This is a genomic window from Sanguibacteroides justesenii (assembly GCF_003204205.1).
GTDB classification, from domain to species: domain Bacteria; phylum Bacteroidota; class Bacteroidia; order Bacteroidales; family Marinifilaceae; genus Gabonibacter; species Gabonibacter massiliensis.
Window position 1 is genome coordinate 1 of the sequence record NZ_QJPL01000004.1, and the last position, 57671, is coordinate 57671.

Consider the following 57671-nt stretch of genomic DNA (forward strand, 5'->3'; position numbering starts at 1 on the left):
TCCGGGACGTGACGCAAGCCCGCGCAATACTCCAGGTACTCCGTCACCGTCAAATCCGGGTGCAAGGGCGGCGTCTGGGGCAAAAAGCCGATATGGCGTTTCGCCTCTACAGGGTTCTCCCGGATACTCACTCCCTTGATATAAACGTTTCCTTCCGTCGGACGCAAGACACCGCACATGATATTCATCGTGGTCGACTTGCCCGCGCCGTTGGAACCCAACAGGCCATAAATACCGTTCTTGGTGATCTCGAAATTGATATCCCGGATCGCCCACTGGATCGTGTAACGATGAGACAAATTTTCTACTTTTACAATCGATTCTTCCATACAATAGATTTACTTTAATATATAACTCACGTGTTATTCGTCTCGAGAAAAACGATAAACTTTTCACAAAAAACCAACACAAAACCAATTATTTATTATTCAACAACTTATGCATCTTATACGACATATACTCGTAAGGCGACGTGGTAGCATCGGTACTTGTTCGTCTACCGCCTTATCCTTACCATGTGCTTGATAACGCTACTCATCCATTAACCGATCTGCCGTTCTCTCCGAAGACCAGCAATAATGCTATTAACAGGAGAGAACACTTATCGATCATCCTCATAATTATTGATTTTACACAATACACACACGACGTATAAAAACGTCCCGCATTTTAAAATTTTGGATGTGGATTTTAAATCCACATCCAAAACAAATACTCATTAATACCTGTCGAATACCAAATTATAGTATCCTCCCCATTTCCAGGAGACACTCTTAATATTCCCCAATCCAGATACCTGATGTTGAATACCGACAGCCCCCGGATCCGGAGACCCCAAAATTTCGGCATCAACGGCATTGATCAAATAAAAATACCCCTTATCCGTGGCAACACCCAACAGATAGTCTCCACCGGATGACGGACTCTCCATCAAATGGGTAATATTACCGCCATCCGGAAGAGAAGCATACAATTTCACCGCTTTCGTACTCATATCGTAGAAATACAAGCGATTGCCCTCCCCGAAATAGAGGTAAGAAGCTTTACGCAATTTCCAAAATACGGTATTATCGGAAATTTTATCGCTACCGGTAAATTCTTCTTGAGAAGCGTTCGTTACACTCAGGCTATTATACCCTCCGGATAACTTATACGTTTGCATCAAATATTTACCCGTACTCTCCTGTTTCAATATATTCACATAATTCTTTCCGTCCGTAAAATCCCCGCAATAGAGTAATTTATACCCATCCAAATTCAGGATATCGACGAAAGTGGTCGGATCAACCGGATTAATAATATCTATTTTTCCTCCCAAATAAGAGTTACCGGAATTAAAACTCGTGTAACAGGCTACAAATCTCTTGTGAAGCTGGTCGTATCCTAAAATAAAATTTGCCGCGTATACATTTATATTGAAGAATTCGGATATATCTGCCCCTCCGCCGGGGAAATAAACAGCCACATTCATAAACATCTGCTCATGTTTCATTACCGTAGAATTCGTATTCTTCCTCCAGTAAAGTTTTCCGTCGGTGCCTAACACGAAATCGCAATATCCGCCCCGGATAAATTGTTTGGTCTCGAATCCGACAGGATAAACCCCTCCGGGGAATTCATCCTTAATTTCCAATACTTTCGAGAAATCCAAACCGTTCAACACGGAGGCCCTTCCGCCTTTATAGATTATAACGACTTCATCCTCTTCATTACCGACAATATAAGCATCAGATCTTACAGGAACCTCTGAAGCCAAAGGATCATTCGGATGCAATTGAGAGTAAAGATCGATAAAATCCGTCCAATAATAAATGGTTTTATTGTCGTTATCTTTTCTGGAATCGCGGCGAACAAAATTCAAATTGGTTTTACCGTTATTCTCACTTAAGATAAACCAACCTTTCAAATAGGGAGATTGTACCGTCACCGAAGTTTGATAACGGGTAATCACCCCGGTCGCTTTTTCCGTAACATACAAATAACAAGTAAAGTTACCGCACTCCTCCGGCGTATACTCCAACACCCGGGTCTTAGCTATGGTATCGCCACCCCAAGTATGAATCCAAGTATAATCAAATGCATTTTCAGTCGTATCCCTTTCCGGATATTTCCAGGTTATTTTAGGAGTTATCTTCACGGACTCGCCTAAAACAACCGTTGTTTTTGTTTCTGCAGCGACCGTGGCAATTGTAATCTTGTTGTAATCCACAAGATCATAATTTCCCTTATCTTCATAACAAGCGGCTAATAAAGACGCCCATAATGCTATAATTATTATTCTTATTTTCATAATTCAAATCTTTAAAATTATCCACCTATCAGGTTAACGGTCATTTCCGTTCCATCATCTTCCCGAACTGTACGATTATTATCCTTCTCCCTTAACAGATAGTTTTTAAATATAATCGTGTAATAACGTAATTCATCTGCATTATCCGGATTCAAATCTGCAACACCGGTCTCCTGAATAAATAAGGTGTACTTTTTATCCGAATAGTCCCCGAGATAACTATTAGTCACGGTCGAATTCCACCAATCCGGTTTGGAAACCATATTAGTGACATAAAGGATATTTCCCAAACAATCCGTTTGCCCTAACCTGAAATGAGGCGTTGCTTCCAACTTCAAAGCCAATCGCAAAGCCTTGGTTTTAAGTTCGTTTGTTTTCTTAAACGTAACCCAACAGGTATCGATCACCTTTCCGGCCTTCATTACAAAACTGGCAGGCAAATCATAATTAGCCGTCGTAGCGTTCGTGTATTCGTCGGCCACTGTAATCTTATAATTCCGATCCTGTGTGGAGGGCTTACCTATAACCTCGACAACCACGGGAAAACGCAATTGATTATCGTTCGGGTAAGCTAAAAAAGAACATGTCGAAGAATCAGTAAGGCGCTTGACAAACTGAATATAATCGCCGGAATCGTATAACATGATATCATCCCTGTTACAAGAGAGAGTCATCCCAAAACAAACGACTACAAGTAATAACGTGTATATTTTTTTCATAATTTCTGCATTAGAATTGATAATCTGTTTCACTTTGCGGTAATGGGATCGTCCATTTCTCCGAACTCATCTTTATATTCTCTTCTCCGTTGAAGATATCCCGGTTCAACCGTTTAAACATATAGAAGGTCTGCCCCATGGTCAAGGTTTCCCGGATAATATCCGTCACTAACCTCTCTTTCAGTTGGTCGGCAGCTATCGTTTCTGGAATAGTCGTTTTAGCCCCTCTTTTTTGTCTGATCGTATTCAGCAATCCGACAGCTTCGGTAATCTGATTTTTATTGATCATACACTCGATCAGGATATGATACATCTCCGGGAAACTGATAATCGGAAGATAGGGACCTTGATTCTCAGCGGTAGAAGTAGCCGTATAAGAAGTCCCGGCAGGTCTGATCCAGGTCAGATACCTTTGATAACCATACCGATTGTAATATCCGACTAACCGATAATCATCCTCATCTCCTTTGAACAATTCTGTCATATTTTTCATACGAAAAGCATAATTACTCGTTTCGATCGTACTCTCCCAATTATCATAATTATTATTGTTGGAGAAAGCCATAAAGATCTCGTCCGGTTTTTTCGGGTAAACATAATCTTTATCCGTTATCAACCCTAAATAAGAAGCGGAGGTCCATTTAAACCAGTTCCGTTGATGGAAACGATAACAAATCCACGCATTTTTATAAGCATTATCCTGGTCTCCCAGGTACAAGTACATACGTGCCAACAATGCCGTAGCTCCCCAATAATTCATCCGATGACCGCGATAGCTGAAAAAGTCGTTAGGCGGTGCACTCGACCAGGAATTGGAGTGACGTAATCGGGCGGATGTCGATTTACACCACGACACGCAAAAAACAGTATCCACCTTAGTTAAAAGGGCCTTGGCTCGTTCCATATCCTCGATGATCAAAGTCTCCACCTCTTCGGCCGTCTTGTGCACCGGTTGATGATCGGGATAAGTAGTCACGTAAGGAATCGTGGTTCCGGCATAATTCGTAACAGGTGCCGGTGCAAAAAGACGATAGATATCGAAATGCAACATGGCGCGGACACCATACATTTCTCCTAATATCATATCTTTTTCGATACTTCCCAACTCGAAGAAGGTGGTATCTTTCCCTTCCACGTGTTGAATGATGTCATTGCATGCCGCAATGGTATTATAAGCCTTACTCCAGATTTGCTCCGTTACAGTTTCTGCATTTTCCCAATCAAATTGAGCCGCATAATATAAAGAGGTCGGCAGATAAGTAGTACTACTGGTTTGATAATTGTGCCCGATAGCACTGGCAAATCCCCATGTTAAATTCTTACCGTACAAATCGGTAGAAGACAATGACTTGTAAACACCGTTTACCGCCATTCTCACTCCTGTAATATCCGAGTACAAATCCTCTTCGACAAGTTCCGTATCGGATGTTACATCCAAGAAATCATTACAGGAGCTCAACACCCCGAGTAATAGTATAAAAATCCATATTCTTTTCATAATCTCTCTTTGTTAGCATTAAAAACTGGCATTCAACGTGAAGGTAAAGGTGCGAGCAAAAGGATAGGACAATCCCATCTCCTGCTTTATCGTAGAGAACGTCTTTATATCTTTCATGTTAAATTGTAATCTTAACATACTGAAACCAATCCTGTTAATCAAAGTCGGGTTAAAGTCATAAGCTAAAGATAAAGAGTTGAAAGTCACATAATTGTTTTTTTGCACGAACCGGGAAGTGGCACGCGTCACGTAATACCGATCCTGAATAGCTTTCAACGGGGTCACGTCGCCCACCTCTTGCCATCTATCCGTCCATACGCGCCGGTCCGCATTATAATCATTCAAATTCACGTTTTCAACATTATTGACTAAGGTCTGGTTGTATTTATCTCCACCCCATTCATACAAAAATGTAGTATACAAAGTGAATCGCTGATAACGGACATTCACCCCGAATGCTCCTTGAGCAGTAGGCTCTTCGTCTCCAATGACCTGCTGTTCTTGGGGACTCCAGTCGTAAGTGATGGTACCGTCTCGCTTTTGATAAATTTCTTTACCGTTTGCCGGGTTAATACCCAAAGATTTCATTCCGTAGATAGCTGTTAAAGAGGCTCCTTCTTCATATTTCAAAAGAGGCTTGGCATACTCCTTATTGCTATTACTTAACTGCAATACCCATGAACCCGTATAGTTATCATGATTATACCCCTCGTAATAATCGTTCACCCGTTCGTTATACTGTTTCAGGTAATCTGAAATTTTGGTAATCCTATTTTCATTATGTGATAAATTTGCAAAAAGATTCACATCCAAGTTTTTCGAAGAATAAGCACGTAAATTCAATATAACATCGACTCCCTTGTTTTGAATTTCTCCCATGTTATCCATATAAGTCTTAAACCCGGAAGAAGAAGGAAGCGAAACCTCGGTAATACCGTCTTTGGTTGTTTTGTTATAATAATCGATATCGAATTGAATCCGGTCATTCCATAAGCCGATCTCTGCACCGATACTCCATGAAAGCGTTCTTTCCCATGTCAGATCTTTATTACCCATTGCCATCGGAGCCGCACCGATTCCGGTCGGATACCAGTCATCCAACATGACGTCCCAAACATTTTTCGCCATATAGGGCTGGAAATTAGCCTTACCGGTCTCTCCCACGTTTCCTTTCAATTTCAACAAGGAGACAAAGTCAAGCCGCTTCATGAAATCGTAATTGTGCATGTTTACTCCGGCTCCGGCTGACCAGAAAGGAGCCCATTTACGATCCGCCCCGAATTCGGAGGATCCGTCGAAACGATAAGATCCGTCCAAAAGGTAAATATTATCGTAACTGTAATTGAACGTGGCGAAACCACCTAACAATCGTGTCTCGTTATCCGAAAAAGACGGTTTCGTAACGATCTCATAAGCATAAGCAGGTTCGTGCCGCTCAGCATCCGGAAAACCTCTGTAATGAGATCTCGCATACTCGTCATGAGTCGTACGAAGATTGATTCCCATACTGAAATTTATATTGTGTTTTCCGAAAGATCTGTTATAGGCACCGAATAAATTCAAGTTTAACGTATTGGTATTGGTCTCCGACAGATACAAATCCCCTTTCGTGAAAAGATCTCCCCTGCTATAAGTCCCGGAAAGGGGATCCGTGAAGGAAGAGGTATTAGCTTCTTTGAGGGTAAGCGCCAACTGTCCCTTAATTAACAAATAATCATTGATATACCAGTTTAAAGAAAGATTATTGGTCCACTCTTTATAACCGTTTTTGCTAAAATTACCCAACATAGCCTCATACAAGGGATTCTTGGAACTACCGCCGTAATTTCCCCACTGAGTCGTATTCTGAAGCATCTCTCCGGTCTCTTCATCGGCCCACAAATCATAGGGTTGTTTACTGGTATAATCCCTGAAGCTACCGTAAGGAGAATCTTTTGCCTTCACCACGTCATAATTGATTTGATTCTTTATTTGCAAACCTTTGTAACGATAGTCCAACGTCAACCCGGCTCCGACACGATCCCGATAGGATTCCTTCATAACTCCGTTTTGTTTATCGTAACGCAATTCGACACCGAAACGGATACTCTCGGTACCGCCCTCTACATACACGCTGTGTTTATGATTCACCTCCGTGGTCAACGGCTGAGATAACCAATAGTTATCGATACCCCGTAAAATCCGATTTCTTTTCTCTATATAATATCCCATTAAAGAGTTCAATTCGGACTCTTCACTCACAGAACCCAAATTCTGTAACCTCGGTTGAAACAATCCGGCAGCCCACTCTGCAGCCAATTTTTCCTCCGCATTCATCAGATCGTAACTGCTCAAATCCGGAGCAGTGATATCCAAATTTCCGTTGTAAGAGATACGCAGTTCCCCGGGAGCGGGAGGAACCGTCTCGATTACAATTACTCCGTTAGCCGCACGAGAACCGTAAATTGCGGTAGCAGCTGCATCCTTCAAAATATTGATATCCTTAATCCTGTTCAAATCGAGGTCATACACTTTTTCCACGCTCACCTCAAATCCATCCAAAATAAAGATAGGCAAGTTCGGATTCGTAGACAACGCAAACTCGGAAACATCCCCGGCTTGCAATTGATCCAACTCCTTCACTTGAGAGATCCCGGAGCGCCCCCGTACGTAAAATTCCGGCAACGTGTTCGGATCGGATCCCATCTCGTTGTTTTTTACTATTCTCAGAGAAGGATCAAATACCTGAAGCAAATCCATCACGTTACTGGTTCCCACCTTCATCAGTTCCTCTCTCTTTACTTGAGTGACAGAACCGGTAAAACTGGATTTCTTCACGTTCGCGTAACCCGTTACAATAACATCCTCCAACTTCACATCCTCCTCCTTCATCACGACATTGATCGTATCTTTCCCCGCGTACTTAATCTCCTGAGTTTCCATTCCGATAAAAGAAAAAACCAATGAAAAATCCTTCATCTCAGGCAAAGTCAACACGTAATTTCCATCGGCAGTCGTGGATACTCCCAAAGTTGTCCCTTTTACCACAACCGTTACACCGGGAATAGGATTTTTCTTTTCATCCGTTACTTTTCCCCGAATTCTAATTTGCTTCTCTGCAGTCGCTTGTACACTCTCTCGAGAGACAACAACCACCTGTTCACCCGAAATTTTATAGGTATATTTCGTCCCTTCAAATACCTTATCCAATACCTTGTCTAAGGTTTCATTCGTTACCGAGACCGAAATTTTTCCTAATGCTTTTTCTTGCTCATCGTTATAAAAAAATTTGTAAGAGGTCTGTTTCTTTATTTCCTGAAACAACATGGAAAGAGAAACATCTTTCAAATTCAAGGTCACCCGCTGTGGTTCGATCGGATTACTTTTGGCCGAAAAGCACAATAAATTTGTCCATAGAAAGGTCAACAAAAATATCCAAAAGACATTTTTTACTGACGCGGACAGAGAATACCGCTTTTTTTTCATAATTTTGTAAAGTTAAGTTTATATTAAAAACACGCTTAACATTAGGAGTATCTAAAAAGTGTTGGCGCACGACGGATACTCCTTTTGTTACCTTCTCAATAAAATTCTACCTTCTTCCATAGAATAAGAAATATTTAGATTTACACAAATAGTCTCAATAGCATGTTGGACATTCTCCCGGTCAAATTCTCCGCTAAACGATTGGGTAAAAACAATTCCGGTATTATTTTGAATATCTATACCATACCAACGTTCCAATTTTCGGACAAGATTATCAAACGATTCGTTATCGATCACTAAAATACCATCCTTCCATTGTACCCTATTAGCGGCATCCACCTTCCGAATCTCGAACTTGCCACTATTCGTATGAAAAAGGAATTCCTGGTCGGGATAAATCGTTTCAATACAATTACCCGCATATACCCTCACACACCCCTCCACGAGAGTTGTACTCACCTCATCCTTATCCCCGTATGTATTGACTTCAAAAGAGGTTCCCAACACTTCGGTTTTCATCTCTTGCGCCACGACAACAAAGGGACGCATCGAATCTTTTACCACCTCAAAATAGAGATTGCCCCGAACCTCAACCTCCCGGTTCCCGTTGCTGAAACAAACCGGATAACGCAACGAGCTCTCCGAATTGAGCCACACTTTCGTCCCGTCCGACAACTGTACAAAAAAACGCTCTCCCGCACGCACGCTAATCTCATGATAGATCAATTCGGCAGAATCAGCAAATACCGAAGAGTCCTGCATCTCATACACGATTCTTCTTTGATTTATTTTATAAAGCTGGGCAGATGTCCCTACTTCTTTTACCACTAACAAAGAATCCTGGGTCATGTCGATCTCCCTCCCGTCGGATAAGGTCAGGACAACCGCTTTATCCCGTCCGACCTTCACCATCTCCTTCGGCATCGTATCTCTATGCAACCAAACAAACGCAACGATACCTATCAAGCCGATCACGATCACCGATGCCACCTGCCATAACACCCGCTTTAGCCGTCGATCACGCCGCAAAGATTTTTCCATGAAAAGACGATAATCCTCTAATCCGGTCTCTAATAATCTCCGGTCGGCATGTATCCCCGAAGTCAAATGCCATACTTTTTTAAATTTTTCGAAATATTCCCGGTTTTCACCCTCGTTTATCCATTGGAAAAAATAAATGATTTCCTCCCGATCCGCTCGATTCGATAATACACGAGCCAGCAATTGATCTATATTGAAGTTTGGGAATTCCATCTTTTTTGTCTTCATATCCCAAAGACAGTTAAAAATGATTTTACCCCCAAGGGAAAAAAGAAAAAAACAAAATCATCTGCAGGACCCCATCCAGCTCATCTCTTAACTTACTCAACGCTATAGACATATGACGTTCCACGGTTTTCTCGGAAATAGTCAACCGCTCGGCAATTTCCCTGTTCTTCAACCCTTCCACTTTACTCAATAAAAATACTTCCCGGCATCTCTCCGGTAAAGAGTCTATCGCATCCTGTAAAGCCCGGCCGATATCGGACTGCCACAATTCTATCTCAGCCTCAGGCGATTGTATAATAGTAGAAAAATAGAAATCCGACAATTGTTCTTGCTCGTACTTTCTGACATTTTTTTCGTGAGCCAACGTATTCAGGCTACCGTAATAAACCGATTTAAAAAGGTAGGCCTTAACGGAAAGAGTAATTGACAATACAGCCCGTCCTTCCCAGACCTTATAAAAGACCTGCTGAACAACATCCCGGGCCGTCTCCATATTATTTAACAAACGATCAGCATAATTTAATAACGCATCGAAATACGTGGTGTAGATATACACAAAAGCAGAAATCGTACCCCTTTTCAAAGAACGTTGCAGTTCCTTATCGTCCGAATAATTGTTAATCATCCAAATAATTATAACGTGAATTCACATTTAACACACAAATAACCTTTGAGCTGACCCTTTTGTTTTCTTTTCCAAAAAAATAATTTCGGATTGAAAATTCAAAAATAAATATATATTATAAATATTCAAAGGATGCCATATAAAAAAGTAGGGTCATGAATAACCCTACTTAGAAATAAATGAATAAGCTCAGTAAAAACAATTAGAAATTGTTAATTATTTCCAGCTTTTTCTCCATTAACTTGTATATCACCACTTACCATTTTTTAGAAAATAGTTCAAGCAACTGATTCCTTTTCACGGGTTTTGCAAGAAAGGCACTACATCCCGCTTCAATAGCACTAACACGATCGGAATCAAAAGCGTTAGCCGTAAGAGCCACAATCGGAATTTCGGTATTGAATTCGCGTATTTTGCGTGTTGCTTCCAAACCTCCCATGATCGGCATCTTTAAATCCATAAAAACAAGATCAAACTTCTCATCGATGATTTTCTTTACGGCATCTACACCATTCAACACCCGGGTAAGAGTATAATCTTTAAGGATACGTTCCACCAACAAATAGTTACCGTCATTGTCTTCAGCAACTAAGATTTTCAACTCTTTTTCATCGCCCGTATTAAGAATGGATCGTTGTCCTGTAAGCTGTCGATCTGTCCAATCGGTATTTTCCCGTATCTCGATCTCGCATGGCAACCAAGCCCAAAATGTCGATCCGACCCCATACTCGGAAGTAAATCCCACTTCTCCACCCGCAGCCTCGACAATAGCACGGGATATGGCCAATCCTAACCCCGTCCCCTGGGCAAACTCATTCAGTTTTTGAAAACGACAAAATACCCGGTCCTGCAATTCCTTTGAAATACCCGCACCCGTATCTTCAACATATATACGAACACCTCCCCTTTCGACAGAATATCCCATCTTTATGTACCCTGATCTGGTACATTTGACCGCATTGGTCAAATAATTCATCCAGACCTGTTTCAAACGGTTTCGATCTAAAAAAACCTGACATTCCGGTCCCTTATCCATCCGGAATTCGACATTCGGATTAGTAATCTTCGACTGGATCATCAGATATAATTCATTACACACCTTCGCCAAATCGAACCTCTCTCTTTTACGCTCGAGGATACCGGACTCGATTTTCGAAAGATCCAAGATATCGTTAATCAACCGCAATAACAATTCATTGTTGGAGTCGATTATACTCATATATTCCTCTTTTTCGGCTGGGTCATCACAACTCACCATCAATTCGGAAAATCCGACGATAGCATTCAAAGGTGTACGTATTTCATGACTCATATTGGCTAAAAAGGCGGATTTAAGCCGATCGGAAAGCTCTGCTTTTTCTTTCATCTCCACTAATTCCCGAGTCATTTTTTCCCATTTCGTATTATTGAAAGCAATACCGGTATAACGGGTTATACGCCCTTTTTTATTCTTTTCAACAGGGATACCGGTAATAATAAGAGTCTGCCACTCCTGATCCCATTTGGTTTTGGAACGGTATTGGAAACTGAATTCTTTATCGATTCGTTGAAGCATACTTTCAATATTCTTTTTCACACGCTCCATATCATCCGGATGGGACGCATTCACATAGTCTTCCGGCCAAATTACCTTATCCGGGTGAAAATCGTTGACCGGATCATTAAACGCACGGTATTGTTTACTCTCCACATCGAAATCCCAGTAAGACATACCCACCGTTTTAAACGTCAATTCCATTTTATAATTCCGTTCCTTCAACTCTTCGTTCAAATGGTGAAGTTTCGAAATATTTTGCCGGAATCCGGTAAACCGGATAACCTCACCACTCTCACCATACTCGAAAGGTACCCCTATAATGTTACAATACTGCCACGAATCATCATGTTTCGTTTGCATACGACATGTAAAATTGATATTGAGCTCCTTACCCAACGACATGGATTGTATGGCATCGTAGGCCAATGACTGGTCTTCGGGATGAATTACGTTCAAATACTCCGCAATCGTCAATAGCTTGTCGGAAGCATAATCGTTAACAGGATCGTTATAAGATTCGAATTTCTGAATCCGCACATCGAAATCCCAATGAACGATATTACTAACCCGCATAGCCAATTCCCGTTTTGCAATCAAGCCTTCCGTCCGTTTAGCCATTTGTATTCTTTCCGTCGCATCGAGTTGAGTACCCACGATAAGTAATTTACCCCGGAGCTCGGAGGAAAGCCGCATCCGGCTCTCGTAATGGCGATATTGCCGCTTCCGTTTATGATAGAAACGCAAAGTTATCTGTCCATATAAAATCTCCCGGTTTATCAATTGTCTGAAAAGCTGCTCCAACGGCATACGGTCTTGAGGGTGCAATATCTTTTGTAACTCTTCCAACGACATGGCATCCTCAACTATCGTATCTCCATGCAAGGGACTAAAAACTTCCCTCTGTACATCGTATACCCAAGAAGACATATGGGCGGCATCCATGGCCATCTCCAAATTCTTTTTACTCTCCTCGGTACGGAACTCAGCCTCCTTCGTTGCCGTTACATCATTGGTAAGCAACATATGCCCGAGAATAGTTCCTTTTTTATTCCGGATGGCGACCACCTTAACTTCGTAAATAATCGTATTTTTATTACGGGTCGAGAAATATTCCCTGTTCACCCGGTCGAAATCATACTCGAACTCCAGCACGATATCCTCTCCCGACCGAATCCTCATCTTAAGTTGTTCATCGACATAGGGACTGTCGAAAAGATTGACCTTGCCTATCACCGCGCGTAAGTCATCGATTCCGTACATATGTTGTGCCCGATAGTTGATACCACGCAAAACACCCTTTACATCATAAATTTCAACCCCCATCGGCAAATGGACATAAACGCTCTCCGGGAACAGGATTTGTTCCGTCAGTAATTCGGAGAACTCTATTTCTAAAGACTTTTCCTCTTTTTCGACAGGGATCATTTCGTTTTGTTTCATGTTATAATCTTTTTAACTATATCATGTCGCCTATTTCTCGTTTAGCGTATGACATGGACAGTACGTCGGTATTCCGACGGGGACATACCCGTATGCTGACGAAAAAAACGACTTAACGAAGATTGGTTGGAAAATCCGGTCTTTCCGACTACATCTTTTATTCCAAAGTTCGGATTTCTGAGTAACATCTTTATTTCAACAATCACATAATCTGCTATCACCTTATAAGGAGACTGACCGTTCATCTCCTGAACGACCTTAGTCAGGTACACAGGAGATATACACAACTTATCAGCATAAAAGGCAATCTCCCGGTGTAAACTACAATGTTCGGAAACCAACATGCCAAACTTAAAGGCAATATTCTCCTTATTGGAATTCAGAGGAGGATTCTTGCTATCGCTCGTCCTCCTTTGAAAGTATACATAAAAATCCCAATAGTAGATTCTCAGCAAATGCAAAATCGTCTCCCGGCAAAAAACAGGATCGTCATTGCGACCTCTGAAAGCAAGTACATGGCAAAAACCGAGGAATCGTTGGGTCTCCCCATCATTTAAAGCGTACACAAAATTTTTCCGCATATAAAAGAAAAAGTCAGGAGTTATTTTACCCAAACCACTCATTATATCTAAAAACATGACTTTATCGACTTTAAAAAAGGTCATGGAAAAGTCGTCGCTGACCTGGTGGATCGATGCCAATTGCAACGGTAAAATCGTCACAATATCATTTTTGGATATTTGGCGACGCACCGAAAAAACCTCTATTATCGCTGTGCCCGCAGTACAAATCCCGCCGAATCCCTCCTTCAAGTATGCTTCGTGTTCATTTACGGGAAGAAATGAAATATCGGTATATATATGAAAGATATCACTCATTCAATCTGTTATCGTCCTTTTGTAATTTAGTAAACGCCACAAATGTACAACATCCATATGTTAATTATAGGTCTTGCAATCGAGATTGAACGCGAATAATTAATTTCAGTATCAAAACCAAAGAATCGACCCAACATACCCCCTGCAATATCAAAACCTGAAAAACAATTATGAAACCAGAAGTATAAAATAGTCAACTTAGAATTGACGAAACCAATAATACATAGAAGCTATTCTCTCCACAAACTATACTGGAAAGAATAATTGCAACAAAGCTTTATAATATCGGCTTATAATCCTTACCGATTCTATAATTTATATTTGCCTTATAGGCTTGGGCAATCTGGTATCCACGTTTTATACGATAGAGTTTTCCATCTTTAAGCAATTTTGCCCCGGTTTGATGAAACCGAAAAGGCACATCTTTATTTATACATTGCTCGCGTAAATCCAATATCCAGTCATAATCGCATACACGAGCCTGAACTCCCGATTCTCCGCTAACAGAAACCTCCTCGACAGTATTATCAAGATACGACGACAGTTCTATTCGTTCCAACAAAGGCGCAACAATAATCGCCTTATGTTTTATGGAAAGAGCCTTAAATATCGGTAGACGATAATCTGCCATGGCCTGATTTTCAACGGTGCATCCCACGATCACATTGTCATATCCATCCCCCCAATCCTCAGGTATACACGCGGAAAATCGATCGATACGCTTGGTAAAGAAAAAGAAAACCAAATCGGAACGCTCCCGAATCATTGCCCATGCCTCCGCACGCCACTCGTCAGCATCTTTAAGAAAAAAATCAGAAGTAAAACAGGTAAAAACAACTGTCCCCGGAGTTATCTTATAGCTTTTATCCCGTTTACACTTTAACGGCAGATTGAAATCAGTATTTTTATGTACCTTACTACTATCTACTTCAGTCCCGTACATTTCGTCCTGGCGATAAACGTAACAATACTTACACCCGAGACTGATCTTCGTACAACCGTGCCATGGATTCCAATTCGCGTATTTTATCATTCGATAAATTAAAATTTACTGAGCCAATAGATAAATTGACTATTTTGATCTATTTCCCTGCAATCTATTTTGGAAGAAATGGTTGCCACAAAACATTCGCTAAGATTAGTGTCAAAAGCACCAGTATTTATATCGTCGTCTTTTACGAGTAAAATAGGGATTCCTTTCATAAGTCCCATTCCAATTTCTATATCATTCCAAGGAGTCGGTAACCATTTGTTTTTCCATAATTCACAATCTTTCAGACCAGGTCGATATAATGCTTCCATTACATTAATCTGTTTTAATCCGAATACAATCATTGCTGATGACTTTTGAACAGATTGACGGACTTTATTGAATTGACCGAATTTGGAATATTCTCCTTTTTCATAAGGAAAAACCTCTACCCCCTTACTCTTAAGAAGTTTCTCGTATTCTTTGATAAGTATTGCATCTTCATTGCTTAAAGAACTTGGTACACTAAAAAACACACTTTTGGAAGAGTCTGCCGCCTTCATCACGAATGGTTTCGAATCAGAATATATTCCATCAACAAGGAATTGCCTGATCTCATCAGGAATATTTACAGCCTCATTGAAATCCGCCTGATACAGAATCACATTCTTAAAAAAAGTATTCGTCAAATCCGCTCCGCGAAAATTCGCTTTTGTAAAATTCGATTCTTTTATCCGACAACCGGATAAAATAGCATTGTAAAAGACTGCTTCTTCACCATCTATATTCTCTAATAATGAAAATGATAAATCGGCTAAATACATATCGGTCCTGTTCAGAACGATCCGGAATTCCTTATTACCCAAGTATAAATCTTGCATATTCGTTTTTTGCAAATCGATTTTACTCAGATCCTTAGCGTAAGCTAAACCATCCCCTAACGTTTTCTGCAAAATACCAGATGGCAATGTCCTTAATAAAGCAGATATCACGTTGATTACTTCTTCATGGAAATAGGATGAATTTTTTGTTTTAACATTAAGAAACCGCCGTAAAAGAATAGCAGCCGATAATTGAGAAGATAAATTATTTGAAGACAATTGAGATACGGTAGCGTTAAATTCGTCTTTATATTCTTTCTCCTTCTCTCTATTATTTCGTATATCAAAAAATTTAAAAATAAACATAATGACAGCCGCCAATATGGTTGCAGCAATCACAATACCCTCCAAATGATCAATTATATCTATCATAAATTATTAAACATTATTGATACAAAGATAGAAAACAAAACGTTATAAAAAGCAAAAAGAGAGAAATAGGCCACGACTAAAACCAATTCACGCTTTACTGGCAACAAAGTAGGCTCAATGGTCTTACTGAGTACTGGAAGAATCTCTTTTTTGATTATATCCTCTTCTAACTCATTAGCCTTTTTAGCAAGGTTTTCATTTACAGGAAGTCCCTCTTTACGAAGGGCTTCCATTGCTCTATATAAATCGCTTAATCGTGACATAGTACTTATTTCTACATTTTTACAGTTAATTCGGATGATTTAAGTTGACTACATAATCATAGTCATTTGGAAAACGCCATTATTAAATCAAGTATTTCATAAAAATCTATTTCTATCTCTGATCCATTATTCTTTAGCCATTCTTTTGCATCAGCATATGATGGAACTAGAATTGCTACTATATTCCAAAATGCGGTATCAAAGAAGACAAATTGGGAAAAGCCTTGCAGGATTTGAATTTGAAGATAAGAGAACGCACCTCAAAAAAGGAGTAGGCGATGAAAAAACTGTATGTATATGCTGATTTTGACTGGTTGAAGGAGGTAGAACTCATTGGCGAGTTGGGCTAGTCAACTAATGCGTCACCGTGACATTCGGGTTAACCGTGAATTTGTGTCACAGTAGAAATATGATGGAAAAATATGGATAAAAACCGTTATCTCCAAATAGCAACTGGAAAGCGTTAAAATACAAAAATTATTGATATACATCGACTTTATTCTAAAATAGCTATGATTGGTTGCGGCTGTTTCTAAACCATCACTTACCATATAGAAAAACACTTGGCTTGAAATTTTGTATTATGCTACAAAATCATTATGTTTGCAATGCATAATTAATATTGGATATGAACTTCGTTGATAGAATAGAAGAAATAGCACGACTGAGGGACGCTCTTTCAAAAGAGAAGTCCTCGTTGGTCGTAGTGTACGGTCGCAGACGGTTGGGTAAGTCAACACTTATCAAAAGGGTGTTGTCGGACAGTGATGTATATTTCCTTGCCGACCGTTCCGAAGGGCAACATCAAAGAACTTTGCTTGCAAAGGTGGTAGCACAAATATTTCCTGATTTTGATAAGCTGACTTATCCGGATTGGGAATCTCTGTTTCGTGCGGTCAATTATCGCACAGACAAGCGTTTCACGTTATGCCTGGATGAATTTCCATATCTTGTGGAGCAATCCCTGGAACTGCCGTCAGTGTTGCAGAAACTAGTTGATGAAAAACAGTTGAAGTATAATCTTGTACTTTGTGGTTCATCGCAAAATATGATGTATGGACTGTTTCTTGATTCTACGGCACCACTCTATGGCCGTGCTGATGAGATTATGAGACTTACGCCGATACACTTGCCGTATATTCAGGAGGCTTTGAACCTTGAAGCTGTGGGTGCCGTTGAAGAGTATGCTGTATGGGGCGGTGTGCCTCGTTACTGGGAACTGCGAGAAAACAGAAACTCGCTTGATGATGCCCTGTGGCGCAATATACTTTCTGTGAATGGAACACTTTACGAAGAACCGGTAAAACTTTTTCAGGATGATGTGAAGGATATTGTCAAGACTTCTACAATCATGTCCTATATCGGTTCTGGTGCAAATCGTCTTTCTGAGATTGCTGCCAGATGTAATGAGCCTGCAACTAATCTGTCACGTCCATTGAAGAAACTTATCGATCTCGGTTTTTTGGAGAAAGATGTTCCGTTCGGAATTGACGAAAAGAATGCGAAAAAGAGCCTATATAAGATCGCAGACCCTTTTATGGCATTCTACTATCAGTTTGTCGTGCCTAACCGTTCGTTCATCGAGCTTGGCCGTCGTTTGCCATTAGAACAGGCATTGGCAGCCCATTTCTCGGAGTATGTGAGTATGCATTGGGAAAAACTATGCAGGGATGCTGTAACGGGAAATATGGTCAATGGAGTGGTTTATGGCAAGGCAAAACGCTGGTGGGGTTCTGTTCTCAATGAGGATAAGAAGCCTGAACAAGTGGAGTTTGATGTAATGGCCGAATCGCTTGATAAAAAATATTTGTTAGTTGGTGAGTGCAAATGGACAAATCAGGAGAATGGTAAACAGTTAACAACTGAACTTCTCCGCAAGGCTAATTTATTGCCGTTTGCCAAGAATTATACCATCGTTCCGATGTTGCTCCTTAAGAATGCTCCGAAAGATGATTCCGAGAATGTGATGTTGCCGGAAAATGTTGTTGAGTTGATGAATTAGAATTGATTAAATTATATAACTATGAGTGGTGGATATTTTAATCGGCATATGATTGCCTTCGGAGAGATAGCTAATTCTATTGAGCGTGACATTGCAAGAGCTTTACGACCTAAGCCTGAGAAAATTCGTGAAGTTTATTGGACTATTTACGAGAAAGATAGCCTTAGCTCATACCATAGCTATAAGGACTACATGAGTTTTGCCAGTTATGAAGATGCGGAATCTTTTCTTTTGTTAGATAAAACTATAGTCAAGGCAGAACAAAAATATGCTGACCGACGATTCTTTGATGATGGGGTAATTTTCCAATCGAAAAAGCGAAATATGTCCGACACTCCTGACGGTGAACAAATTCCAGTATTATACTCAATTCACCATTGTTATTATGACCGCTATCCCGATGAAGCGGATGTGTTGGAACTGTCCGATGAGACAATAAATGCTATGAAAGAGGCTTATCGGCAAATTCGTATAGCAGAAATATATGCAACTCGTGTAGATTGGATGATGAGTGGCGATGATAGCGAAGAGAGCTTCCGTGAACGAATTAAAGAAGATTTGGCGGAGTTTGAAAGGGAATATGCGTCAAAAAACTGGACTTTTCTATATGATGAATAAAAGTAACAACCTGTCATAAAATAAAGAAAAAGATGTGTTTTTGCATATCATATGATAGATTGAGTATGATAAAGAAAGCTACCATATCAACCAGTTGGTTGATATGGTAGAATGGTTAACCGTTTCGTTTTGGTGAATTTAGGATGTATGGATTAATTCAGATAGTGAATTATCCGAAAATTTGGGATGGTTCAATCAGAATCTTCTGGAATAATCTAACCATTGCGGTAATTATCCATGCACTATATTAATATCTCCGATGTTTTGAATAAAAATCAATAGCTTGTTCATTAATCGCTTTGTAATTTTCATAGCGACCGCCAAACATTCCCTGCTTTATAGGAGACCATTCATTCTTTAATGAATTTGCACTTTCCCAAAATATGGTATATGGTTCTTTACCCATTCCTCTGACTTTGTATTCCTCTTCACTTCGAGAGAATTGCCCTATCGGAATTGAAAATTCTATGATATAACATTTGTTAAAGCCGTATATTAAAGACTTCATACGTTCCCAGATATAAAAGGTATTTTCATACTCCGAATTAACAACAAAATAATCCTCGAATAAAGGACGTAATTCATCGAGCAAAAAGAAACTGATAGGATAATAATAACGTTGTCCTATTAATTCATTCCATGTTTCATAATCCCAATGGGTGCTACCCAACAAGGTTAACAATGGCTCTCTATATGAAACAGTCATAAAATTAGGAGCAGGGACGGATAGTTTCAAAATACTATCAAGTTCTCTGAATTTACTGTATTTTATACAGGCAATACCGATGGCATTTAATAATAACATTGGGGCTATTGAATGTATACTGATTTCCTTCAATGAAACTCTCACCGTTTTTGAACGGTTTGGTACACAATTTTACCAATAACTCGCCCAAAGGCTTAATGTGATGCCATTTGCCCCATCTGATTGCCAATATTGCGATTTCCATCAAAGGAGTAATTGCACTTTTATGAATTTTCAAATATTTTGAAAAAGATTCTTGTGTTAAGGCAAAGTTGTATTGAGCATGGGCATTTATTATATTGTAGGCGTCATTGCCTAATCGTTCCACTAAATCCATATACTCAATATCGTACTGACCTGATGATAGATATTTCTTACATTTTGCAATCATTATGTCATGCCCCATATTCTTACTGATATGGTTCTCATTTAAAGCAGAAACTTGCTCCAATAATTCTGAAAATAATTCATCAGCACCATTTATAGGTAATAGTTCACCGTGTCTTAGTCGTGTTAATTCCTGTAATATTTCTTTGGATGTACCAACAGTTGCAAAAAACGAATTGTATCTTGGTGCTGTTGCTTCAGATATAATTTTAATAAGTCCTTTATCCCATTCTCCGGACCATCCGCAAGTTATAAGTCCATAATCCTCAAAAATTCGTTCAAGGTATCGTCTCATTATTGGGGGATAATCATCCAATTCTTCTGACATGTTCCTAAATTGGCAATCAATATAATCACCATTGATTTTAATAATTGTTGGAATTTGACAATGAGTAAGTGGTGTAGCTTGTGAAATGGCGGCTTCATGAGAAACCACTTGAGGTATTATTCCTTCTGCTTCAAATGCCTGTTCTAACAATCTGTCAAAATTAGTCGTCAAAATAACGCGGTTAAACCAGCTTTTGCCAATTTGGCAATTGCTTTATGGGCTTTTGTTGGTTGTTTCAAGCCCAATTCTTTTTCTTCTTCAGAGGGTTCAAAAAACTGCTTCATCAACTGTACTCGTTCGGTGGGTGTTTTTACTAACTCTTCCAACAGAAACGAGTAAGAGGCTTCTTTCTCATATTTTTCTTTAAACCATCGGTGTGGATCATCCTTTATAGCCTCCTTTTTTGAAGCTGCTAGCTGTTCTATTAAATTTGTTTCAACTTCTCATCCTGTTGGTATATGTGCAGAGCGTGATGTTCCTGAACCAAGCAAAAGAGCATAAGCACACTTGTTGGAATACATGGAAAAGGCTAATGTTATCAGTTTTTCTATTGTCATAATTTTTTGATATAGATGATATAAGCAAAGTTAGACAATTATATTGGTTTTAAGTAAATGATGGTCATAAATATTGTAGTAATTCGCAATTTTAGTGGAAAATTATATAATTTGAATGATGCTTCAATGAAATAAATTCATTATTTTTGCATGGTAAGGTAAATAGCATAATCCAAAATGGAAGCAACGAAGGATATAAATCGAATCAAAGTTGTTCTTGTTGAAAAGAAGCGGACCAATAAATGGCTGGCAGAACAATTAGGGAAAGACCCGGCAACGGTTTCCAAATGGTGCACAAACACTTCACAACCGGGATTGGAAACATTGTTGCAGATTGCTAATGTTCTTGATGTAGATGTGAAAGATTTGCTGCATTCTACAAAGGAAGATACTATGTATTTTAAAGTTCCGACAAATTTTACTATATAACAGATTCAGTACTATGCCTAAGAATAAGAATGCGGAATATAGGTTTATGGTTTTAGACCGATGCTTTAGTGATTACCATCATAAATATAATATTGACGACTTACTGGAAAAAGTCAACGATAAACTTTATGATGCGAATGGTTGTAAGTCTATGATTTTGGAGCGTCAACTGCGTGGCGATTTTAGTGCCATTCGTAAGATGCTTCCTGATGGAGTTTACCTTGATGCTATTCCGTATGATGGCAAGAAATGCTACTATCGTTATTCAGAACCAGATTTTTCCATTTACAAAAATGAACTTTCTATTTCAGAAGTACAGAATCTCCGATCTACGATAGAAATGTTGGGAAAATACAGAGGGTTGCCTTCAAACAGATGGTTGGAAGAGGTGATATCTAATCTTGAAATTCGATTTGGTGTAAAGGGCAATGCAGAGAATCTTGTTTCATTCGGACAAAACGAACAGCTAAAGGGACTAGAATATCTTTCTATGATTATTGATGCAACAATAAATCATCAGCCTTTGGATATTGAATATATTTCAGCCAACGGAAACCATCACCAACATACATTACATCCATATTTTGTTAAACAATATAATGGAAGATGGTATCTGTTTGAACTGGATGAGAAAGAAGAACGGATTAAAAATCTTGCATTCGACAGAATTCGGAATATAACTACGAGTAATCGTGCGTTTCGGAAAAATGAGTTCATTGATTTCAATTCCTATTTTGACAATGTGGTCGGTGTAACAGTTCCGTATGAAGCCAAGTTAGAAGAGATTATATTAAGGTTTACTCCGCAACGCTTTAAGTATGTTACTTCTAAGCCTATTCATAAATCACAGAAAATTGTAAGTGAAAAGGATTGTATTATTTCTCTTACTGTATATCATACGTTGGAATTGGAACAACAGATTTTCTCTTTTGGCCCTGATGTAGAAGTTTTGTCTCCAGCTTGTTTTAGAAAGGAATTTAGTAGAAAAATCAGTGATTGCATGAAAAAGTATTTGTCTATGCAAAACTTTTGCACAGAAGGTGGTGAACTTTGCGGTCGTAATCAAACAATGGACGTTAAACTTTAATTTTGTTAGATATGACACAGTTCGTTACTCTTTCTGATAAGGCACAGGCTCTCGTAAACAACTATGTAAATAGTTCAATAGCCAAAAGTCCATTTGACAGCAACATTTTGAAAAAGTTACTAATTTCAGTATATAGATATACCGCGAGTGTAGATGTAGCATTATTATCTATCTTGGAAAAATATGTGGTTGATATAACAGATTATTATACAGACGAGGACATCCAGGTTCTTCTGAAGGAATATTCTGCTCTTGCTATATATTGTCACCAGCATGATGAAATTTTTTATAGTTCCTCAAGCAATCAAAAAACATCTGCAATTGCCGGATTTCAAGCTAGTAATTCAGATTTTCTAACTCCAATGTCCCTGATTGAACTGTGTCTTAAAATGTCTGATTGCAAAGCCGACAGCAGGGTATATCTGCCGTTTGCAGGTACATGTTCATTTGCCTTATATCAGACACACTCATGTGTTTTTGATGCAGATGAAATAAATAGAGAAGTTTGGGCTTACTCCAAAATCCTGCTCTCCTCGCAAGGCATTAAAGCGAATGTTGAATGTAGAGATTGCTTAATTCGCAATGAAATGTACGGCACTTATTTTACTATGAATAAGTACGATTATATCTTTTCCTTTCCGCCCATTTTGGGAGGCCGTGAGGAACGATACATTGCAGATACATTTCTTTACCTCGCTCAGAATGCACTAAAGGACAACGGTGAGATTTATTGCATTTTACCAATGTTTTTCTGCTTTGGAAGAGAGTGGTTGGAATTTCGCACATCCATTTTAAAGGAAAGTAACAACATGTTTTCTGCCGTTGTTATATCATTACCGGCACTTTTCCAACCATACTCCTCCATTCCTACGATTCTTCTTTGTCTCAAAAAAGACGGCAAGGGGCAAATCTGTCTTATGGACGCAAAAAACGATGCGTTCCTTGCCACAAAAGACTTGGCTGGATGGACGCAAAAAACATTGAAACCAAACAGTATCATTGAAACCATCTTAAAACAGGATGAGACATATGTATGGGGAGGAAATACAGAGTGTTTATCTGATGATGTCAATCTCTTGCCATCTCGCTACCTCATAAATAGTGTTTTACCCAAAGCAAACAGTGAGGAAAAACTTTTTAAGTTAGCTGACCTTATTGTTATCGTCCCTCTTGTGCGAGACAAAAACATTACTGCAACCGGAATTCCATTGATAGGGATGAAGGAACTTTCATCTTCATATCTGAACTGCGATATCAATCGTGAAGATATTCCTATTTCAAATAAAACGGAATACAGAATACTTACGACTGATAGCCTTCTTATTGGCTTTGTAGGAGGAAAATTTAAAGTCGGAAGGGTGCATGGTGCATCTTCCAATACACCTATTGCTTTAAGACATGAGGTTGTTGCAATTCAACTTAATTCCAATGTCATAACCGAAGATTATTTACTTCGCTGTATTATGTCAGCAGAGACAGAACTCCAAGCTAAGATGATGTCGTCTGGAGTGACTATAACGAGAATAAGCCAACAAGATCTTTTGTCAATCTCAATTATAGTTCCAAATCTTATTACTCAACAGGAAAACTTGTGTAAGGAAGATACTAGAAGTAGCCTGACTGAATCAGATCGTAAACTTTTGGAGTCTGCTGAGGTTTTTCGCCGTGATATACATATGAAAAAACACGCTATTGGCCAGACCATTTTCAATCTTAACAATTGGATGAAAGTGTTGCAGCGTGCTCGTAGAGACGGTAATGGCATTGTGGATGATAATGCTACAGTCGGCACTGTTCATAAAATAAAAGTGTCTGATATTTATGCAAACTTGCAATTTATTATGCAAGAATTGCAGATAAAAATAAACAAATTGGATAGTGGATATGGTATGCAGAGTAGTGAGGTTGCATTAGTTGACTACATTGAAGATTATATCAAAAAAAATCAAAGTCCGATTTTTCTGTATGCTTTTGATAGTTTGGTACATCGTGCTTCACAATCTATTTGCGATGAAAACGGAGATGTTATTCTTGAAAAAGGTGATGCATTGGAATTCGTTCAATTCCCTTTAGAAGCATTAACTATTATTTTTGATAACATTATCAGCAATGCTTGTTGCCATGGATTTGAAAATAGTGCAAACCCAAAGAATATAGTCAAGATTGATATTTTATCAGAAGGAGAAGATTATATCGTAACTATTTCTAACAATGGTGCGCCATTGCTTACAGGTTACAACACTGAAAATGTGCTCACATATGGGGTGTCTTCCAAAGAAGGTAACGGACATTATGGCATTGGAGGTTATGAAGTTCGCAAATTGATGAGAGAATTCGGCGGTGAAGCAAAATTGATATCCAATCCGAATGATGATTTTTGCATTACTTATAGGCTCATTTTCAAAAGCACCAATATAGTTGCATCATTTAGTTAACATAGAATGTTATGAGTGAATTTAGATATAAAGTTTTGTGGGTGGACGATCTGAGTGGAACCCAAGACGAGATTTTTGCAAGCGGATTTGAGAGTGTCGCTGACGAATACGGCATAGACCTTACTATGTTTACAAACTGGGAAGAGGCTGAAGCGAACTTGAGAAAGGACTTCAAATCATATTCTGCTATCATTCTTGATGCGAATTGCAAGTATGGTAAAAATGATAATAAGACAGATGAACTATTCATTCCATCTGTTATATCATCGTTAGCCCGTATGTTTGGTGAGAAGAGACAAACAAAGCCATGGTACATACTTTCTGCCGGTACAATGGGTAAATTTGATGATGTGATTCAAATAGCAGAGAGAGAGCATGCTACGCATCAAGAGGAATGGGGTAATATGGTATATTTAAAAGATGCCATCGATAATTCCATGAATTCCGTAGATACGATGTTTGAGAACATCGTAAAGGTGGCAAATGCTCAAAATGCGAATATCATTGCATTTAACTTTCAGGATGTTTTCAAATATCTTGGTGAAGGAAAGCTTATTTGCAAGGAAGCACGTACCATTATGATGGATATGCTCTGTACATTTTACTATCCTGCCGAATATTGGCAGTTCAAATATGAGGGAAATCCACTTCGCAAAGTAATGGAATACATCTTTCGTGCTGCATATAACTATGGATTGCTACCACAGGAATGCTTTGAACGGAATAATCAACTTAATTTATTAGAGTCTAATCGCTATATGTCCGGATTAGTGACAAAGCATAGCGAATTACGTTACGGTTCTGAGAATGATACAATATTTCCAAAATCTATTGGGAATATTACGTTGCAGATAATCAATTTTACCAATACCGACTCGCATACAAATGAAGAGCATCCATATACGATAGACGATAAGGATTTGGAAATTTCAGAAAGCGAAAAAGAAATTTACTTTTCATATGTTCTTCAATTATGCCATGTGATTAAATCCTTTGGGACATTCGTTGATAAACACCCAGACAAGGAAGCAAATAGAAAGATGAAAAGAACTGTCTCCACTTCTGTCCCATCTATCAATGATTCTGCAACATCTCCGGTCGGGCAAAGGTCAACGATTTTAGCTGGCGAAAACGGACCATACATACTGAATTGCCGCTTAACTCCATGTTTTGCGAAGTATATAGGAAAGAATGCCACAATCACTGAAGTCAACACTAATAAAGGAAAAGACGTTGCAGACTTTCCATATTATGCCAAAGTTAATGTAGAAAATTAAAAGCAGTAAGATATATGAGCAACAATATACAGCAACAAACAACGATTAATATTCAAGAGAAAGCAAACCTTATCTGGGCTATCGCAGATAAGTTAGTAGGTGTTTATAAACCTCACGAGTATGGTAATGTCATTCTTCCCATGTGCGTTATCAAACGCTTTGAAGATACCCTTGCACCTACCAAGCAGGCTGTTCTTGATACAAATGCCAAACTTGATAAAGATGGCATTGTGGTGAAAAAGGGATTCTTGGAAACAGCTGCCGGGCAGCAATTCTATAACCTTTCTCCGTTCACATTTCAAAGCCTGCTGAACGACCCCGAGAATATCAAAGAGAACTTTGAATCATATCTCAATCATTTCTCTGAAAATGTAATTGACATCATACATCGTATGGACTTCGACCGTGAACTCCAAAAGATGGCTGATAACAATGTGCTGTATCTTGTCATTAAAGAGTTCTGTACCGCCAAAGCCTATCTTGGAGCCGATGTGGTGACCAGTGTGGATATGGGTTACATCTTCGAAGAGCTTGTGCGCAAATTCTCTGAAAGCTATGACGAACAGGCAGGAGCGCACTTTACCGCCCGCGACATTATCTACCTCATGGCAGAACTGCTTGTCGCCAACGATGAACAGAAGTTGGAGCGTGAAGGTATTACTGCCTCTATCTATGACATGGCTATGGGTACAAGCCAGATGCTGGGTTGCCTTACCGAACGTTTCCTGAAGATTGACTCGGAAGCAGAGATTACAAGTTACGGGCAGGAATTGAACAACCAAACCTTTGCTATTGCCAAAGCTGATACGCTTATCAAGGGTGGCAATGCTGATAATATGCGTCAGGGAGATACGCTTGGCGATGACAAGTTCTCCGGTTACAAGTTTGATTATATCATTTCAAACCCACCTTTTGGTATTGAATGGAAAACCTCTAAAGAGAATGTAGAGAAGGAGCACGCACTGGGTGAAGCCGGTCGTTTTGTACCCGGGCTTCCTGCCATAGGTGACGGTCAGATGTTGTTTTTGCTCAATGGTATATCCAAACTGAAAGATGAGGAAGGCCGAATGGCAATCATTCAGAATGGTAGTAGTCTTTTCAAAGGTGATGCAGGCAGTGGTGAAAGTGAGATTCGAGGTTATTTATTGGAAAACGACTGGTTGGAGGCAATCGTGCAGTTGCCTAACGACCTCTTTTACAATACAGGTATTGCCACCTATATTTGGATTGTCACTAAGAACAAGAGTGAAGAACGTCAAGGTAAAGTCCAGCTTATAGATGCGAGCCAATGTTATGACAAACGCCGAAAGAGTTTGGGCAATAAGCGTGTGGAGATAAGTGACCGCTGCCGAGAACTTATCATGGAGGCATACAAAGATTTTACCGATTGGACTTACCAAAGTGATGACGAGACTTTGAAGGTAGAAAGCAAGGTCTTGGACAATGAGTATTTTAAGTACACCAAATTGACTGTCGAACGCCCGTTGCTGGATGAAGAGACGGGAGAGCCTATCCTAAAGAAAGGTAAACCACAGCCGGATTCCAAGAAACGCGATACGGAGATTGTCCCTTGGACCGAGGATATCAAGGAATACATGCAGAAGAACGTCTTCCCTTATGCCCCTGATGCTTGGATTGACGAGAAGAAAACCAAGATTGGTTATGAGATACCGTTTACTCGTGAGTTCTATAAATATGTGGCTCCACGCAAAAGTGAAGACATCTTTGCACATCTCAAGGAATTGGAAGAATTGGAGAGTAAGTTAATGACTGAGATATTAGGATAATTATGGCAAAGACTTACGATACATATAAAGATAGTGAAGTCGCATGGATTGGAGAAATCCCGAGTGGGTGGAAAATTGTGCGTCAAAAGAATATTTTTTCACTAACAAAGCAACTTGTCAAGGAATCTTGGAAGACGACCCAATTACTTTCACTTACCACTAAAGGTATTAAATGTATAGATATTGGTACAACTAGTGGTAAAGTCCCCGATTCATACAACACATATCAAATAGTCTGTCCAAACAATTTGGTTATGTGTTTGTTTGATTTAGACTGCTCTGCTGTATTCTCGGGACTAAGCAAAGTCTATGGCATGATCTCTCCAGCATACAAAGTACTAAAAGTAAATGAAGAATATGATCCACAATATTACACATATTGGTTTGATTATATTTTCGATGGAAGAAAATTCATGTATCTTTCAAAAAATATCAGATACTCTTTGACTTATGATGAATTTGCCTCTCTTAATATTCCTAACCCATCATATGCAGAGCAACAAGCTATCGCTTCTTTCCTTGACAAGAAATGTGGGGAGGTTGACTCTTTGATTGCTTTGCAGGATGAAATGATTGGCGAATTACAGGCTTACAAGTATTCTGTAATCACAGAGGCTGTCACCAAAGGGCTTGAGCCAAATGTAAAAATGAAGGATAGTGGTGTTGAATGGATTGGGGAAATACCAGAGAAATGGGAAATCAAACTTCTTTCAAAAATTATCTGGTTAAGAGCCCGATTAGGTTGGAAAGGTCTTAAAGCCGAAGAATATGTAGAATTTGGTTATCCCTTTTTATCAGCCTTTAACATAGTTAATAACCGACTTGATTGGTCTGAATTGAACTATATAAACCAGCAAAGATTTGATGAATCTCCTGAAATAAAATTATCTATAGGTGACGTTTTAATTGTAAAAGATGGAGCAGGAATTGGTAAAATTGCAAGAATTGACAGTTTACCTAATGGGGAATCAACAGTAAATAGTTCATTAGGAGTGATTACGCCATCAAAGATTCTAAATTATAAATATCTTTATTACTTTTTATTAAGTAATCCATTTCAAAACATGGTAGGATTTTTAAGAAATGGAATGGGAGTACCCCATCTTACACAAGAAAACATGAAGTCAGTTTTGATACCAATTCCATCTATTGAAAAACAGGTATCCATTGTTTCGTACCTTGACAAAAAATGCGAAGATATAGACTCTTTAATCTCATTGAAACTACAAAAAATTGCAGAACTGAAGGACTATAAGAAGAACATTATCTACGAGTATGTCACCGGTAAGAAAAGAGTTTAAGCCATGAAAGCAGACAATAAAACCTTACTGCTGCAACTACTTCAGCGGCACAAAGAACTGGGAATATCGAATCAGATAGATTACGACAAATTCTATCTCTACTCGATTATTACTCATTCCACGGCTATTGAGGGTAGCACAGTGACAGAAGTTGAAGCTCAGCTTCTGTTTGACGAGAGTATTACAGCAAAAGGCAAACCCATGGTTGAACAGCTGATGAACCTTGACCTGAAAAACGCTTACGAATACGGTAGAGAATGGATAAAGTGTCACGAAGATATCACGGTGGACTCTCTGATTACGCTTGCTTCCAAAGTGATGGCAAGAACAGGTACTGAATATAATTCTTTGGGAGGTAGTTTTGACGTATCTAAAGTAGAATTGCACAAACTGAATGTTACTGTCGGAGCAGGAGGACGATCTTATATGAACTGGATGAAAGTACCTCAGAAACTCGAAGCATTTTGCATAGAACTTAATGCCCGTCGCAAAGCACTTGATACCAGTGATATTGCAGCTATCTATGAACTGAGTTTTTGGGCGCATTATAAACTTGTGACCATTCATCCGTGGGCGGATGGAAATGGCAGGACCTGTCGTCTACTAATGAACCTTTTGCAAATGGAATATGACGTATTGCCGACAAAGGTTTTGAAGGAAGATAAGAGTGAATACATTCAGGCTTTAATCGACACAAGAAAGCATGAGGATATAGAAATCTTCCTGAATTGCATGACAGAGCTGCACTGCGCTCATTTGAAATATGGCATCGAACAGTATGTTAAATCGGTGGAAGTGGTCGATAAAACAGACTTAATCAAGCAAATGGTCGATAAAGACGAAATAAAGACCGAAACAATTGTCAGTGCTTTCGGCTTCACCGAAACAACAGCCAAGCGTTATTTTCGTCAATTGACAAAATTCGGATATTGGGAAGCTCACGGAGGCAATAAAAACAGGACTTACATTAAAAAAGATTAATTGTACTATGGCACATACAGATTTATACGAGAAGAACTTTGAAGCGGATATTGAACAATACCTGCTCACGGAAGGTGGCTATATCAAAGGAAATCAAGCCACATATGACAAGGGAAAAGCCATTGATCTTGATACCTTGATTCGCTTTATCAAAGATTCCCAGCCGAAAGTTTGGGAAAAGTTTGAACGTAAATATGGTAATGGTGCAAAGGCGCAATTGTATAAAACCATACAAGGTGACATCCTGAAGTATGGGTTGATACATACGTTGCGCAATGGAGTGAACGACTTCGGCATTCCATTGAAACTCTGCTTCTTCGCTCCCACATCAACGCTTAATCCAGAACTGATAGAGAAGTACAATAAAAACGTATTGGAGTGTACCCGCCAATTCGTGTACAGTAAGGATGTGAAGAACTCCATCGACATGGTACTCTCTCTCAATGGTATTCCTGTTGTGGCCATAGAATTGAAAAACCAGTTTACCAATCAAGACTTAAGTGACTCCATCGAGCAATGGAAGACAAATAGAAATCCGAAAGAACCGTTGTTCCACTTTGACAATCGTATTCTGGCTTATTTCGGCTGCGACCTGTATGAGGCTGCAATGGCAACCGAATTGAAAGGAGAAAAAACATTCTTCATGCCTTTCAATCAAGGTAGCAATGGAGCCGGTAACGTGGGTGGTGCGGGCAATCCGCAATGCGATGACGATGAGTATGTGACATCTTATCTGTGGAAAGATGTCCTGCGCCGCGATGTATTGTTGGCAATCCTCCAACGTTACATCATGCGTCAAGAGGAAGAAAAGATTGCTATTATCAAAGACAGGCATGGAAAAGAGAAAGAGGTATCAGACAAAAGTGTAAAGATTATCTTCCCACGCTATCACCAATTAGATGTGGTGGAAAAACTTATCACGAATACAGAACAGACTGGCTCCGGCTGCAATTACTTGATTCAGCACTCAGCCGGTTCCGGCAAATCCAATTCCATTGCTTGGCTGACATATCGGCTTTCTTCACTACACGACAATCACAACAATCACATATTCAAAGGAGTGTTTGTGGTGACTGACCGACGTGTATTGAACAAACAACTTCAAGACACCATACTCGGTTTTGAACATGTAGAGGGCACGGTAACTACTATCACGGAAAAAGATGCAAATGCTAGTGAAAAGCTGCGTGATGTCATCAACTCAGAGAAAACAGGTATTGTCATTACAACACTGCAACGCTTTCCTCAAATCTATGAGCAAATCACTTCACACAGCGGTAATCGTTATGCGGTCGTGGTAGATGAGGCTCATTCCAGTCAAAGTGGAAAGAGTGCGGAGAAGCTGAAAGCAGCTTTGGCTGATACAGACGAAGCCCTGAAGGAACTTGCTGACTGGGAAGAAAAAAGTGTTGAAGAACTGGAGAAAGAACAAGACAAGTTGATGCTCGACCTGCTAAGTCAAGGTCAGCATAAAAATCTCTCTTTTTATGCTTTTACAGCTACTCCAAAGCCCAAGACTCTTCAGACCTTTGGTATTTTAGTTGAAAAGGGAGAAACCCCCGATAAGGATAAATACAAGGCCTATCACAACTATTCTATGCTACAGGCTATTGAAGAAAGCTTTATCAAAGATGTGTTGAAAAACTATACTACGTACCAGATTTCATATGAAATAGCCCGTCAATCAGAGGATAACCCTGATTACGAAGAGACGCCAGCAACGATCGCTTTGAAAGCGTTCCATGATAATCACAAGGATACTATCAATAAAAAGACTGCTATTATCGTTGAGAAGTTTCGTGAAGTGACTCTTCAAAATATGGCAGGAAGAGCTAAGGCAATGGTCGTAACCTCCAGTCGTGCTCATGCAGTACGTTACTTTTTTGCAGTTAAAGAGTATTGCAGAAAACATCATATTATAGACATCAATCCGATGGTGGCATTTTCCGGCACGGTGGAATATAACGGAGTGGAATACACTGAGCCAAAACTCAATACGAGGGGAGAAAAGAGCATATCTGAAGATAAACTTCCGCTCTACTTCGCAAGTGACTTTTACAACATGCTGATTGTGGCGGATAAGTATCAAACCGGGTTTGATGAACCGATGCTTCACACAATGTTCGTAGATAAGAAACTGAAAAATGTGAAAGCAGTACAGACTCTATCTCGTCTGAATCGTGCCAATCCTTTGAAAGAAGATACATACGTTTTTGATTTCGTAAATAGTTCTGAAGAAATTAAAACTGCTTTCGAACCATTCTATAAGGGTACAGAGTTAATCAATCCTGTTGATGTGAACTATGTATATCAGTTTCACAAAGACATCGAGCTTTACCACCTTTGGACCACTGAAGATGAAGAAAAATTTTATGAACTGCTTATTGCTACACAGGACAAGAAAAACAAGTCAAAACTGGGTGCATTATCCAATGCATTAAAGCCAATTGTAGATAGGTTTGAGGATCTGGATGAAGAAATTCGTTTCATTGTGCGAGGCAAAATTAAGAATTTCATTCGTTTCTATGCTTACATGGCGCAGATCGCCCGTACCTTTGACAGCTCGTTAATGAAGTCATATATATTTGCCGATTACCTCTATCGTGTATTACCAAAAAATCCGCGAGAAAGAGTTGATTTGGACAAAAAGGTGCGTCTTGTTAACAATATAATCAAGGCTAATGAAATGATGCATATATCTTTGGATGGAAACAAGCCTGAGATTAAAGGAGAGAATCCAGGAGCAGGTCGTAAGCCTGAAGATACTCGTGATTTGCTAGATAATATTATTGCCAAGGTAAATATTATGTTCCGTGGTGAGTTCTCAGAAGCTGACCGGGTTATGGTTGAGGGCATTTTTGACCTTATACAGAAATCTGCAACGAAAAAAATGCAGAAACAAGCTGTCGGTAACGATGAGAATCAATTTGTAGAGAGCATCTTTCCGGATATTTTCAGCAAAGCGGCTCAGCAGTGTTATACGACACAGACCGATGCTTATCGTAAATTGTTTGAAAATCAGGAGTTCTATCAGACGTTGATGCAGCAGATGGGACATGCCATATATGAACGCTACCGCGAACAAGAGGAGAAAGCCTATACCATAGAGAATCTGCGAAGTAAAATGATTCCTTTAATCCGGGAGGAATTTGTTGGAATAGCGGGAACAAGCAGAACACTCGAAGAGGCATTTGAATGGATGATAAAGGTGATTAAAGTATTCAGCATTGATAAGTACAATGGCTTGAATGATACGATACTCAATACTATGTTTAAACTTTATTGTAGTCCGAATACTCTGACTTTGGCAGAGAAACGCATTTATCTTAAGGCCCTTGTAACAGGCTATGAGTCATACTTGAAGAAACTTCATTTCATTATTAAAGACAAAGAGGTTACTGATAAAAATGGAGAAGTTGAATATGCAGCTCTGAGTAATGCTTTGTATTGTATGCAACTAAACAAACTGCAATATAGTGACAAACCTATTGACCAGAAGTTTGCACAGTATATTGATATTCTTGTGAACTTACGCAATGAAGAAAATCACCAGGCTAAGATCCTTGATGCAAAAGAGGTTCAATTAGGGATTCACGTTGTGACCACTATGTTTATGTATGTGACATTTAAAAACATAACAGAACTCGAAATGGTAGAAGATAAGTTTAATATCAAACTTATTGACAATCAGTCAAAAACATATACCATAATGGAAGAAGAGATTGATAGTTGTATGGTAGCAGAGAGGGCTTCTGAGTATTCTTCAAAAGGAAGCAATTAGATGCGATTTTTTCAACTTTAAATTTGCTATGCAAAAAGGCTGCATAGATGCGTATTAATTTTGTGGCGATAAATCAAGTTTAATCATTAAAAGTGTAATTATGGCTGATTATACAACTCTTATTAATCGTATCGAAAGTAGATACAATCCGGATTCTCTTAGAGAAGTCCGACTGAATTCCATTTCTTCCCTTTCTGGCATAGACAAGGACATTGCAAAATATGTAAAACTTGCAATGAATGAAGTTGACCCTATATATACGAACAAGACTTTAGAAGCAGGTGAAAATGCGAAATTGCATTTGCAAAGAGAACTACAGCAAAGTGTCTATTTTCAATACCAGGGTTCTGTAATGACTAGAACTCATATTCGTGGTGTGAGTGATATTGACTTGCTTACAATTACAAGTAAGTTTCAAGACACCGATTACAGTAGAGCTAAGGCATTTGTCGAAAATCATCCTTACTCGTATGACACAGACACGATGCGAATAAAGAATTGGGTCAACAACTTTACAAGATATACAGGAGAAGCGAATAATGATTTAAGACAACTCCGCTGGGAAGACGAGAGAATTTTACAATCTCATTATGTAATATGCGATATTACGAAACCAAAATCCATACGTATAACGAACCAAAACCTACATCGCGATGTTGATATCGTCGTTGCTTCATGGCATGATTCTCTTGAATACATTAGTGGAAATGGTGATATATATAGAGGCATTTACATTTACGATAAACAAAAGAATGATCGTCTTGGACCTGACTATCCATTCCTTAGTATAGATAGAATCAACACGAGAAGTTCATACACCGAAGGACGACTCAAAAAGATGATTCGATTCCTTAAAAATGTAAAAGCGGATGCTTCAGTAAATATAGACCTAACCAGTTTTGATATAAATGCAATCTGCTATGATATTAACACCGAATTATATCGTAATTCTTATTACTTAGATTTAGTTCGTATATTATGGAATAAACTTTATAATTTAAGCCAAAATGAATCAGAAGCAAATAATCTTAAATCTGTTGACGGTACAGAATACATATTTAGATATAATCCGTCTAAGCTTGAAAATTTAAAGCGACTAGAAATTGAAGTTTGGAAAATTTACAACGATATAAAATAATGAAACCAAGAATATTTATAGGTTCTTCTACTGAGGGGCTAATTGTTGCTCAAAGAATTAGAACATTCTTTGAGCAAGACTATGATTGTTATATTTGGAATGACAGCATATTTCAATTCAATGAAAGTTTCTTGGAAACATTGCTCAAATCAGCCAGTCTGTTTGATTTCGGTTTTATGGTTTTCGCTGCTGACGATATTAGCAAAATCCGCAATCAAGAATATGATACAGCAAGAGATAATGTGCTTTTTGAATACGGACTCTTTTTGGGAAGAGTTGGAATTGACAGAGCCTATATCATTAAAGAAGATACGGTTAAAATACCATCTGATATATTAGGCGTTACATTATTATCTTACACGACAACTTATAACCAAGATGGGATCAAAATACCTAATCAGGACTTTGAAACGCAACTGTCAAATCTTAAAAAGAAAATTGATGAAAAAGTTGCTTTAGGACATCTTGGGCTTTTGCCTTCTACTGTTATCGCAATTTCTTATTTTGAGAATTTTATCAAATTGTTGGCAGATGAGATAATTAGACAAGGTGATAAAATTCAAATTGGGGATAAAATATACAAATCTGCGAAGATTAGAATTGTTATCCCAAGGACTCTTGATGCTGATATGAAAAGGCAAGCAACAATATATTTCCGAAAAATACATTTTGAATCTTGTCCAATCACAACTGTTCATCGTAGTTATCCGATTTATGTCGAATCCACCTTTGAAGGTAATGTTAAGGACGAAACAATTATTGCAGACATGCCAACTATCCTGAGTGGTATTGACAAGGCAATTGACATGTATTTCAGAGTAGGCCACATTGGTAAAACACAAGAACAACAACTTACAGAAGAAAAAGAATTGAATAACTTCACACGTGTTTTGAGTCTGCTAATTTCACAAGAAGCCTTTTGCAGAGAAATTGTTGAAATCGTAGATGATGATAACCAACCGATCTAGTCATCGTAATATTTTTTATTTTTATGGCAAAGAATATAGAAATACGAAATAGTACGGCTGAGTTTCTCATCTTCATGCTTGAAGGCAAGGAGGATGGGATTCAAGTGATGTATAAGAATGAGACCATTTGGACGACACAAAAGGCGATGGCGCAGCTTTTTGATGTAGGAGTACCTGCAATCAGCAAGCATCTTAAAAATATTTTTGAGAGTGGTGAGTTGGACGAACATTCAGTTATTTCCAAAATGGAAACAACTGCCTCGGATGGCAAGAATTACGATACGACATTCTATAATCTCGATGCCATTATTAGTGTCGGGTATCGAGTCAATTCTGTTCGTGCCACTCAGTTCCGTCAGTGGTGTACGTTTGTACTCCGGCAGTTTGCCATCCGTGGATATGTGCTTGATCATAAGCGAATGGAGAACGGGACTTTCTTAGGTGTAGATTACTTTGAACATTTGCTTGCCGAAATAAGGGAGATAAGGCTGAGTGAGCGTCGTTTTTATCAGAAACTGACCGATATTTATGCTACGGCTATAGACTATAACAAAGATGCTCCGACAACTCGTCTTTTCTTCAAAAAGGTACAGAACAAAATGCACTATGCTGTGCATGGGCATACTGCTGCGGAGTTGATAGTCGAACGAGCCGATGCGAATAAGGAACACATGGGATTGACCACTTGGGAAAACGCTCCGAATGGAAAAATTGTCAAAACAGATGTGTCTGTAGCGAAGAACTATTTGCGAGAAAAAGAATTAGAAGAAATGGGTAGGATAGTCAATGCGTCCCTTGATATGGCAGAAAGTATGGCTATGCGTCATATACCTATGACAATGGAAGATTGGGCAAAGCGAATAGACAAATTCATTATACCTCCTGCATTTCTTGACACTCTTTGAGTTCCATTCTTCGCTCCTTCATGCGGTGTTTGTAACCTCGTTTGGAGCATTGCGGACTGCAATAATTGGTGGTGGTCTTTTTTGCCATGAAAGGCTTGCCGCACCACTGGCAGATTCTTTTTACTTCCATTTTTGCTATTCTCCATATTTTAGTAAAATGAGCATTTTACAGCTCGGATAATTTCCCTTTTTGTCCACTCTCGTAAACCATTGTCAACACACGACAACAAATGCGTCAGTGTGACATCGGGGACAAACCCCAATTTGTTTCGCGGTAGAAATACGGTAGAAAAATATGGTGAACAACACTATCCAATCGCTATGAACTGGATTTGGGGTAAATAAAAAAGCCTCTGAAATTCAGCGACTTCATTATAGTTGATTCTAATTCGTTGCGGTTAATTGCGATGTATCATTTGCCGATACAAAAATTCTTAAAAATATTGCCCAAAACCTCATCGGTAGTGATTTCACCGGTGATTTCGCCGAGGTAGTGGAGGCATTCCCGGATATCCTGGGAAATGAATTCGCCGCTTAAGGTGGTATCGAGAGCGGTGACAACTCGGCGAATAGCTTCGAGAGCGTGTGTAAGGGCTTCGTAATGCCGGACATTACTGACAATGACATTGCTAAAAGCTTCCGTGTTGACGGAGGAGGTCAACCAACGGATAAGGGTATCCATATTATAACCTTTCTTAGCAGAAACGGGAAGGATCGGTTCGCCGGAAATCTGAGTCTCTATCTCCTCCTTAACGGCATCCAGGACCTCCGTCCGATCCATTTTATTTAACAGAATCAATAATTTAGCATCGGGAGAGAGACGTTCTTTCACCTGCCGGTAGTAAGGAATAAACTGGTCGCTGCTCCGGTTTACATCCTGCAAAAGTAATACGACTTTCGCCTGGGCAATTTTAGCAAAGGTACGTTCGATACCGAGATTTTCGACCGTGTCGGAAGTATGACGTATACCGGCCGTATCGATAAAACGGAATAGCATACCGTTTAAACTTATGGTATCTTCTATTACATCGCGAGTCGTCCCTTCTATATCAGAAACGATGGCCCGGTCTTCTTTCAGCAATGCATTCAAAAGCGTACTCTTCCCGACATTGGTATTCCCTACAATGGCCACCGGAATACCGTTTTTAATGACATTCCCGAGTGAAAAGGAGTTGCACAACTCGGCAATCATATTTTCTATTTTTAGGGCAATAGCACGAAGTTCCGCCCGATTGGCAAACTCCACGTCTTCCTCCGAAAAATCAAGCTCTAACTCCAAAAGAGAGGTGATATGAAGCAATTCCGCACGCAATTTTATCAACTCCTTTGAAAACCCGCCCCGCATCTGATTCAACGCCATTTTATGAGCTGCAGCAGAAGAGGAAGCGATCAGATCGGCCACCGCTTCCGCCTGCGACAAATCCATTTTTCCGTTTAAAAAAGCCCGTTGCGTAAACTCGCCGGGACGAGCCAAACGAGCTCCACGGGAAACAAGCAACTGCAATATTCGCTGTTGAATATACACGGAACCATGACAGGATATCTCCACCGAATCTTCACCGGTAAACGAGTGAGGTGCGTGAAAAACAGAGAGTAAAACTTCATCCACCAACTCCGTCTCTTCCATAACACGCCCGAAATGTACGGTGTTAGGCTGTACGTCTGTCAATTTCTTAGCGGAAGGCGATAGAAAAATTCGGTCACATAAAGCGATAGACCCTTCTCCCGACAACCGTATAACCGCAATAGCACCGCTTCCCGGTGCCGTTGCAACGGCACATATTACACTCTTATCAGTCATAATCTCTCTTTTCCGCAAAGATACGTTTTTTCACCGGAAGAGAAATAGCGAAAGTACAGTTTCCGGTTTCCAATCAAAAGACATATATGAATTCGGTGATTGAGAGATTCTGAGATTAAGTCATTGCAATAAACATTATATCACTCAATTACTTCATCCTCTTTTCCCTCATCCCAAACCCATTTTATCGCATCGGCATACACTACCTGATTGTCCGAACTTCCCTTATCACTAAGCACAACAGAGGATTCGCCGGAGGAGAAATGGAACCGCCCCAAAGACAACCATCCTCTCCCGGAGAAAGGTATCTCTATTTCCACTTCGGACTCTTTACCCTCGTGACTAACGGTATAGTATTGCTTTATAGATTCTGCCTTTCCCGCTCTTGTAACCATCGAAGCAGATATAATAGAGGCACCACTTCCTTTGTATTGATATTGAGTTAACTGCATATTGTCAGGAATATAGGCAAAAACTTCATAGTATCCCGCTTTATCTATTTGCACGGACCACTCGGCCTTACTGTTCCCCTCCCCGCTCTTCTTCATCCAACCGCTACGCACGTATCCCCCGTATAGATCCGAATGAGTGACGAGCGTCCACTTATTGGTAGCCATAAAATTATTGTATCTGACTTCGGATGTATCGGCGTTTTTAAACCATTTACGTATTGGACTATCGGAAGAAGAATCCGATATCCGGAATCCTTTCGAATCATTATCCACTATCAACTCCCCTGCTTCGGGCATAAAACGGGCAGTATCTATCCTTTTTTCTCCTTCCGAGGACGCTTTCGTTTTTTGCCGATAATTCCGAGGAATGGTTATTATAGCGGGAATATTTCTGGAAATATTGGTATTCAATGTAGCCGACATGATATTGCCTTCACATATAACAACAATTTCTTTAGCCTCCTTGGATTTTACCAATACATTTTTACTCTTACTATTGTCATTCGTTTGACCGGAATTCATTATAACTACTCCTCCCACGTTTTTCAACCGCGAGGGCATAACAACATAGTTAAGGGTAACCACTCCGTCCACATCACTATCGTTATATACACTTGCCTGAATACGATAACTCCTGTGACCGCGATCTTTATCTTTTGTTTCGATCTCTTCAATAAGGCAATCCCGGATCAAGAAAGCGGGTATTCGATCCACCGTATACCATTCGGGTAATATTTCAAGCCAATCCATCTTAAAACGCTTTACAAACTCCCGGTTAAAATCGGAAAAATCCACTTGCCGGTATTTGTGTTGCTCCATATACCCGTTGATAAACCTTATCAAATCTGCAGAAGGCACGATCATACCCAAATATTGTTTTTGCAAAACCGTCGCTTTCATACTTAACACCTGACGCAACACATCCGATGGGATCTCCGGATCTTCAAGGGCCTCTTTCACGCTATGATTCTCAAGATAACGAACGGCTCTCCAGTACGAACTGCTATATAACGGGGTAAATTGCTGCTGTCCCTCTTCCGGCTTCATCAAACCATTCAATATCAAATTCATCACCGGATAATCGGAGGAGTATAAATAACCCGAATAACTAAAAAACATGGGAGAAATATCAAACAGATTACCGTTTAACCTATAACCTTTTATCCCACCTTTCCGGGGAAGACGCCTCATCAAAGGATTTCCTTCTCCGAACCATCCGTATTCACCCATAAACGTATTTCGAATAAATTGTTCAACCCACAAGCGTTCCATGGCGCCCCAATCCAATTCCGTCCCTTTCATCAACCGTACGTTATTAGCATAAGATCTGCTGGACCCTTTAAAATTCATACTGAAAAATCCCACGCCACGTTCGGGCAAAAAAACCATTTCCGGTTGAACTTGTTCGCTCTCTCCTCTTTCATCCCGATAATAAGAGGCAAAAGAAGCCGGGGCTTCTATGGCCATGAAACGACGATAAGGATACCTACGGCCCTTTGCATCTTCTATCTTGACTTTCATATCGGATAATATCGATTTCATCGAGTCCTGCACATGACTTATATAAGCCATAAAATCATCATGTCCTTCCGCCACGTAAAGTTCAAAAGAGACCGAATCCGCTGTTACCGAGTATCTCTTATACGAACCGATACACAAGGATAATCCCGGCAAAGGGTTTTCGTTTCGAAAAACAAGCGTATCACCGGATGGTTCCGGATTCCCCTGAGACAATATCGTTTTCTCTCCCAGACCGACAACCTTTAAAACATAAGAGGTGAAATCTTTCTGAATGTCATACACATTCGTCAGGTTCAAGGGAGGAATACTAACCGGATACCACAAACATTCCGGTGTCAGAAGCGTGTAATCCGGTCCAACCATAGCATACCTTTTCCCGGAGCGAAAAAGAGAGGAGCCTATGGTTCTGCTGTCGAATACCAGTTCATCCGGCTGGTCGACATAGCAAATCGACTCGTCTATCCGTCCTCCGTAATCCAAAACATACCTCACGCTATCCCCACTTTCTATTTTGTCGTCCAAGATTAACACCTGATGATCCCTGGAAAAAGAGACCTCTTTTCCCTCTTTTAATATCTTATCCACCTTCAATCCGGGATTCAGGTACAACACGACAGTACGCACCTCCCGATCATGAGGGTTTACCAATTGAATCTCCGTTGTCACCTCTATCCGATCCCCCTTTTGTTTATAAACCAAAGCCTGAGACTTTCGAGTCAGCTTGGGGCATGCTTCGTACCGGTTATAACTCATCCGGTACTCTTCCCGGTCATGCATGGATCTCCGTGTAGAGGAAAACAGGACAAACCAACAACATACACCGAGCAAAACCAGTATTGTCGCAATCAACCGCTGCTTCATTCTGAGTCCCGGACGATTTGGGATGCGCTGTAAAAAAGCAATCGAATAACCGATAAAGCCCATTCCCAAGAATAACCACGTCAAACGTTGCCAAACTACAAACCCCGACTCCGGATACCCCGTTATATCGGAATAGGCATTCGGAACGGTCGTACCTAAAAAATCATAAAATCCCCGATGAATATTGCTTAAATAAAACAACGTCAGAAAAACAAACCCAAGCATAAACAGAATCGTCAATGCTTTATTACGCAAGATGCTTACCGTTAAGAAAGTAAATCCTAAAATAAACACCAAGGAAGGGAACAGAAACAATACCCAATATAAAGGATACAAGAAAGCATTAAAAGGAGCATCACTGAAAAAGAGGTTTACCATGACTCCCAAAAGCAGAGAGACAATTGCTAATCCCATGAATATTCTAACACTTCCCCAAACTTTCCCTATCACATAATCCGCATTACTCATCGGACGAGCATGGAGAATCTCCATCGTGTCCACTTTACGGGTTTTATTCAAAAGCTCTCCTGCCAAAAAGATAACAGTTATCGACAACGCGATACCGAAAAGATAGACATTCATATAAGGAACATAAGAAGACAATGCGATTTGATTCCATGATGTCCATCGTACCATATTCCCCTGTACCAACAGCTGAAAAAAGGTGATCCCTACCAAAGAAAGAATGGCCAGCATCCTGAACAACCAGGAGCGTCTCAGTATCTTTGCCTCATAACGGGCTACTGTATTTATATTACGAATATTCATATTTGTATGTATAGTTTAGATGTTTATCCCAAAGTAAAATTCGATATCTATTTTTCTCCTTCATAAACCCATTTCACCGCATCAGCATATATCACCTGATCCGGAGTACCCTTCTTATCCGTCAGAATAACCGACGCCTCTCCGGGAGAAAAGTAAAAACGTCCTAATGATAACCACTCCCGTTGAGCAAAAGGAATTTCCAACTCCACCTCCGACTCGCTTCCGTCATGACGAACAAGATACAACTGCTTTATCGGCGTTTGTTTCTGAATCCCGAAAACAACACCATGGGATGCTTTGATTTGGACCAAAGACAACTGATTGGGAATATAGGCAAAAACTTCATAGTATCCGGCCTTTTCTATCCGCGTAGACCACTCCACTCTGGAACTACCGTCCCCCCCTTCTTTCCTCCAACCACTTCGTATATGTCCCCCGTAAAAACCGTCATGAACGCTAAGGGTCCACTCTTCAGCAAAAGTCACTTTATAAAAATCTTTGTATTTCGTTGTATCGCTCGTTTTAAACCATCTGCGCAATTGATTACCGGAAGGTACGTTTAAAAGACGAAAGCCTCTCGACTCGTTATCGACGATTAATTCTCCCTCTTTCGGGAAAAAACGGGAAAGATCTATATCTTTAATACCCGAGGAGGTTTCCCGTGTTTCCCTACCAGAAACATAAGGAGAAAGAGAAATAACAGAAGGAAGATTCCCGGAAATATTCATATTCAATGAAACTTGCACCAATTGGCCTTTGCACAGAATAATAATCTCTTTAGCCTTCCCGGCCTCTATCAAAACGTTTTGGCTCCGGTTATTCATATCTTCACTGGTATACGTCATCATAGCTGTCCCGGCCTCCATTTTGGGCATTAAGGAATAATTGAGCGAAACTACTCCATCCACATCACTATTATTATATATACTCGCTCGAATACGATAACGCCTCTTGCTATAGTCCGGTTCTTTCATATCCCCTTCAACCGTCTCAATAAAACACTCTCTGATTATATATGAAGGAACCCGATTGACCGTATACCATTCCGGTAATACTTTCAGCCAGTCAATCCCGAAACGTTTAATAAAGTCTTCATTAAAACGGACAAACTCGACCTGTTTGAATTTATGTTCATCAAAATATTGCTTGATAAAATCATTGAATTCTTTCTGATCTATCGTCAACCCAAAATATTGTAGCTGTAAAATAAAAGCTTTTAAGTTAACAATCTGATATAAAACATCGGAAGTAAGTTCGGGATTCCCCAGAGCATCTTTTATACTATGACTCTTCAGATAATGCATTGCTTTCTTATAGGAAGTACTATATGTTGAATAAGCCGTCCCCTGTGATTTTCCCCGCTTTAACTGACCGTTCAATATGGTATTCATAATCGGATATTCTGAAGAATAGATATAAGTTACATAATTGGAGAACAATGGAGAAATATCATATTGATTTCTACTCAACTCGTAGTCAAAACTCATCTTTCTTAGCATAAAACGTCTTTTAAGGGGATTCCCTTCCATTGAACTACCGTATTCGCTCATAAATGTACTTTGGACAAATTGTTTGAACGCCTGACGTTCGCCATCTAACATCGCCCCCATCGTCTTATTCACTTTTTGCATCCAGGCATACCCTTCCAATGTTTTCTTAAAATTCATCCCCCAGAATCCGACACCCCGCTCCGGCAAAAAAGCTATTTCCGGTTGTATTCGCTCACTCCCTCCCCGTTCATTCCGATAATACGAAGCGAAAGAAGAAGGACTTTCTATTACGATAAAACGATGATAGGGATATTTACAATTCATTTTCTCTTCCGTTTTATATTTCAAATCCGACAAAACAGACGCCATCGAATCTTGTATTTCGTTAAAACTGGACATAAAATCATCGTGTCCCTCAGCTATATAAAGCTCAAAAGAAACCGAATCCGCCGTCACCGCATACTTTTTATAAGAACCTATACACAGGGATATTCCGGGCAAACGATATTCATCCTGGAAAATCAATGTATCACCCGAAGTTTCACGCACACCTTGGGACAATACCGTCTTATCTCCCATTCCCACCACGTTCAAGCGATAGTCCGCAAAATTTTTCTGAATATCGTACCCGTTTTTCAGGTTTACCGGAGGAACAGATACCGGATACCAAAGACATTCCGGAGTCAATAAGGTGTAATCTTTTCCCACGAGAGCGTATCTCTTTCCTGAACGAAATATAGAAGAACCCGTCGTACGGGTATCGAAGATATATTTATCATCCACATCCAAATAACATACCGAACCGTCGATTTGTCCCGCGTATTCCAAAGCAAGTAAAAGAGAATCACCGGGAGCAACCCTCTCCTTTATTTCAATTACCTGATTATCCCTTAAATAAGATAACTCCAGACTTCCCTTTGTCAAACGTTTTACCTCCAAACCGGGATTTAAATACAGCACGACCGAATGAACCTCCCTGTCATGTAGATTTACGAGTTTCAAGAAAGCTCGTACCTCTATTCCGTCCCCTTCCTGGCGATAGGTTATCGTTTCCCTATCAAGTGTCAATTTATCACCTGCATGATACCGATCGTAACTCGACCGATAGGCAGAACGTCTCTCTCTCTCCTGATAATTAGAAAAATACAACATAAAACCGCATACAACACTCACGAATACGAACAAAGTCGAAAGACCGTGTTGTATCAATCTGCGCCCCGGACGATTCGGAATTCGTCGTAATAAAGTAACCGAATAGCCTATTAGTCCCATCCCGAGTGATAACCAAACCAAACGCTGCAACAAAACCGATCCAAGATTCGGATAGCCTGTCAGATCCGAAAAAGTATTGGGTATCGTCGAACCTAAAAAGTCATAAAGCCCTCGCTCTCTTTCATTCAGGTAAAAGATCGTCAAAAACACGTACCCCAATAAAAACAATATCGTCAATGCCTTATTACGAACAACACTCGAAACAAAAAAGGTCAATCCCATGATAAACCCTAACGAAGGAAATAAAAAAACAATCCAGTAAAAAAGATAAATAAATCCGTTAAAAGGGGCATCACTGAGAAAAAGGTTGACAATTCCTCCCAACAACATGGATATAAAGGCTAAGCCCATAAATACACGAACAATTCCCCAACTTTTGCCGACGACATAATCGGCATTACTCATAGACCGGGCGTATATAATTTCCATCGTGTCCAATTTACGGTCCCTGTTCAAAAGCTCTCCACCTAAAAATACCACCGTCACGGCCATTGCCATACCAAACAGATATAGGTTCATGTATGGAATATAAGAAGACATAGCTATCAGATTCCACGAAGTCCAAAAATTTAAGTCTCCTTGCACCATGATTTGAAAAGCAATGACACCTACAAGAGAAAGTACAGCCAATATTCTGAACAACCAGGAACGTTTCAATATTTTTGCCTCGTAACGGGCAACCGTGTTAATATTTAGAAGGTTCATAATCGTGCATTATTTTTAGGATTTCACCAAAAATAAGGTTTTAATTATTAATACATTGATAAAGAAAAGTTAATATCTAAAATTACCGACGAATACCACAAAATATCATAATATTATGTTATTCAATTTATTATCAAAAAAAATATAGTTATAATAAAAAAAGAATTATTTCATTTGTTAAATTTAAAGAAATAACATCTACCACATTTCGTTCACCAACTCTTTTTAAAATATCGTCATCTTCCAGTTATTTTCTCATCTGCACTTTCGTAACGCAAGGATCACCATGCCTCTATATCCCTGAGCCAAAAATAAGACTTGTATTTGCGATTTAACAAATTATCACACTCATAAAATGTCTCCGAAATCGAGTTCATAATCATACCTCAACTTTTTCATATATTCGATCCTCTCCATATTTTACGCAATTACAATGTCAACATCCTACCAATATAGATAATACTGGTTTCAATCCAAATAACATTCAAAATTGCGTTAAAATATTTTACCTCTCGGGAACCTCATTTTCTCCGTTAAAAACCCACTTCACGGCATCCGCGTATATAATCTGGTCATCGACACTACCTTGATCCGTCAGCACGACAGAGGCTTCTCCCGATGAGAAATAAAAACGTCCCAAAGAAACCCAGTCCTCCAACGATACGATTGCCGCCGAAACTTCCGTTTCCTGTCCATCATGCCGTACAATGTAATTTTGTTTCAACTCTCTATCCGAAATTGACGAGGGAACAAAAAAACCTCCCGGCAATCTCTTCACTCGTTGCAAACCAACGTATTTTGGTATATGGACTAAAACCTCATAATATCCGGATTTCTCTATTTTCACCGACCATTTTGCTTTAGATGCCCCACCCCCGCAATTTTTCATCCAACCGCTCCTTACCCGTCTCCCGTAGAAACCATAATGTGTCACTAGCGACCACACCCCCGACGCCATCATAACATTATACGTGTCATAAGTATCCGCAAAAGAAACAGGTTTCAACCATCCAGGCGTACGATCTCCCGTCGCTGCCTGCCATATGCTGAACCCTCCCGATTCGTTATCGACAATCCATTCTCCCTCCTGTGGGAAAAAACGGGAGACATCAATATCTCGTACCCCTGGGTTCGCTTCATATGTCACCTTCCCAGAATATTCGATAGGGATTAATGCCGGTATATTCCCAGAAAGAATCGTGTTCAAAAAAACCGATGTAGGCTTGCCTTCCGTTACGATAACTATTTCTTTCGCCTTTTTAGCTTCTATTAAAACGTTTTTCGTATACAACGACATTATTTTACTGTTACTCCCTATTTCCGGCAATTTCGCATAAGTCAATACAACCACCCCCTCCACTTCACTTTCGTTATAGACATTCACGTGGATTCGGTAACGCCGATCCACCGAACTCCTATCTCCCTTTTCTGCAATCTCTTCCACGCATGCATCTTGGACCACGAAAGAGGGTATCTGCTTTACCGTGTACCATTCCGGTAGTACTCTACACCAACTTATCCCGAATCGTTCCGTAAATTCCTTGTCAAACGAGGTAAAATCAATTTTTTGAAATTTATGATCCTCCCAATATTGTCTTATAAACGCATTAAAATCAAAATAAGAGACTGTCAGCCCCAAATAGCTTTCTCTCAAAGCAACAGATTTTAATTTTATAAGTTGATATAAAACATCGGATGTGACTCCCGGATCTCTTAAAGCTTCCTTTAAACTATGACTTTTAAGATAATTCACGGCCAATTGATGTGAACGACTACTGACTTCGAAATTATCTATCCGATCAAATTGCACCGTATCCGCCCCGTTCAACAAATTATTTAATACGGCATCTAAGATCGGGTATTCCCGTGAATACAATTGATTCACATGATTATAAAACAACGGATTAAGAGTAAACGGACTGCCACTTAACGTATAACTACCGTAAGAATAGGGTACGAAAAGTCTCATCAACGGGTTTTTCTCCATAAAACTACCGTATTCTGATATAAATATATGATTTAATAATTGTGTCAATATACTCCTCTCTACATTTTCCATCTTTTCTTCATTCGTTATTTTCCGGTATGTCTGCTTATTTCTCGCCAAATCCATGTTTTTGAAACCGACCCCCCTTTCTGGTAAAAAGATCATCTCGGGTTGTACCTTCCCACCACCTCCCCTCTCGCTTTGGAAATAAGCGGCAAAAGCAACTGGAGTCTCCACAACCATGAAACGTTCATAAGGATACTTTCTATTATTTTTCTTTTCAATTTTATCTCTAAACTCACGTATAATACCGGTCATAGAATCCTTTATCCGATTAAAATGTTCCATAAAATCATCATGTCCCTCCACGACAAATAATTCATAGAAAACAGAGTCCACCTGCATTTGATAACACTTGTAATCGCCGATACACAAAGATATTCCGGACAACCGATGCTCATTCCTAAAAATTAATGTGTCGTTCGACTCGATCCGGTCTCCTTGCGACAAAACCGTGCGATCGGTCTCCCCGACTACCTTCAAACCGTATTTCGTGAAGTTTTTTTCTACCGCATAAACATCGGACGGATTTACCGGGGGAACTGAAACCGGATACCAAATGCACTCCGGAGTGAGTAAAGTATACTCTTTTTCTAATATCGCATATCTCTTACCAGAACGGAAAAGCTCAGAGCCGACATTCCATGTATTCGCCACGTAATTGTCACATAGCTGAAGATAACAAATAGATTCATCTATTCTTCCGGAATATTCTACTTCCAAATCCAATAAACCTTTTCCTTCCACCGCCTCATTAAGCACGATCACTTGATTATCCCTGTAGAAATCAACTCTCTCACCATTTATGCATATCCGGTTAACCCGCAAACCGGGATTCAAGTATAGAAGCACCGGATTCACCGTTTCTTTGTATTCATTTTTTAAACGTAGTCGTGTCTTTACCGTCAGCTGGTCCTCCTCTTGTCGATAAGTAATAACTTGATTACACTGTGTCAATTTACGATTCGAACGGTATTTCTCGTAAGTCGCTCTGTAATCATCCCGGAGAGTGACATATCGATATTGCCGCATGCATAACGAAAAACCGCAAATAAGCCCCAGCACAACAATAAATGTCGACACACCGAGGCCAGCAACACGGCCCGTTCGAATCGGAAGACACTTAAAAAAAACGCCGGAATAACCGATAAACCCCATACCCAAAAACAACCAACTCAAACGTTGTAACATGACACCACCTAAATCCGGATAACCCGAAATATCCGATAACGTGACAGGTACACCTCCTCCTAAAAAATTGAAAAGTCCTTGGTAGTAGTCGTCCGAATAATATAAAGTAATAAAGATATATAACAATAACTCTAAAACAAGTAACGGTTTATCAGAAACCAGACCTGTACATAAAAAAGTAAGACCAATAATAAACACCAGGGAAGGGAACAAAAACACAATCCAGTAAAAAAAATACATCCATCCGTTAAAAGGAGCATTTGTAAAAAAAATGTTTATAATAGCTCCCGATAAAAGGGATAACAAAGATAAAGCCATAAAGACCTGAATCATCCCACAAGCTTTACCGATCACATATTCCGCATTACTCAATGAACGGACACACGTGGTCTCTACCCTATTCCGATCCTTATCCCACTGAATAACAGTAAAAAAAACAACAAGTACAGCCTGAACGATACCGAATAAATAAACATTGAAATAAGGAACATAGGAAGATAATGCGATCGTATTCCATGAAGTCCATTGCATTATATTACTTTGTACCAGTATCTGAAGAATTAGAATCCCGACTAAAGAAAACAAGGCAAATGTCCTGAACAACCAATTACGCCTTACTATTTTTGCTTCATAATGAGCGACTCTTTTGATGTTAAAAAAGTTCATATTCATGCTCTATATTTGTGAATTTGTCAAAAATAACGTTTAAATCACAAATATCACAACAGAATAAAGTTAATATTATTATCCACACGTGATCTCATTTTTAAATGACTAATATTTATTAATCCATTTTCAATTATTACGATTCAATCACGGACATTCTCCATCACGTAAACCTTGAATGTTAGCGTATATAATAACCCACTATCTCCCGAGGGATCGAGTAAGGTCAGTATCCTAAACGCTCAAGAACTTTTTCGGAAGACTCTAACGGCTTATTCTTCTGTCGGTTCTCAAAATTTATATGATCTCTATAAAAAAGAATCGTTTCATCTGTTAAATTGGTGAAAAGTCCATCCACTAAATTTCTTTTGCCTACTCCTTCCAAAACATAGGTGCTCCCCAAATACTTCTTCATCTGTTCTTCCGTGTCAAAAGAGTAAGCATGTATTTGCATCCCCGAGTTAAAAACAAGAGCCGCCATCCACGGTTTTAACAAATCATCGTACCTGTTCGGCTCTCCCCCGATGCTGGGCCCCATGATCACGGCTCCCTGCTCGATTGCGTAATCGACCCACTTCGCATACGTTTCGGGGGCATCATTTTTCATATCATTTTCACCTAACCATAACAGTTGGCAGGTAGGAATCAAGCGGGGAAAAGCCTCCCGCAGTTTTCTCAAGGATTCCCGAGAAAAAGTCTGTAAAATCACCCGTGCCGGGGTATTGGCGATCCCGACCTTCCCTTCCGTTGTCGGAACGGATTTTAATGAATCCCTATCGACGGCATACCATCCCAACCGCTCCAATTCATTTCGCAAATCCCGTTCTATTCCGGGAAACAAGCGAGGTTCTTTGGTCTCCGGATAGATTCCGGGACGATTCCCGTTATCTGCCGGATCTTTCTCGTACTGCATGATAATTTTTCCATTTTCTTTCCGGTAAAGACGCTTCCCGGTCGAATCCCGCAAAATTCGATTCCCCTCCGCAATACGGATTACATCTTCCAAGGTTAAGATATCCAATCCGGAAAAACCTTTTCTTGCCCGTTCCGGACAGGCCTTATTAAACCAGCTCCCCGCATCCAGCGTCAATAACTCCTCTAAGGTAAATTCAGACACCGGAGCATCTTTCCGCTCCGGGAATTTTTCGGCTACATCCGTTGTCCGTTGCAAATCTTCATCGTGCAAGGCTAACAAATACCCGTCTTTTGTCCGTTGTATATCACACTCCAAATAGTCACCTCCCGTATTCCGGGCCCAACGCATGGCTGCCTCCGTCTCTTCCGGGGCCCAATAGGTCGTACCACGATGTGAAATAACAATATCACGGGGCAGATATGCCAATACCTCTTTCTGTTCTTCTGATAAGGAAGTAAAACCTTTCGATGCGGAAGAACAGGAAACAACGGGAGTAAATAAAACAAGCATAACCGATAACATTAGAAATAAATTCATCTTTATCCGAATTTGTTCCAAACAAAGATATTTTATTTTTACGAATCTCACTCACGTCAAGTTCAATCATCGTATAATTTATGATTCAGAACTTACAATCATTATTGTATAATCGAAACATCGAAATAGCACTTTTACCCCGTCCCAAAGTGCTAATAAGAAAGTGCCTTCTCGTAAAGAGAAGACACTAACCAACAAAAACACACCACAACTCTTTTATTGACAAATAATTACAAATTAATCAGATCTCTATTTAAACTAATCTCTTAATCACTAAATCCTTTAATCACAGCATCTCTTCATTCTTTAATCGTCAATCGCCGCCAATTTATTTTTTATAAACGCTTGCATCTGGGGGTTCTTCAATTGAATGGCTAAAAGATAGGCTTGATTGTAACACTCTTTTGCCTTTTCTTTATCTTTCAATATAAGGTAACAATCCCCCATGGTGGTAATCACCTGTCCCTGGTTATCCGGCCCAAGTTTATAACCTAACAATTTTTGTAACCATCGGATACATTGTTCGGCAGCATTTTCGGTAATTCTCCCTTGTGTAGGCCCCATCAGATTCATCACCGTTCCGTAGTATTCGTTCGGACCGGCATCCGCTCCCATCCGCTCCAAAAATGCATTTTTAATTTTCACGTAAGCATCCGGGTCTTTTTTAGCATAAATCTGGTAGAGGGCATCGGCCTCGCTCGTCAATACGTCATATACCGGAATCTTACGAGTTTTTACCAAGTCAAAAACCGATTTCAGATCTCCGTTTACCCGATTGATCTCCTCTTTATACCCCAAATCTCCTTTCATGGCCAGTTCATTGATTAAAGAACTTTCGTAAGTCACGATATAGTTAGCCAAGATCTCCAAGGGGATTACAGCCTTAAACTCCTCCATACGTTTTACGATAAGATTGAAAACGTTATTATTTTTTTCTATCTTCTGATTGTAGGCGGTCATAATCCTGAAATCTTCGGTATTAATCAAATCCGCAGGATCTTTAACTTTTACATAGGAATCAAACAACTTTTCCACCCGACTTTTCCATAACTCGGCCTCTTTTCCTTGCTTCCCCCGTACAAAATCCGGAGCTTCCAACAAAATGGATTGTTGAACGGTCAGATCGCTTTTGTTCTTTTTATACTGTTCCCACAAGGCTTCAAAAACAGGAGCTTCACCCAGGGCCACCTTTGCATCATGCAACAAACGAGCTGCCGGTATCAATCCCATCACCCGTTTTAACTCGTTACCTTCTTTATCCAGAAAAACCATAGTCGGCATCCCCGTGATCTTGTATTTTTTAGCCAACTCTTTCTCTTTATCCACATCTATTTTACAGGAAACGAAACGGGTATTGAAATAATCACCCAATTTCTTATCCGGGAACACCTCGGCCGACAATTGCTTACACGGGCCGCACCAGGTTGCCATAAAATCGACAAAAATGGCCTTATTTTCTTTCTGGGCCTTTATTAAAGCGGCATCCAAGCCTCCATCTATAAATTCAATACCTTGCCCGAAGGTTGATACGGCCAGAAAAACAACTACCGCCGTCAAATAACATCTTATCCATTTCATTCTTTTGTTTTTTTGCGTATATGATGCTGTCCGTCAATTTTGCAAACAGCATCATACAGATTGTTAGTATTCAAAATATTAAGGCTCGACGACAAAGGTAAAGGCGTTATTTACTACCTGAGTATAACCGGGATTGGTTAACCGTACGGAAACCACGTAACGCCCCGGAACAGCATCATTATCGATAGGAAATAGCATCGTACCGGCTCCCCGGATCGACAAATTTTCTTTAAAATAACGAATAGCTTCCTCTCCAGCGGTCGAAGTCACATTCTCGATCGAAAAAACGATCAACTCGGTACCTTCGTACCCTTGCATAGCCAAACTAACCCAAGGAGCCCGACTTTCAATACGAATAGAATCCAATTTCGGGTCCAATGTTTTGCGGATCACCATGGTATCCGGAAGATATCCGGCATCTTCCGTTAGAAGGTAGCCGATCGTTTTCTGGTGACAACTGCATGTCAGGAGCAACAAGGCACTCCCTATGATTAACTTCATCCTCATATCTCTTTTCCATTTAAATTAAAATTACATATCTCCTAAAGTAAAACCGTAATATAGAGAGTGCACCACGCAATGATCCGGTTCTATATTGCTGGAGGCTATAAAAATACGTTTCCAACTGTAAATCGTGAATCCCTGTATCTGCTTCGCTCCTTTTTCCGGCAAACCGCCATACGTACCGCGGATCGTAAACAACCATACGGTCTGGCCGCTTAGCGTCGTGTAATCATCTCCTCCGGTTCCCACTCCTATAGGTTCTCCCCGCTCCGTGGGGCGTCCCGCCGGAATATCGTCCAAATAGATCTTTCCTTTAAGTAAATGCTTCAATAACACGTCTTCACACCATTGCGGATCCAAATCGGATACCTGCTTATACCCGTTTTGTATTAAATACCGGCGAATGGAGTGATTGGTCGGACCTAAAAAAGTGATCTCCGGAAACTCCGGGTCTTTTCCTTCGAAAATACGAACCATACGAGGTCCTGCACGACGAACTAAAAGTACCGTGGAATCCCAATCATAAGCATTCGCTTCCATGTACTCCAACAGGCTTCCGTTAAAACGCCCGTTACTCAATCCCGTGTCGATATAGTTGTCTTTCAGGCAGGAAGCCATCAATACAACGACACTTATTAATCCTAATAAACGATATATTTTTTTCATAATTTATTATTGTATCAATTTATTCCAGTACGTATTCTGTCGCATCAAATTATTGTTCACGAAAGCTCCGCCAAACACGGGATAATAAAGTGCGCCGTCTTTCAACTCTTCATCCGTCAACCTTCTATACGCTCCCGATAACTCCCGTCGCACGTAATCCCAACCGTTTCGTACCGCATCATAATAGCGATGATCCTCAAAAATCAGCTCTTTTTCCCGCTCTTTGAAAACAGCATATTGTAAATCTCCTTCCGCAACCGAATAGTCGTGATTTCGATTTCCGTATGCCCGTTCCCGTATCCGGTTCAAATCTTCGGCCCCACCGGCTTTTCCCTGCCGAGCCTTACATTCAGCCCTTAACAATATGATATCGGCCAATCTCCAGATTACCTTATTCATATCCAACCCGCTGAATACCGGTTCGGCCTCATAATCATTCTGTTTGTAATAGGGAGTACGAAATTTATTTACGAATGCCTTTTCGATCATTCTGTTGTCATACAATCGAATGATATCGGACGGCAAGGTATCCACGGAAGAGGTATCGTTCGGTATCGAATCCTGGGGCCAATCCGTTGAATCTTGCGAACCGCCAGTCGTATCCGAAGCCCGGGCAAGCACCCGGTATTTTCCCCCTAATGAAGCTAAATTAATTTTAAAGAAAGGCCTTTCGTTTAGATATTCTTCCCCCGAATAATGTGCTTCGATTTTGCCGTCAACACGTTTCAAATAAATCGTATCGGCATCCAATGCCCAAAACCAACTATCACGGCGTAAATCTTCCCAATCATACATATCGTTCACGGTCGTTTTAAAAATTTCCGCATAAAAAACCCAATTCGGTTCAGTCTCCCGATCCAAACGAACCGGCCAGCCGACATACTGCGTACCGAAATAGGGAGCACGGTTGATTTCTTCCTGTACGGAACGGAATATCTCAAAAATACTCTCTTTGCTGTCACGATACATCGTTTTCTCCGCCACGAGTTCGGGATTCGACTCCAAATCATAAAAACCAACCTTTCCGTCAATGATCATGGAACAGTACTCTTCCGCTTTTTTCCAATATTCCGGTTCGTTTAAAACTCCCGCCCGCCAGGCACAAATATGAGCCAATAAAGCGGCGACAGCTCCCTTCGATCCGTATTGTTTCAAAGTACGGGAATTTCCGGCATAATCCTTCAACTCTTCAAAAATCGGCAAATCCATGGCTTTCAATGCTAACTCTTCGGCTTCCTTCAGTACCTCCGCAACCGAACTTTTAGCCAACGGGGTATATTTTTCTCCCCTGATAATAGGCACCTCACCCCAATCCCGTGCCAGAAAAAAATAACAGAGTGCTTTCGCAAAATAGCATTGTAACAAATAAGGTTTTAATTTATCTTGCGAAAACGGGAAACGATGCGCGTTATTCAGTATTAAATCCGCCTTATCGATCGCGTAGTAAAAAGAAGTCCATACAGAATTTTTATAAGTATCCGGACGCAAATTCAAAGCATTGTAATAATCCGAGAAACTGGTAGTATCCATAATTGCTCCCGCAACCGCATGAAATCCGGGACCACCTAACAAACAGGTTCTTACCTGATCCATCAGGGCATTTAACAAAAATTCCGCATCCTGTTCCGAATCAAAATAATTGTTGAAGGTGACGGAATTTTCCGGTCTCACGTCTAACATCCCCGTGCACCCCCAACAGCAAGAGAGCACGATCAATCCGATCCCTATGTATTTTTTCATCATGTATTAAAAATTAAGCGTTAAACCTAAAGTCCATTTACGAGGCAAAGGATAAGCCATCCCGCCATCCAATCCGCTATAAACATCCACCACTTCCGGATTTCCCCCGGAGTAATTACTCCAGTAAAACAGATTTTCGCCGGTAGCAAAAAAGCGGGCCCCGGAAAAACCGATCTTTTCCATCACCTTTTTAGGCATATTATATCCTATGGTCAACTGCTTTAAGCTAAGCAAATTCACCCGCTCTATTTTAGAACGTACCTGGGGATAATACGGACGACCTATCGCCGGCATATCCGTTTGATCACCTTCTTTTTGCCAGAAGGTCAGTTTCCTTACATCCGCAAACACGGGGCCATCCGTACCCGACAAAGAAGCATTTCGCATGTTAATCATTTTCCGTCCCAAAGAGTAATTAAATAGAATATTCAGATCGAAATCTTTATAGGTTAACTCGTTTACCCATCCTCCATATACTAAAGGCAAAGCCGATCCCAAATAATACATATCCTTCGGCTGTATATCGTAATCTCCGCTCGCATCCGATATCCGTTGGGTTCCGAGTAAACCGCTGACACCCGTGAAAGCTCCGACGCCACCTAAAAACAATTTATTTCCTTTGATGTCTGTATAAACGGGCACCTCTCCCTCGTTTTGGTAATATCCCGTATCGTTAAAAGCATAAATAGATCCCAAGGGACGTCCGATTACAAAACCGTTATATCCTCCCCCGATATCTTTACCGGTATAAGTCTTTTCCAAACGACTCCAATCTCTGGAAACATTCAGCTTCATACGCCATCCCAATTTACTGGATCGCAAAATATGCGCCAACAACTCCAATTCGATTCCCTCGTTGGAGACTTCCATCGCATTCTCATCCCGATCTTCCGCACCCCACAAAGTTCCGGGAAGTCTCACCTTGTACAATAGGGAGCTGGTATATTTAAAATAGTAATCCATCTTTACGCTCAACCTATAATCAAACATGTCCAAATCCAAGCCGATGTTATATTGACTGGATTTTTCCCAAGTCAAATTAGGACTGACGGGCTTACTTTGAATTACGGAAGGATTACCGTTAAAAGAAGCACCTGCCACAAATAAACCGTAAGCCATATACTCACTCGTGAATATTTGTCCGGAAGTCCCGTAACTGCCGCGCAGTTTCCCCCAGTTTAACCAATAGGCCCACCGCATAAAAGGTTCTTCCGAAAAGGCCCATCCCAGAGCAAAAGAGGGGAAATTGGCCCAACGGTGATTCTCTCCGAAAGTGGAAGATCCGTCCCGACGAAAACCGATCTCGACCAAGTAACGTTGTTTGTAATTATACCCTAAACGTCCGAAATAACTGACCATGGTCTTTTCCCTGAAATCCGAATTATAGGAAGTCGTTGCTCTCCAATCGGGATTTGTTTCGGTTCCGTAATTGAATATAGGATTATAAGGAGGTGAATAATAATAGATCTTATCACTAGGCCCCCGCTTCCCAAAACCGGCGATCAGAAATTGTTGCTCTTTGTTTACGTTCAATCCTATTAAAAGATCGAAATTATGAGCCTCGTTGATGCTCTCTCTCCAATGCAGCAACTCTTCCGTTTCCAACCGAACCGCTCTCCCGATCGAGCCATCCGACATGTTCTCTTTCTCATCCGGATTCAGCACGGAAGGTTTAAACTGATTTTTATTTCCCTGGGCATAATCCACGCTTCCGGAAGCCGACAAGGTTATCCCTTTCCAAGCGTTATACTGTACCGACATGCTGGCCATAGCCCGGTAATCATCTGTTCTGTCTCTCTGGAGATTGATATTTTTCAACAGTTCATCCTCCGCCAACCCATCGTTCGGAAGAGTCGTACTCTGTTTCGACGGATCTACGGTAATTCCCTCGTACCTTCTCGTTCCTCCCATCCCGTCATCCCTGCTGATACTACGATCCACGTAGGAAAGCATCACCCGGGCATCCACCCGTATTTTTTTCGTCGGTTGGGTTTGCAGATTGATCAACATGTTGGCCCGCGAA

The 57671-nt window shown here is 40.0% G+C and carries 37 protein-coding genes and 2 pseudogenes (1 of these 39 running past the window's edge); 13 read left to right on the top strand and 26 right to left on the bottom strand.

The window, feature by feature from the left end; all coding sequences use genetic code 11:
• The 12 genes from DMB45_RS07095 to DMB45_RS07150 all read right to left on the bottom strand — a co-directional run.
• Window positions 1-329: ATP-binding cassette domain-containing protein (locus DMB45_RS07095; RefSeq protein WP_146216426.1), on the bottom strand; the 329-nt coding region annotated here is incomplete at its 3' end.
• Between the two features lie 389 nt (window positions 330-718).
• Entirely contained in the window at window positions 719-2290 is a 1572-nt protein-coding gene (locus DMB45_RS07100; protein ID WP_041505440.1) for a PKD-like family lipoprotein, read from the bottom strand.
• A 17-nt stretch (window positions 2291-2307) separates the two neighbouring features.
• Window positions 2308-3009 (bottom strand): DUF4843 domain-containing protein, encoded by a 702-nt coding sequence (locus DMB45_RS07105; RefSeq protein ID WP_041501979.1) that lies wholly within the window; start codon window positions 3007-3009, stop codon window positions 2308-2310.
• Window positions 3010-3019: 10 nt separating this feature from the next.
• Window positions 3020-4507: a RagB/SusD family nutrient uptake outer membrane protein gene (locus DMB45_RS07110; RefSeq protein WP_110688603.1), complete on the bottom strand. Its 1488-nt coding sequence runs from the start codon at window positions 4505-4507 to the stop codon at window positions 3020-3022.
• An 18-nt stretch (window positions 4508-4525) separates the two neighbouring features.
• A complete protein-coding gene (locus DMB45_RS07115; protein ID WP_052634302.1) occupies window positions 4526-7972 on the bottom strand; it encodes a SusC/RagA family TonB-linked outer membrane protein in 3447 nt (1148 codons plus the stop codon).
• Window positions 7973-8059: 87 nt separating this feature from the next.
• Window positions 8060-9241, bottom strand: a complete 1182-nt coding sequence (locus DMB45_RS07120; RefSeq protein WP_041501981.1) for a FecR family protein — start codon at window positions 9239-9241, stop codon at window positions 8060-8062.
• A gap of 25 nt (window positions 9242-9266) precedes the next feature.
• On the bottom strand, window positions 9267-9866 hold the full coding sequence (locus DMB45_RS07125; RefSeq protein WP_052634304.1) for an RNA polymerase sigma-70 factor: 600 nt from the start codon (window positions 9864-9866) through the stop codon (window positions 9267-9269).
• Between the two features lie 256 nt (window positions 9867-10122).
• Complete coding sequence (locus tag DMB45_RS07130) at window positions 10123-12843, bottom strand: hybrid sensor histidine kinase/response regulator (RefSeq protein WP_041501982.1); 2721 nt, start codon at window positions 12841-12843, stop codon at window positions 10123-10125.
• 41 nt (window positions 12844-12884) lie between these two features.
• Window positions 12885-13721 (bottom strand): helix-turn-helix domain-containing protein, encoded by an 837-nt coding sequence (locus DMB45_RS07135; protein ID WP_110688604.1) that lies wholly within the window; start codon window positions 13719-13721, stop codon window positions 12885-12887.
• A gap of 277 nt (window positions 13722-13998) precedes the next feature.
• Window positions 13999-14754 carry a DUF5131 family protein gene (locus DMB45_RS07140; RefSeq protein ID WP_110688605.1) on the bottom strand — a complete coding sequence of 252 codons (756 nt, stop codon included), beginning with the start codon at window positions 14752-14754 and terminating at the stop codon, window positions 13999-14001.
• 8 nt (window positions 14755-14762) lie between these two features.
• A complete protein-coding gene (locus DMB45_RS07145) occupies window positions 14763-15878 on the bottom strand; it encodes a pentapeptide repeat-containing protein (RefSeq protein WP_160289121.1) in 1116 nt (371 codons plus the stop codon).
• A gap of 62 nt (window positions 15879-15940) precedes the next feature.
• Window positions 15941-16207 (bottom strand): hypothetical protein, encoded by a 267-nt coding sequence (locus DMB45_RS07150; RefSeq protein WP_237143284.1) that lies wholly within the window; start codon window positions 16205-16207, stop codon window positions 15941-15943.
• 628 nt (window positions 16208-16835) lie between these two features.
• On the opposite strand from DMB45_RS07150, the gene DMB45_RS07160 reads away from it, so the two are divergent.
• Window positions 16836-18209 (top strand): ATP-binding protein, encoded by a 1374-nt coding sequence (locus DMB45_RS07160; RefSeq protein WP_110688606.1) that lies wholly within the window; start codon window positions 16836-16838, stop codon window positions 18207-18209.
• 21 nt (window positions 18210-18230) lie between these two features.
• Entirely contained in the window at window positions 18231-18827 is a 597-nt protein-coding gene (locus DMB45_RS07165; RefSeq protein WP_110688607.1) for a hypothetical protein, read from the top strand.
• Window positions 18828-19074: 247 nt separating this feature from the next.
• On the opposite strand, the gene DMB45_RS14870 is transcribed toward DMB45_RS07165, so the two are convergent.
• Genes DMB45_RS14870 through DMB45_RS14880 form a run of 3 tightly spaced genes read right to left on the bottom strand, consistent with a single transcriptional unit; the run spans window position 19075 to window position 20613 of the window.
• Window positions 19075-19632 carry a hypothetical protein gene (locus DMB45_RS14870; protein WP_237143285.1) on the bottom strand — a complete coding sequence of 186 codons (558 nt, stop codon included), beginning with the start codon at window positions 19630-19632 and terminating at the stop codon, window positions 19075-19077.
• The gene (locus tag DMB45_RS14875; protein WP_237143286.1) at window positions 19586-20437 is read right to left on the bottom strand and encodes a hypothetical protein; all 852 of its coding nucleotides are present in this window, start codon (window positions 20435-20437) and stop codon (window positions 19586-19588) included. The genes DMB45_RS14870 and DMB45_RS14875 overlap by 47 nt, the downstream gene beginning before the upstream one ends.
• 17 nt (window positions 20438-20454) lie before the next feature.
• Window positions 20455-20613: a hypothetical protein gene (locus tag DMB45_RS14880; RefSeq protein ID WP_237143287.1), complete on the bottom strand. Its 159-nt coding sequence runs from the start codon at window positions 20611-20613 to the stop codon at window positions 20455-20457.
• A gap of 408 nt (window positions 20614-21021) precedes the next feature.
• Here DMB45_RS14880 and DMB45_RS07175 point away from each other — a divergent pair, with 408 nt between their 5' ends.
• From DMB45_RS07175 to DMB45_RS07225, 11 genes and pseudogenes are all read left to right on the top strand, one after another.
• Window positions 21022-21273, top strand: a complete 252-nt coding sequence (locus tag DMB45_RS07175; RefSeq protein ID WP_099292568.1) for a helix-turn-helix transcriptional regulator — start codon at window positions 21022-21024, stop codon at window positions 21271-21273.
• A 13-nt stretch (window positions 21274-21286) separates the two neighbouring features.
• Complete coding sequence (locus tag DMB45_RS07180) at window positions 21287-22360, top strand: helix-turn-helix transcriptional regulator (protein ID WP_110688608.1); 1074 nt, start codon at window positions 21287-21289, stop codon at window positions 22358-22360.
• 11 nt (window positions 22361-22371) lie between these two features.
• The gene (locus tag DMB45_RS07185; RefSeq protein ID WP_110688609.1) at window positions 22372-24795 is read left to right on the top strand and encodes a hypothetical protein; all 2424 of its coding nucleotides are present in this window, start codon (window positions 22372-22374) and stop codon (window positions 24793-24795) included.
• Window positions 24796-24806: 11 nt separating this feature from the next.
• The gene (locus DMB45_RS07190) at window positions 24807-26072 is read left to right on the top strand and encodes a hypothetical protein (RefSeq protein ID WP_110688610.1); all 1266 of its coding nucleotides are present in this window, start codon (window positions 24807-24809) and stop codon (window positions 26070-26072) included.
• A 14-nt stretch (window positions 26073-26086) separates the two neighbouring features.
• The gene (locus tag DMB45_RS07195) at window positions 26087-27859 is read left to right on the top strand and encodes a type I restriction-modification system subunit M (RefSeq protein ID WP_110688611.1); all 1773 of its coding nucleotides are present in this window, start codon (window positions 26087-26089) and stop codon (window positions 27857-27859) included.
• A 2-nt stretch (window positions 27860-27861) separates the two neighbouring features.
• Window positions 27862-29160 (top strand): restriction endonuclease subunit S, encoded by a 1299-nt coding sequence (locus DMB45_RS07200; protein ID WP_110688612.1) that lies wholly within the window; start codon window positions 27862-27864, stop codon window positions 29158-29160.
• 141 nt (window positions 29161-29301) lie between these two features.
• Entirely contained in the window at window positions 29302-30141 is an 840-nt protein-coding gene (locus DMB45_RS07205) for a Fic family protein (RefSeq protein WP_237143288.1), read from the top strand.
• Between the two features lie 7 nt (window positions 30142-30148).
• Window positions 30149-33922 (top strand): type I restriction endonuclease subunit R, encoded by a 3774-nt coding sequence (locus tag DMB45_RS07210; protein WP_110688614.1) that lies wholly within the window; start codon window positions 30149-30151, stop codon window positions 33920-33922.
• Between the two features lie 100 nt (window positions 33923-34022).
• Entirely contained in the window at window positions 34023-35060 is a 1038-nt protein-coding gene (locus DMB45_RS07215) for a hypothetical protein (protein ID WP_201797293.1), read from the top strand.
• The gene (gene cap12 / locus DMB45_RS07220; RefSeq protein ID WP_110688615.1) at window positions 35060-36028 is read left to right on the top strand and encodes a CBASS system CD-NTase-associated NAD(+) hydrolase Cap12; all 969 of its coding nucleotides are present in this window, start codon (window positions 35060-35062) and stop codon (window positions 36026-36028) included. Before DMB45_RS07215 ends, cap12 begins: the two co-directional genes overlap by 1 nt.
• Window positions 36029-36051: 23 nt before the next feature.
• Window positions 36052-36903, top strand: a pseudogene (locus DMB45_RS07225) (virulence RhuM family protein); the annotation flags it as partial.
• A gap of 1 nt (window position 36904) precedes the next feature.
• Here DMB45_RS07225 and DMB45_RS07230 read toward each other — a convergent pair.
• The 11 genes and pseudogenes from DMB45_RS07230 to DMB45_RS07280 form a co-directional block, all read right to left on the bottom strand.
• Window positions 36905-37063, bottom strand: a pseudogene (locus tag DMB45_RS07230) (helix-turn-helix domain-containing protein); the annotation flags it as partial.
• 282 nt (window positions 37064-37345) lie between these two features.
• The gene (gene mnmE, locus DMB45_RS07235; protein WP_041501993.1) at window positions 37346-38734 is read right to left on the bottom strand and encodes a tRNA uridine-5-carboxymethylaminomethyl(34) synthesis GTPase MnmE; all 1389 of its coding nucleotides are present in this window, start codon (window positions 38732-38734) and stop codon (window positions 37346-37348) included.
• Window positions 38735-38874: 140 nt separating this feature from the next.
• The gene (locus DMB45_RS07240) at window positions 38875-42336 is read right to left on the bottom strand and encodes a golvesin C-terminal-like domain-containing protein (RefSeq protein ID WP_110688617.1); all 3462 of its coding nucleotides are present in this window, start codon (window positions 42334-42336) and stop codon (window positions 38875-38877) included.
• 47 nt (window positions 42337-42383) lie between these two features.
• Window positions 42384-45803, bottom strand: a complete 3420-nt coding sequence (locus DMB45_RS07245; RefSeq protein WP_110688618.1) for a golvesin C-terminal-like domain-containing protein — start codon at window positions 45801-45803, stop codon at window positions 42384-42386.
• A 505-nt stretch (window positions 45804-46308) separates the two neighbouring features.
• Window positions 46309-49713, bottom strand: a complete 3405-nt coding sequence (locus DMB45_RS07250) for a carbohydrate-binding protein (protein WP_041501996.1) — start codon at window positions 49711-49713, stop codon at window positions 46309-46311.
• Between the two features lie 220 nt (window positions 49714-49933).
• On the bottom strand, window positions 49934-51160 hold the full coding sequence (locus tag DMB45_RS07255) for a glycerophosphodiester phosphodiesterase family protein (RefSeq protein ID WP_052649429.1): 1227 nt from the start codon (window positions 51158-51160) through the stop codon (window positions 49934-49936).
• Between the two features lie 306 nt (window positions 51161-51466).
• Window positions 51467-52738 (bottom strand): thioredoxin family protein, encoded by a 1272-nt coding sequence (locus DMB45_RS07260; RefSeq protein ID WP_041501997.1) that lies wholly within the window; start codon window positions 52736-52738, stop codon window positions 51467-51469.
• A 78-nt stretch (window positions 52739-52816) separates the two neighbouring features.
• Window positions 52817-53245, bottom strand: coding sequence for a hypothetical protein (locus DMB45_RS07265; protein ID WP_041501998.1), 429 nt, complete (start codon window positions 53243-53245; stop codon window positions 52817-52819).
• Between the two features lie 24 nt (window positions 53246-53269).
• Window positions 53270-53908: a lipoprotein gene (locus DMB45_RS07270; RefSeq protein WP_041501999.1), complete on the bottom strand. Its 639-nt coding sequence runs from the start codon at window positions 53906-53908 to the stop codon at window positions 53270-53272.
• 6 nt (window positions 53909-53914) lie between these two features.
• Window positions 53915-55651, bottom strand: a complete 1737-nt coding sequence (locus DMB45_RS07275) for a RagB/SusD family nutrient uptake outer membrane protein (RefSeq protein WP_052649428.1) — start codon at window positions 55649-55651, stop codon at window positions 53915-53917.
• A gap of 3 nt (window positions 55652-55654) precedes the next feature.
• Window positions 55655-57671, bottom strand: partial view of a SusC/RagA family TonB-linked outer membrane protein gene (locus DMB45_RS07280; RefSeq protein WP_236684999.1) — the 3' portion only. It continues 1490 nt past the right edge of the window; the window shows 2017 of its 3507 coding nt (coding positions 1491-3507); its start codon lies off the right edge, out of view; its stop codon occupies window positions 55655-55657.

Bases quoted from the DNA above. Each gene is read 5' to 3' on its own strand.
- DMB45_RS07100 (WP_041505440.1), bottom strand. From the start codon at position 2,290: ATGAAAATAAGAATAATAATTATAGCATTATGGGCGTCTTTATTAGCC.
- cap12 (WP_110688615.1), top strand. From the start codon at position 35,060: ATGAAACCAAGAATATTTATAGGTTCTTCTACTGAGGGGCTAATTGTT.
- DMB45_RS07265 (WP_041501998.1), bottom strand. From the start codon at position 53,245: ATGAGGATGAAGTTAATCATAGGGAGTGCCTTGTTGCTCCTGACATGC.
- DMB45_RS07190 (WP_110688610.1), top strand. From the start codon at position 24,807: ATGAGTGAATTTAGATATAAAGTTTTGTGGGTGGACGATCTGAGTGGA.
- DMB45_RS07210 (WP_110688614.1), top strand. From the start codon at position 30,149: ATGGCACATACAGATTTATACGAGAAGAACTTTGAAGCGGATATTGAA.
- DMB45_RS07185 (WP_110688609.1), top strand. From the start codon at position 22,372: ATGACACAGTTCGTTACTCTTTCTGATAAGGCACAGGCTCTCGTAAAC.
- DMB45_RS07140 (WP_110688605.1), bottom strand. From the start codon at position 14,754: ATGATAAAATACGCGAATTGGAATCCATGGCACGGTTGTACGAAGATC.
- DMB45_RS07115 (WP_052634302.1), bottom strand. From the start codon at position 7,972: ATGAAAAAAAAGCGGTATTCTCTGTCCGCGTCAGTAAAAAATGTCTTT.
- DMB45_RS07160 (WP_110688606.1), top strand. From the start codon at position 16,836: ATGAACTTCGTTGATAGAATAGAAGAAATAGCACGACTGAGGGACGCT.
- DMB45_RS07260 (WP_041501997.1), bottom strand. From the start codon at position 52,738: ATGAAATGGATAAGATGTTATTTGACGGCGGTAGTTGTTTTTCTGGCC.
- DMB45_RS07180 (WP_110688608.1), top strand. From the start codon at position 21,287: ATGCCTAAGAATAAGAATGCGGAATATAGGTTTATGGTTTTAGACCGA.
- DMB45_RS07150 (WP_237143284.1), bottom strand. From the start codon at position 16,207: ATGTCACGATTAAGCGATTTATATAGAGCAATGGAAGCCCTTCGTAAA.
- DMB45_RS14870 (WP_237143285.1), bottom strand. From the start codon at position 19,632: ATGTTATTATTAAATGCCATCGGTATTGCCTGTATAAAATACAGTAAA.
- DMB45_RS07240 (WP_110688617.1), bottom strand. From the start codon at position 42,336: ATGAATATTCGTAATATAAATACAGTAGCCCGTTATGAGGCAAAGATA.
- DMB45_RS07120 (WP_041501981.1), bottom strand. From the start codon at position 9,241: ATGAAGACAAAAAAGATGGAATTCCCAAACTTCAATATAGATCAATTG.
- DMB45_RS07270 (WP_041501999.1), bottom strand. From the start codon at position 53,908: ATGAAAAAAATATATCGTTTATTAGGATTAATAAGTGTCGTTGTATTG.
- DMB45_RS07130 (WP_041501982.1), bottom strand. From the start codon at position 12,843: ATGAAACAAAACGAAATGATCCCTGTCGAAAAAGAGGAAAAGTCTTTA.
- DMB45_RS07175 (WP_099292568.1), top strand. From the start codon at position 21,022: ATGGAAGCAACGAAGGATATAAATCGAATCAAAGTTGTTCTTGTTGAA.
- DMB45_RS07275 (WP_052649428.1), bottom strand. From the start codon at position 55,651: ATGATGAAAAAATACATAGGGATCGGATTGATCGTGCTCTCTTGCTGT.
- DMB45_RS07105 (WP_041501979.1), bottom strand. From the start codon at position 3,009: ATGAAAAAAATATACACGTTATTACTTGTAGTCGTTTGTTTTGGGATG.
- DMB45_RS07195 (WP_110688611.1), top strand. From the start codon at position 26,087: ATGAGCAACAATATACAGCAACAAACAACGATTAATATTCAAGAGAAA.
- DMB45_RS07110 (WP_110688603.1), bottom strand. From the start codon at position 4,507: ATGAAAAGAATATGGATTTTTATACTATTACTCGGGGTGTTGAGCTCC.
- DMB45_RS07135 (WP_110688604.1), bottom strand. From the start codon at position 13,721: ATGAGTGATATCTTTCATATATATACCGATATTTCATTTCTTCCCGTA.
- DMB45_RS07145 (WP_160289121.1), bottom strand. From the start codon at position 15,878: ATGTTTATTTTTAAATTTTTTGATATACGAAATAATAGAGAGAAGGAG.
- mnmE (WP_041501993.1), bottom strand. From the start codon at position 38,734: ATGACTGATAAGAGTGTAATATGTGCCGTTGCAACGGCACCGGGAAGC.
- DMB45_RS07125 (WP_052634304.1), bottom strand. From the start codon at position 9,866: ATGATTAACAATTATTCGGACGATAAGGAACTGCAACGTTCTTTGAAA.
- DMB45_RS07245 (WP_110688618.1), bottom strand. From the start codon at position 45,803: ATGAACCTTCTAAATATTAACACGGTTGCCCGTTACGAGGCAAAAATA.
- DMB45_RS07255 (WP_052649429.1), bottom strand. From the start codon at position 51,160: ATGAATTTATTTCTAATGTTATCGGTTATGCTTGTTTTATTTACTCCC.
- DMB45_RS07250 (WP_041501996.1), bottom strand. From the start codon at position 49,713: ATGAATATGAACTTTTTTAACATCAAAAGAGTCGCTCATTATGAAGCA.
- DMB45_RS07200 (WP_110688612.1), top strand. From the start codon at position 27,862: ATGGCAAAGACTTACGATACATATAAAGATAGTGAAGTCGCATGGATT.
- DMB45_RS07215 (WP_201797293.1), top strand. From the start codon at position 34,023: ATGGCTGATTATACAACTCTTATTAATCGTATCGAAAGTAGATACAAT.
- DMB45_RS07165 (WP_110688607.1), top strand. From the start codon at position 18,231: ATGAGTGGTGGATATTTTAATCGGCATATGATTGCCTTCGGAGAGATA.